This window comes from Mycobacterium rhizamassiliense (assembly GCF_900157375.1).
GTDB lineage: Bacteria > Actinomycetota > Actinomycetes > Mycobacteriales > Mycobacteriaceae > Mycobacterium > Mycobacterium rhizamassiliense.
This window is the reverse complement of the sequence record NZ_LT721901.1, coordinates 1,895,176-1,949,531: the sequence shown is the minus strand read 5'-3', so window position 1 is coordinate 1,949,531 and position 54,356 is coordinate 1,895,176. Positions and strand designations below refer to the sequence as shown.

At 67.2% G+C, this 54,356-nt stretch carries 59 protein-coding genes and 1 tRNA gene (2 of these 60 only partly in view); 20 read left to right on the top strand and 40 right to left on the bottom strand.

Going from position 1 to position 54,356, the window contains the following annotated elements; all coding sequences use genetic code 11:
• The 4 genes in view from MRAB57_RS09420 to MRAB57_RS09405 are tightly spaced (at most 60 nt apart) and all read left to right on the top strand, a layout consistent with a single transcriptional unit that may run on beyond the window.
• Positions 1-73: the end of an enoyl-CoA hydratase/isomerase family protein gene (locus tag MRAB57_RS09420; protein WP_077087328.1), read on the top strand. It extends 815 nt beyond the left edge of the window; only the last 73 of its 888 coding nucleotides appear in the window; its start codon lies beyond the left edge, outside the window; the stop codon is at positions 71-73.
• On the top strand, positions 70-1,374 hold the full coding sequence (locus tag MRAB57_RS09415) for an aromatic ring-hydroxylating oxygenase subunit alpha (RefSeq protein WP_077087327.1): 1,305 nt from the start codon (positions 70-72) through the stop codon (positions 1,372-1,374). Before MRAB57_RS09420 ends, MRAB57_RS09415 begins: the two co-directional genes overlap by 4 nt.
• A complete protein-coding gene (locus MRAB57_RS09410; RefSeq protein WP_077087326.1) occupies positions 1,371-1,697 on the top strand; it encodes a hypothetical protein in 327 nt (108 codons plus the stop codon). Before MRAB57_RS09415 ends, MRAB57_RS09410 begins: the two co-directional genes overlap by 4 nt.
• 60 nt (positions 1,698-1,757) lie before the next feature.
• The gene (locus MRAB57_RS09405) at positions 1,758-2,321 is read left to right on the top strand and encodes a TetR/AcrR family transcriptional regulator (protein ID WP_077087325.1); all 564 of its coding nucleotides are present in this window, start codon (positions 1,758-1,760) and stop codon (positions 2,319-2,321) included.
• A gap of 34 nt (positions 2,322-2,355) precedes the next feature.
• Here the strand turns inward: MRAB57_RS09405 and MRAB57_RS09400 are convergent, their stop codons facing one another.
• Both MRAB57_RS09400 and MRAB57_RS09395 read right to left on the bottom strand, forming a co-directional pair.
• Complete coding sequence (locus tag MRAB57_RS09400) at positions 2,356-3,558, bottom strand: cytochrome P450 (RefSeq protein WP_077087324.1); 1,203 nt, start codon at positions 3,556-3,558, stop codon at positions 2,356-2,358.
• Positions 3,559-3,569: 11 nt separating this feature from the next.
• Positions 3,570-4,403, bottom strand: a complete 834-nt coding sequence (locus MRAB57_RS09395) for a mycofactocin-coupled SDR family oxidoreductase (RefSeq protein WP_077087323.1) — start codon at positions 4,401-4,403, stop codon at positions 3,570-3,572.
• A gap of 402 nt (positions 4,404-4,805) precedes the next feature.
• Between MRAB57_RS09395 and MRAB57_RS09390 the strand changes: the two genes are divergently transcribed.
• Complete coding sequence (locus tag MRAB57_RS09390; protein ID WP_216823732.1) at positions 4,806-5,636, top strand: rhomboid-like protein; 831 nt, start codon at positions 4,806-4,808, stop codon at positions 5,634-5,636.
• Here the strand turns inward: MRAB57_RS09390 and MRAB57_RS09385 are convergent.
• Together MRAB57_RS09385 and MRAB57_RS28530 are read right to left on the bottom strand one after the other, a co-directional pair.
• Positions 5,633-6,031, bottom strand: a complete 399-nt coding sequence (locus tag MRAB57_RS09385) for an amidohydrolase family protein (RefSeq protein WP_157900586.1) — start codon at positions 6,029-6,031, stop codon at positions 5,633-5,635. The two genes, MRAB57_RS09390 and MRAB57_RS09385, sit on opposite strands and share 4 nt — an antisense overlap.
• Positions 5,937-6,464 (bottom strand): amidohydrolase family protein, encoded by a 528-nt coding sequence (locus tag MRAB57_RS28530; protein WP_157900585.1) that lies wholly within the window; start codon positions 6,462-6,464, stop codon positions 5,937-5,939. Before MRAB57_RS28530 ends, MRAB57_RS09385 begins: the two co-directional genes overlap by 95 nt.
• A gap of 184 nt (positions 6,465-6,648) precedes the next feature.
• Between MRAB57_RS28530 and MRAB57_RS09380 the strand changes: the two genes are divergently transcribed.
• Positions 6,649-7,647, top strand: a complete 999-nt coding sequence (locus tag MRAB57_RS09380; RefSeq protein ID WP_077087321.1) for a diguanylate cyclase — start codon at positions 6,649-6,651, stop codon at positions 7,645-7,647.
• A 5-nt stretch (positions 7,648-7,652) separates the two neighbouring features.
• Here MRAB57_RS09380 and MRAB57_RS09375 read toward each other — a convergent pair whose 3' ends face one another.
• Entirely contained in the window at positions 7,653-10,907 is a 3,255-nt protein-coding gene (locus MRAB57_RS09375; RefSeq protein ID WP_077090496.1) for a helix-turn-helix transcriptional regulator, read from the bottom strand.
• Between the two features lie 156 nt (positions 10,908-11,063).
• Complete coding sequence (gene ligD, locus MRAB57_RS09370) at positions 11,064-12,089, bottom strand: non-homologous end-joining DNA ligase (protein WP_077087320.1); 1,026 nt, start codon at positions 12,087-12,089, stop codon at positions 11,064-11,066.
• A 26-nt stretch (positions 12,090-12,115) separates the two neighbouring features.
• Between ligD and MRAB57_RS09365 the strand changes: the two genes are divergently transcribed.
• Positions 12,116-13,180, top strand: coding sequence for an ATP-dependent DNA ligase (locus MRAB57_RS09365; protein WP_077087319.1), 1,065 nt, complete (start codon positions 12,116-12,118; stop codon positions 13,178-13,180).
• Between the two features lie 22 nt (positions 13,181-13,202).
• The gene (locus MRAB57_RS09360; RefSeq protein ID WP_077087318.1) at positions 13,203-14,030 is read left to right on the top strand and encodes a mycofactocin-coupled SDR family oxidoreductase; all 828 of its coding nucleotides are present in this window, start codon (positions 13,203-13,205) and stop codon (positions 14,028-14,030) included.
• On the opposite strand, the gene MRAB57_RS09355 is transcribed toward MRAB57_RS09360, so the two are convergent.
• From MRAB57_RS09355 to MRAB57_RS09345, 3 genes are read right to left on the bottom strand one after another with little or no spacing between them, the layout of a single operon-like run.
• Positions 14,027-15,292, bottom strand: a complete 1,266-nt coding sequence (locus tag MRAB57_RS09355; RefSeq protein WP_077087317.1) for a cytochrome P450 — start codon at positions 15,290-15,292, stop codon at positions 14,027-14,029. The genes MRAB57_RS09360 and MRAB57_RS09355 overlap by 4 nt on opposite strands.
• A 37-nt stretch (positions 15,293-15,329) precedes the next feature.
• Positions 15,330-15,815 (bottom strand): NUDIX hydrolase, encoded by a 486-nt coding sequence (locus MRAB57_RS09350; protein ID WP_077087316.1) that lies wholly within the window; start codon positions 15,813-15,815, stop codon positions 15,330-15,332.
• Positions 15,816-15,822: 7 nt separating this feature from the next.
• Positions 15,823-17,178 (bottom strand): WS/DGAT/MGAT family O-acyltransferase, encoded by a 1,356-nt coding sequence (locus tag MRAB57_RS09345; RefSeq protein WP_077087315.1) that lies wholly within the window; start codon positions 17,176-17,178, stop codon positions 15,823-15,825.
• A gap of 91 nt (positions 17,179-17,269) precedes the next feature.
• Between MRAB57_RS09345 and MRAB57_RS09340 the strand changes: the two genes are divergently transcribed.
• Positions 17,270-19,183, top strand: coding sequence for an ABC transporter ATP-binding protein/permease (locus tag MRAB57_RS09340; RefSeq protein WP_077087314.1), 1,914 nt, complete (start codon positions 17,270-17,272; stop codon positions 19,181-19,183).
• 224 nt (positions 19,184-19,407) lie between these two features.
• Here MRAB57_RS09340 and MRAB57_RS09335 read toward each other — a convergent pair whose 3' ends face one another.
• The gene (locus tag MRAB57_RS09335; protein ID WP_077087313.1) at positions 19,408-20,265 is read right to left on the bottom strand and encodes an SDR family NAD(P)-dependent oxidoreductase; all 858 of its coding nucleotides are present in this window, start codon (positions 20,263-20,265) and stop codon (positions 19,408-19,410) included.
• Positions 20,266-20,369: 104 nt separating this feature from the next.
• On the opposite strand from MRAB57_RS09335, the gene MRAB57_RS09330 reads away from it, so the two are divergent.
• Genes MRAB57_RS09330 through MRAB57_RS09315 form a run of 4 tightly spaced genes read left to right on the top strand, consistent with a single transcriptional unit; the run spans position 20,370 to position 23,321 of the window.
• Positions 20,370-21,455, top strand: coding sequence for an NAD(P)H-dependent amine dehydrogenase family protein (locus MRAB57_RS09330; RefSeq protein ID WP_077087312.1), 1,086 nt, complete (start codon positions 20,370-20,372; stop codon positions 21,453-21,455).
• On the top strand, positions 21,452-21,958 hold the full coding sequence (locus tag MRAB57_RS09325; RefSeq protein WP_077087311.1) for a VOC family protein: 507 nt from the start codon (positions 21,452-21,454) through the stop codon (positions 21,956-21,958). The genes MRAB57_RS09330 and MRAB57_RS09325 overlap by 4 nt, the downstream gene beginning before the upstream one ends.
• Positions 21,955-22,728 carry an SDR family NAD(P)-dependent oxidoreductase gene (locus MRAB57_RS09320; RefSeq protein ID WP_077087310.1) on the top strand — a complete coding sequence of 258 codons (774 nt, stop codon included), beginning with the start codon at positions 21,955-21,957 and terminating at the stop codon, positions 22,726-22,728. Before MRAB57_RS09325 ends, MRAB57_RS09320 begins: the two co-directional genes overlap by 4 nt.
• A complete protein-coding gene (locus MRAB57_RS09315; RefSeq protein WP_077087309.1) occupies positions 22,725-23,321 on the top strand; it encodes a TetR/AcrR family transcriptional regulator in 597 nt (198 codons plus the stop codon). Before MRAB57_RS09320 ends, MRAB57_RS09315 begins: the two co-directional genes overlap by 4 nt.
• Positions 23,322-23,324: 3 nt before the next feature.
• On the opposite strand, the gene MRAB57_RS09310 is transcribed toward MRAB57_RS09315, so the two are convergent.
• From MRAB57_RS09310 to MRAB57_RS09255, 12 genes are read right to left on the bottom strand one after another with little or no spacing between them, the layout of a single operon-like run.
• The gene (locus MRAB57_RS09310; protein ID WP_077087308.1) at positions 23,325-24,554 is read right to left on the bottom strand and encodes an acyl-CoA dehydrogenase family protein; all 1,230 of its coding nucleotides are present in this window, start codon (positions 24,552-24,554) and stop codon (positions 23,325-23,327) included.
• Positions 24,551-25,690 carry an acyl-CoA dehydrogenase family protein gene (locus MRAB57_RS09305; RefSeq protein WP_077087307.1) on the bottom strand — a complete coding sequence of 380 codons (1,140 nt, stop codon included), beginning with the start codon at positions 25,688-25,690 and terminating at the stop codon, positions 24,551-24,553. The genes MRAB57_RS09310 and MRAB57_RS09305 overlap by 4 nt, the downstream gene beginning before the upstream one ends.
• Complete coding sequence (locus MRAB57_RS09300; RefSeq protein WP_077087306.1) at positions 25,687-26,232, bottom strand: carboxymuconolactone decarboxylase family protein; 546 nt, start codon at positions 26,230-26,232, stop codon at positions 25,687-25,689. Before MRAB57_RS09300 ends, MRAB57_RS09305 begins: the two co-directional genes overlap by 4 nt.
• A gap of 8 nt (positions 26,233-26,240) precedes the next feature.
• Positions 26,241-27,086 carry a TauD/TfdA dioxygenase family protein gene (locus MRAB57_RS09295; RefSeq protein ID WP_077087305.1) on the bottom strand — a complete coding sequence of 282 codons (846 nt, stop codon included), beginning with the start codon at positions 27,084-27,086 and terminating at the stop codon, positions 26,241-26,243.
• A 30-nt stretch (positions 27,087-27,116) separates the two neighbouring features.
• Positions 27,117-27,452: a hypothetical protein gene (locus tag MRAB57_RS09290; RefSeq protein WP_077087304.1), complete on the bottom strand. Its 336-nt coding sequence runs from the start codon at positions 27,450-27,452 to the stop codon at positions 27,117-27,119.
• Positions 27,453-27,454: 2 nt separating this feature from the next.
• Entirely contained in the window at positions 27,455-28,726 is a 1,272-nt protein-coding gene (locus tag MRAB57_RS09285) for an aromatic ring-hydroxylating oxygenase subunit alpha (protein ID WP_077087303.1), read from the bottom strand.
• A 41-nt stretch (positions 28,727-28,767) separates the two neighbouring features.
• Positions 28,768-29,523: an SDR family NAD(P)-dependent oxidoreductase gene (locus MRAB57_RS09280; RefSeq protein ID WP_077087302.1), complete on the bottom strand. Its 756-nt coding sequence runs from the start codon at positions 29,521-29,523 to the stop codon at positions 28,768-28,770.
• The gene (locus MRAB57_RS09275) at positions 29,520-30,581 is read right to left on the bottom strand and encodes a ferredoxin--NADP reductase (RefSeq protein WP_077087301.1); all 1,062 of its coding nucleotides are present in this window, start codon (positions 30,579-30,581) and stop codon (positions 29,520-29,522) included. The genes MRAB57_RS09280 and MRAB57_RS09275 overlap by 4 nt, the downstream gene beginning before the upstream one ends.
• 57 nt (positions 30,582-30,638) lie before the next feature.
• Complete coding sequence (locus MRAB57_RS09270; RefSeq protein WP_077087300.1) at positions 30,639-31,097, bottom strand: MarR family winged helix-turn-helix transcriptional regulator; 459 nt, start codon at positions 31,095-31,097, stop codon at positions 30,639-30,641.
• A 14-nt stretch (positions 31,098-31,111) separates the two neighbouring features.
• The gene (locus MRAB57_RS09265; RefSeq protein WP_077087299.1) at positions 31,112-32,359 is read right to left on the bottom strand and encodes a metal-dependent hydrolase family protein; all 1,248 of its coding nucleotides are present in this window, start codon (positions 32,357-32,359) and stop codon (positions 31,112-31,114) included.
• The gene (locus MRAB57_RS09260) at positions 32,356-32,685 is read right to left on the bottom strand and encodes a hypothetical protein (protein WP_077087298.1); all 330 of its coding nucleotides are present in this window, start codon (positions 32,683-32,685) and stop codon (positions 32,356-32,358) included. The genes MRAB57_RS09265 and MRAB57_RS09260 overlap by 4 nt, the downstream gene beginning before the upstream one ends.
• On the bottom strand, positions 32,685-33,953 hold the full coding sequence (locus tag MRAB57_RS09255; protein WP_077087297.1) for an aromatic ring-hydroxylating oxygenase subunit alpha: 1,269 nt from the start codon (positions 33,951-33,953) through the stop codon (positions 32,685-32,687). Before MRAB57_RS09255 ends, MRAB57_RS09260 begins: the two co-directional genes overlap by 1 nt.
• 93 nt (positions 33,954-34,046) lie before the next feature.
• On the opposite strand from MRAB57_RS09255, the gene MRAB57_RS09250 reads away from it, so the two are divergent.
• Positions 34,047-35,447: an aldehyde dehydrogenase gene (locus MRAB57_RS09250; protein ID WP_077087296.1), complete on the top strand. Its 1,401-nt coding sequence runs from the start codon at positions 34,047-34,049 to the stop codon at positions 35,445-35,447.
• Positions 35,448-35,450: 3 nt separating this feature from the next.
• Here MRAB57_RS09250 and MRAB57_RS09245 read toward each other — a convergent pair whose 3' ends face one another.
• The 4 genes from MRAB57_RS09245 to MRAB57_RS09230 are packed head-to-tail and all read right to left on the bottom strand — an operon-like array spanning position 35,451 to position 39,634.
• A complete protein-coding gene (locus MRAB57_RS09245; RefSeq protein ID WP_173813923.1) occupies positions 35,451-36,143 on the bottom strand; it encodes a type 1 glutamine amidotransferase domain-containing protein in 693 nt (230 codons plus the stop codon).
• Between the two features lie 9 nt (positions 36,144-36,152).
• A complete protein-coding gene (locus MRAB57_RS09240; RefSeq protein WP_077087294.1) occupies positions 36,153-37,064 on the bottom strand; it encodes an HpcH/HpaI aldolase/citrate lyase family protein in 912 nt (303 codons plus the stop codon).
• Positions 37,065-37,083: 19 nt separating this feature from the next.
• Entirely contained in the window at positions 37,084-38,268 is a 1,185-nt protein-coding gene (locus tag MRAB57_RS09235) for a CaiB/BaiF CoA transferase family protein (RefSeq protein ID WP_077087293.1), read from the bottom strand.
• Positions 38,261-39,634, bottom strand: coding sequence for an LLM class flavin-dependent oxidoreductase (locus tag MRAB57_RS09230; protein WP_077087292.1), 1,374 nt, complete (start codon positions 39,632-39,634; stop codon positions 38,261-38,263). Before MRAB57_RS09230 ends, MRAB57_RS09235 begins: the two co-directional genes overlap by 8 nt.
• A gap of 67 nt (positions 39,635-39,701) precedes the next feature.
• On the opposite strand from MRAB57_RS09230, the gene MRAB57_RS09225 reads away from it, so the two are divergent.
• A complete protein-coding gene (locus MRAB57_RS09225) occupies positions 39,702-40,352 on the top strand; it encodes a GntR family transcriptional regulator (protein ID WP_077087291.1) in 651 nt (216 codons plus the stop codon).
• A gap of 20 nt (positions 40,353-40,372) precedes the next feature.
• Here MRAB57_RS09225 and MRAB57_RS09220 read toward each other — a convergent pair whose 3' ends face one another.
• From MRAB57_RS09220 to MRAB57_RS09200, 5 genes are all read right to left on the bottom strand, one after another.
• Positions 40,373-41,344, bottom strand: coding sequence for an LLM class flavin-dependent oxidoreductase (locus MRAB57_RS09220; RefSeq protein WP_077087290.1), 972 nt, complete (start codon positions 41,342-41,344; stop codon positions 40,373-40,375).
• Position 41,345: 1 nt separating this feature from the next.
• Positions 41,346-41,831, bottom strand: a complete 486-nt coding sequence (locus MRAB57_RS09215) for a VOC family protein (protein WP_077087289.1) — start codon at positions 41,829-41,831, stop codon at positions 41,346-41,348.
• Positions 41,832-41,847: 16 nt separating this feature from the next.
• Positions 41,848-43,095: an alkyl sulfatase dimerization domain-containing protein gene (locus MRAB57_RS09210; RefSeq protein ID WP_077087288.1), complete on the bottom strand. Its 1,248-nt coding sequence runs from the start codon at positions 43,093-43,095 to the stop codon at positions 41,848-41,850.
• Between the two features lie 14 nt (positions 43,096-43,109).
• Entirely contained in the window at positions 43,110-44,381 is a 1,272-nt protein-coding gene (locus tag MRAB57_RS09205) for a sulfotransferase family protein (protein WP_077087287.1), read from the bottom strand.
• A gap of 80 nt (positions 44,382-44,461) precedes the next feature.
• Positions 44,462-44,848: a DUF2237 family protein gene (locus tag MRAB57_RS09200; RefSeq protein ID WP_077087286.1), complete on the bottom strand. Its 387-nt coding sequence runs from the start codon at positions 44,846-44,848 to the stop codon at positions 44,462-44,464.
• Positions 44,849-44,948: 100 nt separating this feature from the next.
• On the opposite strand from MRAB57_RS09200, the gene MRAB57_RS09195 reads away from it, so the two are divergent.
• Both MRAB57_RS09195 and MRAB57_RS09190 read left to right on the top strand, forming a co-directional pair.
• A complete protein-coding gene (locus tag MRAB57_RS09195; protein WP_077090495.1) occupies positions 44,949-45,458 on the top strand; it encodes a TM2 domain-containing protein in 510 nt (169 codons plus the stop codon).
• 115 nt (positions 45,459-45,573) lie between these two features.
• Complete coding sequence (locus tag MRAB57_RS09190; RefSeq protein ID WP_077090494.1) at positions 45,574-46,704, top strand: cellulase family glycosylhydrolase; 1,131 nt, start codon at positions 45,574-45,576, stop codon at positions 46,702-46,704.
• Positions 46,705-46,706: 2 nt separating this feature from the next.
• Here MRAB57_RS09190 and MRAB57_RS09185 read toward each other — a convergent pair whose 3' ends face one another.
• Together MRAB57_RS09185 and MRAB57_RS09180 are read right to left on the bottom strand one after the other, a co-directional pair.
• Positions 46,707-46,967: a hypothetical protein gene (locus MRAB57_RS09185; protein ID WP_077087285.1), complete on the bottom strand. Its 261-nt coding sequence runs from the start codon at positions 46,965-46,967 to the stop codon at positions 46,707-46,709.
• A gap of 122 nt (positions 46,968-47,089) precedes the next feature.
• Positions 47,090-48,163 carry a GGDEF domain-containing protein gene (locus MRAB57_RS09180; protein WP_077087284.1) on the bottom strand — a complete coding sequence of 358 codons (1,074 nt, stop codon included), beginning with the start codon at positions 48,161-48,163 and terminating at the stop codon, positions 47,090-47,092.
• A gap of 182 nt (positions 48,164-48,345) precedes the next feature.
• On the opposite strand from MRAB57_RS09180, the gene MRAB57_RS09175 reads away from it, so the two are divergent.
• Both MRAB57_RS09175 and MRAB57_RS09170 read left to right on the top strand, forming a co-directional pair.
• The gene (locus tag MRAB57_RS09175) at positions 48,346-48,978 is read left to right on the top strand and encodes a TetR/AcrR family transcriptional regulator (RefSeq protein WP_077087283.1); all 633 of its coding nucleotides are present in this window, start codon (positions 48,346-48,348) and stop codon (positions 48,976-48,978) included.
• Positions 48,979-49,136: 158 nt separating this feature from the next.
• Positions 49,137-49,895, top strand: a complete 759-nt coding sequence (locus tag MRAB57_RS09170) for an alpha/beta fold hydrolase (RefSeq protein WP_077087282.1) — start codon at positions 49,137-49,139, stop codon at positions 49,893-49,895.
• Between the two features lie 96 nt (positions 49,896-49,991).
• Here MRAB57_RS09170 and MRAB57_RS09165 read toward each other — a convergent pair.
• The 3 genes from MRAB57_RS09165 to MRAB57_RS09155 form a co-directional block, all read right to left on the bottom strand.
• A tRNA-Ser gene (locus tag MRAB57_RS09165) sits at positions 49,992-50,081 on the bottom strand.
• Positions 50,082-50,110: 29 nt separating this feature from the next.
• Entirely contained in the window at positions 50,111-50,569 is a 459-nt protein-coding gene (locus MRAB57_RS09160) for a nucleoside deaminase (protein ID WP_077090493.1), read from the bottom strand.
• The gene (locus tag MRAB57_RS09155) at positions 50,569-51,090 is read right to left on the bottom strand and encodes a tRNA adenosine deaminase-associated protein (protein WP_077087281.1); all 522 of its coding nucleotides are present in this window, start codon (positions 51,088-51,090) and stop codon (positions 50,569-50,571) included. Before MRAB57_RS09155 ends, MRAB57_RS09160 begins: the two co-directional genes overlap by 1 nt.
• A gap of 130 nt (positions 51,091-51,220) precedes the next feature.
• On the opposite strand from MRAB57_RS09155, the gene MRAB57_RS09150 reads away from it, so the two are divergent.
• Positions 51,221-52,165, top strand: a complete 945-nt coding sequence (locus MRAB57_RS09150; protein ID WP_245835884.1) for a prephenate dehydrogenase — start codon at positions 51,221-51,223, stop codon at positions 52,163-52,165.
• Here MRAB57_RS09150 and MRAB57_RS09145 read toward each other — a convergent pair.
• The 4 genes in view from MRAB57_RS09145 to MRAB57_RS09130 are tightly spaced (at most 4 nt apart) and all read right to left on the bottom strand, a layout consistent with a single transcriptional unit that may run on beyond the window.
• On the bottom strand, positions 52,128-52,724 hold the full coding sequence (locus tag MRAB57_RS09145) for a putative glycolipid-binding domain-containing protein (protein WP_077087279.1): 597 nt from the start codon (positions 52,722-52,724) through the stop codon (positions 52,128-52,130). The genes MRAB57_RS09150 and MRAB57_RS09145 overlap by 38 nt on opposite strands.
• 4 nt (positions 52,725-52,728) lie before the next feature.
• Positions 52,729-53,472, bottom strand: coding sequence for an ABC transporter permease (locus tag MRAB57_RS09140; RefSeq protein ID WP_077087278.1), 744 nt, complete (start codon positions 53,470-53,472; stop codon positions 52,729-52,731).
• The gene (locus tag MRAB57_RS09135) at positions 53,469-54,158 is read right to left on the bottom strand and encodes an ABC transporter permease (protein WP_077087277.1); all 690 of its coding nucleotides are present in this window, start codon (positions 54,156-54,158) and stop codon (positions 53,469-53,471) included. Before MRAB57_RS09135 ends, MRAB57_RS09140 begins: the two co-directional genes overlap by 4 nt.
• 2 nt (positions 54,159-54,160) lie before the next feature.
• On the bottom strand, positions 54,161-54,356 hold the 3' portion of the coding sequence (locus tag MRAB57_RS09130) for an ABC transporter ATP-binding protein (RefSeq protein WP_077087276.1). Its footprint extends 908 nt past the window's final position; 196 of the gene's 1,104 nt are visible here — the last part of the coding sequence; the start codon falls outside the window, past its right edge — the gene reads right to left on this strand; the stop codon is at positions 54,161-54,163.

Genomic DNA, 54,356 nt, shown 5'->3' with positions numbered 1-54,356 from the left:
CCCGCTGGACCGTGCCTGGGACCAGGAGCCCTGGTCCAACAGCGCACCCGCCCCGGAAGGAGTCACACCGTGACCAGCATCCAGCAGCGGCTCTCGACCGGCCGCGGCAAGTTCACCACCGACTACCCCGAACTGGGCACCGCCCCGGTCAACTACGAGGATTCGATCTCCGAGGAATTCTTCGCCGCCGAACGCAAGGCGGTGTTCGAGCGAAACTGGTTGTGCGTCGGGCGTATTGAGCGCCTGCCGCGCAAGGGCTCGTACTTCACCCGCGACCTGCCCGGCCGCCTCGCCTCGATCGTGATCGCCCGCGACGCCAACGACACCGTGCACGCCTTCCACAACGTGTGCGCGCACCGCGGCAACAAGGTCGTCTGGCAAGAACATCCGGGCCGGGAAAGCTCGGGTACTTGCCGGGCGTTCTCCTGCAAGTACCACGGCTGGCGCTACGGCCTGGACGGCAAGGTCAACCACATCACCAACGAGGAGGAGTTCTTCGACCTCGACAAGAGCATGCTGCGGATGCCGCGGGTGCACTGCGAAGTATGGGCGGGCTTCATCTTCGTCAACCTCGCCGAAGACCCCGTCCCGCTGCGCAGCTTCCTGGGCGACGGCCTGCTGCCGCTCGAGGGGTGGCCGTTCGACAAGATGACGCAGCACTACGGCTTCTCCACTCGGATCAACGGGAACTGGAAGCTGGCCGTCGACTCGGTGTGCGAGTGGTACCACCCGCCGTATGTGCACGGCCGCTTCATCGACCCGGACGTGTCCAAGGCGGAGAAGATGGTGCCGCCCGTCGACTCCTATCACTACGAGCTGTTCCGCCCGCACATGCTGACCTCGGTTCCCGGGCCGCCACCGCTACCGGCGCGCGAGCCCGGCACCGCCGGGCCGGCCCGCCAGGATCAGCGCTGGGTCTACAAGCTGTTCCGCGCCGGGCTTTTCGGGCCCGACGACATTCCCGACGTCGGCCTCGAGGATGAGAGCGCGCCTTTCCTCAACCGCGGCAACATCGCCTCCTGGGGCAACGACCAGTTCTGGCTGTTCCCGAACATCTCGATCCAGCTCTGGGCCCGCGGCTACTACATCACCTACACCTATTGGCCCGAGACGGTCGATTCGCACATCTACGAGATCGACATGTACTTCGTGCCGCCGGCGAACGCCGCGGACCGGCTGGCCCAGGAATTGGTGGTGGACAGCACGATCGAGTTCGCAATGCAGGACGTGAACACCATCGAGGCCACCCACTCGGCGCTGAAGACGCGGGCGCAGAACACCTTCCACCTCAGCGACCAGGAATTGCTCATCCGCCAGTTCCACTCGGTCATCCGTGACACGGTCGACGCCTACCAGTCCGGGGAGCCGTCATGACCCTGCCTGAAGCTTTCGCCGATCTCGAACCGTTCGTCGCCGATTGGGCGTTGCCGACCCGGGCGCAGCGGTACGAGGCGCGGCTGTCGAAGCCCTATGACGAGCTGGTCGCCTTCTACGACGCCATCGCGCCGCGGGCCGAGGAGGCGATCGCCTATCTCAACGGGCTCGATATCAACGAATTGCCGCAGGACGCCGAACGGCTGCTGCACCTGCTGTATTCGATGATTCTGGTCTCGTACGCCGTCAACGTGTTCAAGCAGAATCGCATCCCGGATTCCGGTGCCGCCTTCTTCGAGATGGTCGCCGAACCCGCCGTGTGATAGGACCACACTGTGACGGCATCGCATCGACCTAAGGCGCGCGACTCGACAACGCGCGACATGCTGGTGGCCGCGACGAGCCAGATCATGCTCGAGGAGGGCTACGCGGCAGCCACCTCGCGCCGGGTGGCAGCCAAGGCCGGCGTGAAACCGGCCTTGGTGCATTACTACTTCCCCACAATGGACGACCTGTATCTGGCCGTCTTCCGCGGCGGGGCGGCCGTGTACCTGGAGCGCCAGCAGAAGGCGTTGTCGTCGGACCGGCCGTTGCACGCCTTCTGGGACACCCTCATCGAGCCCAAGGACACCCGGCTGCTGCTGGAGTTCTGCGGACTTGCCAACCACCGCAAGGAGATTCAGGCCGAGATCGCCGCATGGTCGGACCGGTGGCGCGAGCAACAGATCACCGCGCTGAACTTCATCATCCGCGAACACGACATCGATACCGACGAATTTCCGCCGGCGGCCATCGCGGTGGTCATCGCCTCGATCGGCCGCACGCTGATCCTGGAGCAGGGGCTGGGTTCTTCCGGCGGCCACCAGGAGGCCATCGCGCTGGTGAACCGACTCCTGGACCGGTACGAGATGCCGGACCCCAAGGCCCGACGCGGCCGCAAGGGCTAAAGATTTAGGGACGGCTCTACCAATAGCGCCACACTTAACGCAGCACGACCCGGAGCTTCTCCCAGCCGCGAACCGTCGACGTCGACGCCAACTGCGCCGTGTCGTAATCGATGTCCCATTCGGGCCAGCGGTTGAGGATCTCGTCCAGCGCGACGCGGCCCTCCAGCCGGGCCAGGTTGGCGCCGAGGCAGTAGTGCACGCCCTTGCCGAAGGTGATGTGCGAGATGTTGTCGCGGTGGATGTTGAACGTGTCCGGGTCCGTGTAACGGCGTTCGTCGCGGTTGGCGGCGCCGAATAGCAGCAGCATGGCGCTGCCGGCCGGGATCGTCGTGCCGTACAGCTCGAAATCCCTTGCCATCCAACGCGCGACGTGCGGCCCGGTGGGTTCGAACCGCAGCGTCTCGTCGACGGTGCGGTTCAGCAGCGACCGGTCCCGGTAGATCTCCCAGCGCTGATCGGGGTTCTCGGCGAGCACCTTGGCCAGCCAGCCGATCAGCCGGCCGGTCGTCTCGTTGCCCGCGCCGGCGACCACCTGCGTGTAGTGCAGGACCTCCTTGCGGGTCAGCTTGCGGTGCACACCCTCCTCGTCGTCGAACTCCACGTTGAGCAGTGTGGTCATCAGGTCATCCGACGGATTCTTGGAACGCCATTCGACATAGTCGGCGTAGATCCGGCCGTCGGCGATGGAGTCGGCGTTGGCGACCTTGAGCGGCGCGCCCGGTTTGGTGCGCAGGTTGGCGTCATTGGCGTCGCGCACCGAAACCTGTTCGGACTCCGGGATTCCCAACAGCATGCCGATCACCCGCATCGGCATCATCGACGCGAGCTCGGCGATGATGTCGAATCCCGACGACCCGACGTGCGGATCCAGGCAGCGGATGCAGTACCGCCGGATCTGGTCCTCGATTTCGGCCATCCGGCGCGGCGTGAACACCCGCGACATCAGCCCGCGCAGCATCGTGTGCTCCGGCGGATCCTGGAACATCATGACGCCGCGGGGCATGTCGAATTTCGACTGGACCAGCTCGAGGATGTCGCTGCGCCGGTTCGAGAATGTCTGCCAGTTGGCCAGCCCACCCTCGACGTCGGAATGCCTTGACACCGCCCAGAAGTCGTACTGCTCGTTGTAATACAGCGGCGCCTCTTCGCGCAGCCGCGCGTAGGTCGGATATGGGTTGGTATTGATGCCGACGTCGTAGGGGTCGTAATAGACGTCGGTGTCGTTGGTGATCGTCATCGATGCTTTCCTTACTTCAGGCAGCTACCGGCGTCGACCGGCAGCGCGACGCCGGTGATGTAGCGCGCTTCGTCGGAGGCCAAGAACAGCACCGCGTTGCTGATGTCCTGGGCGGTGACCCACGGTATCGGCAGCATGTGGAAGGTTTGGCAGATCGGCGCGAGGTCGTCCGGCCCCGGATTCTCCAGATCGGGCCGGAAGGCATGAAACGTGCCCTCGTTGATCAGCAGCGGCGTGTTCACGTGGGTCGGCAGCACGGCGTTGACCCGGATCATCTTCTGCCCCAATTCAACTGCGAACGTCCGCATCAGCCCGATCACCCCGTGCTTTGCCGCCGTGTAGTGACCGGTGTGCAAGTAAGCCTTCTTGCCCGCGACCGACGAGGTCAAGATGATCGAACCGCCGCGGTCCCCGTCCAGCATGTGCGGCACACCGGCTTTGACCGTCTTCCAGACCCCACTGAGGTTGACGTCGATCATCTGCTGCCACGCCGCCTCGTCAGTCTTATGCAGCTTGCCGGTCATCGTGCCGATGCCGGCGTTGGCAACGATGACATCCAGCCGCCCAAGCTGTTCGACGCCGCTGTCGACCGCTGCCTTCAACGCGTCGTACTCACGGACGTCGACGATGTCGGTGACGACGCGAGTTCCGGCGTCCTTGACCATGCCCGCGGTGATGTCGAGGTCTTCCGGCGTGGCAGCCGGGGCCGGCGATCCTTCAAATCCACGGCAGATGTCGACGGCGATGATGTCGGCACCCTCTTGCGCCAGCCGGACGGCGTGGCTTCTGCCCTGCCCACGCGCCGCGCCGGTCACGAACGCGACTTTGCCGTCCATTCGGCCCATCGGAACCTCCCACCCAGCGTTTTGGGCGATCGCCCAAATTTGTGGCGCAGGCCATGTTTAGCAGCATCGCAACGAACTCGTCAAGGTCCCGATCCAAGCGCTGAGCGCGGTATCGGTCAGCGCAGCCCGCGTCTGCGCTCGAGGCCATACCCCGCCCGGGGCCATTGTTAAATCTGTGAAGATTTGTCACCCGCGTGTGAAGGCTTCGTTAAGAGCGTGGCCGAATCCCGATTTGCCCCTCATCGTGGAGGCATGACGCCGTTCGGACTGCTGCCATCGCTTTGGCGCGGGTCGTATTCGGCTCTCGTCCCCAAGGGTGGTTACCGGCAAGCCAGATGGGGAATAAGCATCCCGAATATGGCCGTTGCCCCAGCTATAAGCGGACGTGAAGGTGAGTTAGCCGTGGTCAGCGTTGAAAACCGTTGGGCGGGAGTGGGTGCCCGCGTGCTGTCGCACGCAGCCTCACTTCGCATGACGGCGTTTTACGCTGTGGCGTTGGTCACCGTCGCCGTCACGCTGGCTCAACTTGGTGCGGGCACGCGCGATGTAGTCGTGAGCCAGATGAGCACCAACCTGCACAACCTGGCGCACGGTCACCTGAGCACGCTGATCGGCAGCGCCTTCGTGAGCGACGGCGACAATATCGTCGCCTGGCTCCCCTGCCTGGTCTGCCTGCTCGCGCTCGGCGAGCTTATTTGGCGCGGCCGTGGTCTGCTTCTCACTTTCGCGGTGGGTCACGTGGGTGCCACGCTGCTCGTCGCGATTTGGCTGACCTTTGCGGTGGAGGCCGGCTGGCTTCCCGTCTCCGTTACGCGCGCCACCGACGTGGGCGTCAGCTACGGCGCGGTGTGTGTGCTGGGCGCTCTGACCGCATCGATACCGTCGCGCTGGCGGACGATCTGGGTGGGTTGGTGGCTGGGCGTCGCGGTGGCGGTGGCGCTGAGCGCGGACTTCACCGCTATCGGTCACGTGCTGGCACTGCTGCTCGGCATGGGCTTGTCTTTCCGACTGCCTTCACTCGCGCGCTGGACTCCACTGCACGTCGGGCTGTTCATCGTCGCCGTCGCGTTCGTGTACTTCGTGCTGTCCGGCCCCTCGGTGATGGGGTTGATCGGGGGGCTGACCGGGACGCTGTTCGGGCTCTTCGCCAGCCCGGAGCTCCGAACGTACAACAAGAGTCGAATGCCGTTGCAGCAAAACGCATTTGTGCCTGCCGCGGCGCGCTCGTACTAGGCGTCCGGCTTCGGAAAGTTCAGGATTTGGCGCGCCGTGCGTCCCAGGATCGACGCCTTCTCGTCGTCGGACAGCGACGGGGAATCACGAATGCTGAACAGGCTCTCGCCCCAATTGGCGCGATGGCGCGTCATCGTGTAATCGCTGGCCCACATCACGCGGTTGGCCCCGAAGGCGTCGATCGCGCGGCGTAACTTCGGCTCGAGATCGGGGAACGGATAAGAGTCGGTGGAAAGAAACGTCGCAGCGTGCGCCCACTTGTAGGCGACGTTGGGATAACGAGCCAGCGCTAACGCGTCGTCAATCGTTGCCTGTCCGGGGGGCGCGTCGAACGCGACACCGCAATGGTCGATGACGAATTGGACGCCGGGAAAGCGCTCGACGTACGGGGTCAAATGCGGAACCCGGCCCGGGGCATGTGACGAAAAATGGCAGGTTGTGCGACTGGACCGCCCGCAGCAGCCGGTCATGCCCGCCGCCCTCGAACACCTCCCCCTCGGCCGGCGTGAAAACCGTCGTGCGTAACGCCTTGAACCCGGACGCGGCGGTCAGTGTCTCGATCCACGACTCGATGCCCGGGTCGGTCGGGTCCACGCGCATCAGGAATGCGAACCGGTCGGGATGGCGCAACGCGGCCGCCTCCGCGTTCGGCCCCACATTGCGAAAGGAGCCATTGGGCAGGCGATAACCGGGATGCAGCTCGCCGCCTTCGCCCGGGGCCTCGAATTCGTCGAACACCGCCGACTGAATGCCCAGGGCGTCCATTATCGCCAGCGTGACATCGGTGCCCAGCATGTTCGCGTGCACCTGCGCATCGACAATGTCCATCGTTTCTCCTCGGCCTGACTACGCGGAATGCCGGGCGCAAGAATACGGCTCGACAATCCCGGGCGCGCGCCTTCGATATCGCAATGCCAGAATTGGCCGAGCGGGGGCAGTGGTACCGGGAAGTTGACGGATGGCTCTTAACCTCGCAGGCCCGTTCGGTCGTCGCGCCATTCGCCGATCCCGATTGCGGCTGGACGCTGACGCCGGAAGCGGCTTTTACGGCGGTCAACAGACCCGGTTGCTGCGGATCTATTTGAGCGCCACCACATTCCTTTTCGTCTACGGCGTGGTGTTCAGCGTGGTGTTGCGAGTTCCCCCCGGGCTGCCGCGGAGCAATCACATCGGCGGCATCACCGCGATCGGCCTGGGGCTGGCGGCCCTGGCCTGGCTCGCCGCCCGCCCCGACAGACCCGCACCAGCGACCGCCGCGGCGATGGCCGCCACCCCCATCGTGATGGCCTGCCACATCGCCATCACCGCCGAGTTCGCCTGCCTGATTGCGCCGATGTTCCTGGCGATGTACCTGCGCGCGTTCTACCCACCGCGTCGCGGCGTGATCCTGGTCGTCGTGCTCGCCGTCGCGTCTGTTCTCGCCCTCGCGGTCGCGCCGTTCCACAAGTTGTACATCGACTACTTCATCTTCGCGATCGCGATCGTCGGGGCCGCCGAGTCGTTCGGAGTGGTGATGCGGGCATTGGTCGGTGCGGCATGCACCGACCCGCTGACCGGGGTGCTCAACCGGGCCGGCTGGGAGCTCGCCACGGCCAACCTGCTGGCGCGCGCCCGCTCTGGCGCGATCACGATCACCGTTATCGCGCTCGATATCGACCATTTCAAGAGGATCAACGACACCGAAGGACACCCCGCCGGCGATCAGCATCTGGTCAGCCGCGCCCAGGACTGGCGGACCATGGCGCCCGTCAACGCCGTGGTGGCGAGGCTCGGCGGTGACGAGTTCGCCGTGTGCATCGCCGACCGCGCGGGACCGGCCCCGAGGGCAGCCGAGCGGTTCGTCACCGACGTCCGCTTGCGTACGCCCGGCACGAGCATCGGTATCGCGTCGCAGAGCGGCGACGGCGCCGAGATCGCCGCACTGCTGGCGGCCGCGGACGCCGATCTCTACGCCGCCAAGCAATACCGAGCGATAGCCGCCCGAGATTCGGATCTGGGCCACACACGCTAGGACGCTCACTCGTGACGGGCGGCCTCCTGCGCGAGTTGGACGCGAGACGTCAGGCCGAGCTTGGTGTAGACGTGGGTGAGGTGCGACTGCACGGTGCGCGGCGAGACGAAAAGCCTGGTGGCGATGTCGTTGTTGCCCAACCCCTCGCTGACGAGGCGCACGACGTCGCGCTCGGTGGGCGTCAGCGAGGCCCAGCCACTGCTGGGCCGCTTGCGTTTGCCACGGCCGCGCTGCGCATAGGCGATCGCCTCGTCCGTGGACAGCGCCGCCCCTTCCGCCCATCCGGCGTCAAAGTCCTTGGTGCCCAATGCCTCTCGCAGCTGAGCCGCCGGGGCTTCGCAGCGGGCGTCGTCGACCTTGAAGCGGACGGCACCCATGCGTCCCCGCATGGCGTGTGCCGCGCCGAAGAGGCGGGCGGCATCGCGATGGTTACCGGCGCCGCTGGCCACAACGGCAAGGCAATCGAGGGCGTCGGGCACACAACCATGGGCCTTGATTTCGTCGCTGATGGCGAGCGCGTCGTGGGCATCGCGCTCGGCCTGATCGGGCTCGCCCGCCGCGATCGCCACCCGCGCACGCACGGTCAGTGCCAGCACCAGCCGGTAGCCACTCGCCGTCGCCACGGCCTCCTCGACAAGGCGCCGGGCCGCGGTCAAATCCCCGTCCGCCAAGGCGACATGCGCGCTCATCGAGCGCTGGGTCACCCCCATCGCCACCAGGCCACTCATGTGCGGCGCGGCCGCGTCGCACGCCTGCCGGGCCGCCGCAACGTCGCCGTCGGCCAAGCCCGCGGCGGCCAACGCGCAGTAGGCGAGTCCGCTGGGGCTGCCCCCCAGCTCGGCGGCGACCTCGACGGCCGCGGCGGCGGTGGTCCGGGCCGCACCCGGGTCACCCTGATACGCCAGCACCAGGCCCAGCATCGAGCTGGTATTCGCCTCGATGACCCCATCGTGAGCGGCTCGGGCCTCGGCCGCCAGCTCGGCGAATCGTGCGCCTGCGCCGGCCAGATCGCCCCGAAACGTCTGGCCCGTCGCGAGGCACCAGCGACACACGCGCGCGACGAAGCCGTCGCCGATCGCCTCGGCGAGATCGCGCCCCTCTTCGGCGGGTGCGCGGGCGGCTATCGGGTCGACGATCAGGCTCGCGGCCTGCCAGGACAGAATCTGGCTCAGCCGCCACCGATCGCCCAACGCGCGCACCAGCTCGGTGGCCTCGGCGAAGCACGCCTTGGCCAACTCGTCATCGGAGCTGTAGGCGGCGGTCGAGCCGCACGCGGTCAGGGCCCGCGCCAGCAGGGCCGGGTCATCGAGCTCGCGGGCGATCGCCAGGGCCCGCTGGGCGTGATCGAGGCTGTCGGGGGCGCCCAACCGGGCGCCGAGTGCGGCCTCATCGGCCAGCGCCCGTGCCCGTACCGCGGCCGCGATCTCGGCGTGCGGGGCATTGTCGTCGGCCAGCGCGGTGTCGAACCAGGCCACGCCTTCCCGGATGCGGCCCCGCGCGAGCCAGAGTGGCTGTAGCGAACACGCAAGCGCCAACGCCGGCTCGATATCGCCGTTTTCGCGGCTCCACCCGAACGCAGCACGCAGGTTGTCGATTTCGAGTTCGGCCTGCCCGAGGCGGCGCTCGTAGTCGGTGCCCGCCGGCGCGTCCAGCAGCGCGGCCATCGACGAGTAGTGGTCGCGGTGGCTCGCCCGGACCGCGGCGGCTTCGCCGGACTCACCGAGTTTTTCCTGCGCGTATTGGCGGACCGTCTCCAGCAGCCGGTACCGCGTTCGGCCCCCACTGTCGTCGGCGGCCACCAGCGACTTGTCCACCAGCAAGGTGAGCTGATCGAGCACCTGGTAGCGCTCCACATCGCCGCCGCCACAGACGCTTTGCGCTCCGTCGAGATCGAAGCCACCCATGAACACGGCCAGCCGGCGAAACAACACCCGCTCCGGCTCCGTCAGTAGCGCATGCGACCAGTCGACCGACGCGCGCAGCGTCTGCTGGCGCCGCACCGCGGTGCGCGCACCGCCGGTGAGCAGCCGGAACCGGTCGTGCAGGCTGTCGAGGATCTCGGCCGGCGACAACGCCCGCGCCCGCGCCGCGGCCAGTTCGATGGCCAGCGGTATCCCGTCGAGGCGCTGGCAGATTTCGGCGATGACCGTCGCATTCGCGTCGGTCACGCTAAAGCCGGTGTGCGCCAACCGGGCCCGGTCGGCGAACAGCTCGACCGCCTCGTCGTCCGTCGAGAGCGACGGCACCCGCCAGGCCGCCTCACCGCTCACGCCTATCTGTTCACGGCTCGTCGTAAGCAAGGTCAGCCCCGGCGCGGCACCAAGCAACGCGACGGCCAACCCGGCGCACGCGTCCAGCAGGTGCTCGCAGTTGTCCAACACCACCAGCAGCTGCCGGTCCCGGACGAACCTCAGCAGCATGTCCATCGTCGAACGGCCGAGTTGGTCCGGCAGTCCCAGCGCCTGCGCCACCGCGACCGGTACCACCTCGGGATCGGTGATCGGCGCGAGCTCCACGTACCAGACACCACCGGCGAATTCGGCCGCCAACTGGTCCGCGACGGCTATCGACAGGCGCGTCTTGCCCACTCCGCCCGCCCCGGTCAGGGTGACCAGCCTGTTGGCCGCCAACAGCTCCCGCACCTCGGCGATCAGGCGCTTACGGCCGATAAAGCTGGTCAACTGCGCCGGAAGATTGTGCGCAGCACTGCTTTTCGCTGTACGCAGGGGCGGGAAATCGTTGCGCAGATCCGAATGGCAAAGCTGCACAACGTGTTCCGGGCGCGCAACACCACGCAACTCGTAGGTGCCCAGATCGGTCAGCCACGCGTCGGTGGGCAGCGAGTCCTCCACCAATCCCTCGGTGACGCCCGACAGCACCGTCTGCCCGCCGTGGGCCAGATCACGCAGGCGGGCCGTGCGGTTGATCGCCGCGCCGATGTAATTGCCTTCGTCGCGCAGCTGCACCTCGCCCGTGTGCACGCCGATCCGCAGGCTGATCGGGGCCAACGCGGCGCGCTGCAGCCCTAGCGCACACGCCACCGCGTCGGTGGCCCGCGCGAACGCCACGACGAAGCTGTCACCCTCGCCCTGCTCCACCGGACGCACCCCGCCATGAGCGACGATCAGATCGGACAGTTCGCGATCCAGCCGGGCGAACGCCGCAGTCATCTGCTCGGGCTGTGTCTCCCACAGTCCGGTGGAGTTTTCTACGTCAGCCAACAGCAGGGTCACCGTGCCGGTCGGCAAAAGCCCGCTCACGCCAAGATCGCTCCAATCCACCAGCGGCCCGTTCGCGCGTGGATCAATCTCGCTCATGCTAGCCAGCATGCGGCCGCCCCGCGCCCCAATACATCAGCGCAACCGCGTAGAACCGCAACTGCTCACACGGATTTTCCGCAGGTCAGGCGCAGCGAGTCACTTCTTCAGATCGGTATCGCGGCTCGGCTGCACCCGTTTAGGTTCGCCCGGCATCTTCGGGTAGTTCGGCGGGTACGGCATGTCGCCCAGCCCACGTTCTTCGTCGGCCTCGACCATTTCCAGCAGCGGCGCGAGGGACTGCGCCACCTCATCCATCTCCGCCCACGGGTCGTCGCGGCCCCGCACCAGGTCCGGCACGGTCGCCATCGTGTAGTCGTCGGGCTCGGCGCCGGCGAGCTCGGCCCACGTCAGCGGAGTCGACACGGTCGCGATCGGGGTGCGCCGCACCGAATACGGCGACGCCATGGTGCGATCGCGCGCGTTCTGGTTGAAGTCGATGAAGATGCGCTCGCCGCGCTCCTCCTTCCACCAAGACGTGGTGACCGCGTCGGGTGCCCGCCGCTCCACCTCGCGGGCCAGCGCGATGCCGGCCCGCCGCACCTGGATGAAGTCCCAGTCGGTGGCGATACGCAGGAAGACGTGGATGCCGCGGCCGCCGGACGTCTTCGGATAGCCGACCAGCCCGAGCTCGTCGAGCAGGGGGCGCAGCACGTCGACCGCGACCGTGCGCGCCTGCTCGAAACCCGTACCGGGTTGCGGATCCAGGTCGAGGCGCAGCTCGTCGGGGTGCTCGGTGTCCGGGCAGCGGACCTGCCACGGATGCAGCGTCACGGTGCCCATCTGCGCCGCCCACACGATCGCCGACGGGTGCGTCACCCGCAACGCGTCCGCGGTGCGGCCCGACGGAAAGGTCACGCGGCAGGTTTCCAGATAGTCGGGGTGATGCTGCGGCACCCGCTTCTGGTAGATCTCCTCGCCGTCGATGCCGTCCGGGAAGCGCTGTAGATGCGTCGGGCGGTCCCTTAAAGCCGCCAGCATCGGCCCGGCGGCGACCGCCCGGTAGTACTCGATCAGTCGCCCCTTGGTGCCCTGCGACCCCAGCTCAGGGAAGTAGACCTTGTCCGGATTGGTGACGCGCACCGCGATGCCGTCGACGTCGATCTCTTCCGCTGCTGTAGCCATACCTGAAATTCCAGCACAATCGGGCTATGGACCTACCCGTCATGCCGCCGGTTTCGCCGATGTTGGCCAAGTCGGTCAAGACGATCCCGCCGGATGCGTCGTACGAACCGAAGTGGGACGGATTCCGGTCGATCTGTTTCCGGGACGGCGACGAGGTCGAGCTGGGCAGCCGCAACGAAAAGCCGATGACCCGCTACTTTCCCGAGCTGGTCGCCGCGGTGCGGGCCGAGCTGCCGCCGCGCTGCGTGATCGACGGCGAGATCGTGGTCGCCACCGAGCACGGCCTGGATTTCGAAGCGCTGCAACAGCGCATCCACCCGGCCGACTCGCGGGTGCGGATGCTCGCGGAGCACACCCCGGCATCGTTCATCGCGTTCGACCTGCTGGCCCTCGGCGACGACGACTACACCCGGCGGCCGTTCACCGAGCGCCGCGCCGCCCTGGTCGACGCCTTGGCGGATTCCGGTCCGTCCATCCATGTCACGCCGGCCACCACTGACCTCCAGACGGCGCAGCAGTGGTTCGAGGAATTCGAGGGCGCGGGGCTCGACGGCGTCATCGCCAAGCCGCTCACGATCACCTATCAGCCGGACAAGCGGATCATGTTCAAGATCAAACACGAGCGTACGGCCGACTGCGTGGTCGCCGGGTATCGCGTGCACAAGTCCGGCGGCGACGCGATCGGGTCGCTGCTGCTCGGGCTGTATCAGGACGACGGCCAGCTCGCCTCGGTCGGCGTGATCGGCGCCTTCCCGATGGCCGAACGTCGGCGGCTGTTCACCGAATTACAGCCGCTGGTAACCGAATTCGACGACCATCCGTGGAATTGGGCCGCGCACGAGGCCGGCGAGCGCACCCCGCGCAAGAACGAGTACTCGCGGTGGAACGCCGGCAAGGACCTGTCGTTCGTCCCGCTGCGGCCCGAGCGGGTGGTCGAGGTCCGCTACGACCACATGGAGGGCCGGCGTTTCCGCCACACCGCGCAGTTCAACCGGTGGCGCCCCGACCGCGACCCCGGCTCGTGCACCTACGACCAACTCGAACAGCCGCTGACTTTCAGCTTGGGCGACATTGTGCCCGGCCTCGGCTGAACAAAGTGGTTCACTTAGCGGCATGACTGATCCCGTCGCCCCCCTCGCCGGCAAGGTCGCCTACGTCACCGGAGCCGCCCGCGGACAAGGCCGCTCGCACTGCATCCGGTTGGCCCGGGCCGGCGCCGACATCGTCGCGATCGACGCCTGCGGGCCGGTCGCCGAAAGCAACGGCTACGAGCCGGCAAAGCCCGAAGACCTCGCCGAGACCATCAATCTCGTCGAGGGCGAGGGCCGCAAGATCCTGGCCGAGGAGATCGACGTGCGCGACCTGGCCGGCCAGCAGCGGATCGTGGCGAACGCGATCGAGCAGTTCGGCCGCCTGGACATCGTCGTGGCCAACGCCGGTGTACTCAATTGGGGCCGGGTGTGGGAGATTTCGGCCGAGCAGTGGCAGGAGACCCTCGACACGAACCTGACCGGGCTGTGGAACACGATGAAGGCCGCGGTGCCGTCGATGATCGCCGCCGGCAACGGCGGGTCCATCATCAACATCAGCTCGGCGGCCGGGATCAAGGCCGTCCCGGGGTGTGGTCACTACTGCGCCACCAAGTTCGGGGTGGTCGGCCTCACCAACTCGCTGGCGGTGGAGCTCGGCGAATACGGCATCCGCGTCAACTCCGTACACCCCTACGGCACCGACACCCCGATGGGCAACGACCTGTCGATGTACCAAGTCTTCCAAGAACATCCGAACTACATCTTCAGCTACTCGCCGGGCGCTCTGCCCACCGAGTCGCTGGCCGCACCGGACCTGATCTCCGACATCGTGGTGTGGCTGGCAAGCGATGCGTCGTCGTTGATCACCGCCGCCCAAATCCCGGCCGACAAGGGCTATCTGAAGATCTAGACCTCGACGGTCAGGGCCGACAGGCCGCGCAGGGTGACGTTCGGCTTGTACAGCGGCTCGCTGCCCAGGCGCGCGTTCGGGAAGCGTGCCGTCAGCGCCGACAGCGCCACCCCGGCCTCCAGCCGCGCCAGCGGCGCCCCCAGGCAGTAGTGCGCCCCACGCCCAAGGCCCAAGTGCCGGAACACTTCCCGATCAGGATCGAACACGTCGGGCCGATCAAACTCGGCCGCGTCCCGGTGCGCCGCCGCCAGCAGCAGCATGATCACATCGCCCTCGGGCACGATGGCGTCCCCAATTAACATGTCGCTCAGGGCGATTCGGACCAGCATCTGCACCGGCGGGTCGTAGCGCAGGCTCTCCTCGATGACGGCGGAGGCCCGGTTGGCGTCGGCGCCCAGCGCCGACCATTGCGACGACTGGCGCAGCATCGCCAGGATCGCGTTGCCGATCAGGTTGACCGTGGTCTCGTGACCAGCGACCAGGAGCAGCACGCAAGTCGAGACGATCTCCTCCTCGGTCAGCTGATCGCCGGACTCCTCGACGGCGATCAGCCCCGACATCAGGTCGTCGCCGGGCCGTGAGCGCCGCCGCTCGATCAGGCCGTGCAGGTACCCGCGCAGCCACGCCCCGGCATCGAGGCGTTCCTGCAGACCGTCCGAGGCGGAACCGGTGAACATGACGAACGGGTCAAGCGCCTGGGCCAGTAGTCCCGACGCGTGACTGAATTGCGGCTCGTCGTCGAGGGGCACACCGAGCAGCCGGCAGATGACCGCCACCGGCAGCGGATACGCGAAATCCTCGACGACGTCGAAGCTGCCCTTCTCGGCGATCCGGTCCAGTAACCCGTCGACCAGCGCGGTGATGTCGGGGCGCAAAGCGTTGACCACCTTCGGGGCGAACGCCTTGCCGGCCAGCTTGCGCAGCCGCGTGTGATCGGGGGGATCGAGGAACAAAAACCCCGGCGGGACCTGTTCGGGCGGCGGCGCGCCGTCCTTGGTGAGCTCCTCGATCTGCGCCTTCACCTGCTCCTGCGCGGCCGTCGACTTCATCCGGTCGCTGCTCGACGACGGGTGACGCAGGATCTCGTCGCAGTCCCGGTAGCTCGAGAAGACGGCGAGATGCATCTCGGGCAGCAGCATCGCCCCGCGGTCGCGGAACTGCGCGGCCAGCGGATACGGGTCCGCGCGGTTGGCCGGGTCCAGCAGCTGCAGCAGCAGGCCTTGCGATTCGGCTTCGGCTTGCTCCGGGGGCGCGGTCGTCATGCCCACATTGTGCCTGTGCCCAGAGAACGGCCCCGGCTCATGCCCCCTCGGTAAATCCCGCCAGCTCCGGCAGCGCCATCAGTCCGTCGAGGAACGCCCGCTGCCCCTTGAGCAGCTTGGCGCGTGCCTGCGCGACCGGGAACCAGGCGACGCGATCGACCTCGGGGAACTCCCGGACCTTGCCCGAGCCCTTCGGCCATTCCAGCTCGAAGGTGTTGCTGCGCGCGTCGGTGACGTCGAGGTCGCCGCCGACGGCGAAGGCCGTGACCACCTTGCCGCTTGGTTGTTTCTGCGGGCCGAAGTCCACGCGCGGCCCGTCCGGCACCGGCATCCCGAGCTCCTCACGGAACTCGCGCTGGGCGGCCGCCCACGGGTCGTCGCCGTCGTCGTACTCACCCTTGGGGATCGACCAGGCGCCGTCGTCCTTGCGCGCCCAGAACGGGCCGCCCGGGTGCGCGATGAGGACTTCGACGACGCCGTCGCGGGCCCGGTACACCAACACACCGGCGCTGAGCTTGGGCATCGATTCGTCAGACGCCGACGGCGCGCTCGAGGTCCTTGAGCGAGGACTCCAGGTGGGCCAGCAGCCGCTGCAGGTGCGGCACGCTGCGCCGGCAGCCGACCAGCCCGAAGTCCAGCATTCCGTTGTTGCTGACCAGGGTGATGTTCAGCGCCTGACCGTCCAGGATCGCCGACAGCGGGTAGCTGCCGTCGAGGCGGGCGCCGCCGTAGTACATCTGCTCTTGCGGCCCTGGCACATTCGAGATGATCAGGTTGAAGGGCGGCGCGGTGGAATTCACCCAGCCCGGCACCGCGGCCAACGCCAGCGAGCTCATGTTCACCATCGACAGCGCCAGCGCCTGGATGCGGGGCAGTTGGGAAAAAACGGTCTTGTTCTTGTACATCGACTCGCTGACGATCTCCAACCGCTTGCCGGGGTCCTCGGTGTCAGTGGCGAGGTTGCACAGGATGGCCCCGACGAGGTTGCCGCCGGCGTCGGCTTCCTCCTCCGTGCGCAGGCTCACCGGGACCATCGCGTGCAACGGGGTCTCCGGCAGCGCGTCCTGCTCGAGCAGGTAGTAGCGCAGGGCGCCCGAACACATCGCCAGCACAACGTCATTGAGGGTCACCCCCGCGGCCCGCTTGACGTTCCTGATGCGTTCCACCGACCAGGACTGCGCCGCACATCGCCGGGCGCCCCCGATCTTGACGTTCAGCATGGTCCGCGGCGCGCCGAAGGGCAGCGTCAGCTGCTGCTCGAACAGCGCCGCGCGCGCCAGCGACACCGTCGACGGGGCCAGTGCCGCAACGGATTCCACGCCGCGCATCAACGACCCCCACCGGGACGACTGCGGCGGCTTGTGGGTCCGCTTCGGCAGGTTCCAGGGCGCGCGGACCTCCAGGTCGTCGGGATCGGTCGACATCGCGCGCTGCATCAGCCGCAGCGCCGAGACCCCGTCGATCAGCGCGTGATGCAACTTGGTGTACACGGCGAAGCGGCCATCGTTGAGCCCCTCGATGACGTGCACCTCCCATAGCGGACGATGCCGATCGAGCAAGCTGCTGTGCAGCAGCGAGGTCAGCCCCAGCAGATCGCGGACCCGGCCCGGCGAGGGCAGCGCCGACCGCCGGACGTGATAGTCGATATCGACGTCCTTGTCGTAGACCCAGCTCAGGCTCGCGAGCGTACCGAGAAACGCGGCGGGGCGCTTGCGGAAAGTCGGCTGGAGCTCCTGCTGCGCGACAAGCTGATCGTAGAACTCCCGGACGAATTCACGGCCGGTGCCCGCGGGAGGCTCGTACAGTTGCAAGCCGCCGACATGCATGGGGTGTTCGCGCGATTCGCCCAGCAGAAAGACAGAGTCGGTGGGCATCATCAGTTCCATCTGACAATTAGACCCATTTCAGCGCGGTTCGGAAAGATTCGGCGGTACCTTCGCGCACAACGGCTGCCGCAGGCACGAGAGGGTTCCTGGCATGGAGAGATTCACGCCGTCGATCGACTGGGGCAACGAGCTGCTTCCGTCGTTGCGATGGATCGTCGAGAGCTGGGCGATCAGCGCGGTCTGCTTGCTCATTTTCGGAGTCGCGGTCGTCCGGTTCACCGTGTGGGGGGCCCAGTTCTGGCGCATCACCGGCGCCTACTTCCGCGGCCGGGACAGCGTCGGCGTGTGGGCGTTGTTCGGGGTCCTGCTGCTTTCGGTGATGATCGCGGTGCGGATCAACGTGTTGCTCAGCTACTACAGCAATGACCTCTACTCGGCGCTGCAGACCGCGTTCCAGGGCGCCGGCGCGGGCAACAGCGCGGTGCGCGACTCCGGCATTCATGGCTTCTGGGTGGCCATCTGGACCTTCTGCATCCTCGCGACGCTGCATGTGGCCCGGGTCATGGCGGATCTGTATCTGGCGCAACGGTTCGTCGTCGCCTGGCGGATCTGGCTCACCGATCGGCTGACGGCCGACTGGCTGGACGGCCGCGCGTACTACCGGAGCCGGTTCATCGACGGAGCCATCGACAACCCCGACCAACGCATCCAGCAGGACATCGACATCTTCACCGCGAGCGTGGGTGGTTCCGGCAACCATCCGTCCAATGGATCGACCAGCAAGCTGCTCTTCGGCGCGGTGGACTCCGTCGTCACGGTCGTGTCGTTCGGCGCGATCCTGTGGCAGCTGTCCGGCTCGGTGAGCCTCCTCGGGTTCGCGATACCCAAGGCGTTGTTCTGGGCGGCACTGATCCACGTCGTGATCGCCACGATCGTCGCCTTCTGGATCGGTCGCCCGCTGACCCGGTTCAGCTTCCGCAACGAGATGTGCAATGCCGCATTCCGCTACGCGCTGGTGCGCCTGCGCGACGCCGCCGAGGCGGTCGGCTTCTACCGCGGCGAGCGAGCCGAGCGCGGCGAGCTGATCACCCGGTTCGACGCGACGATCGACAACTACCGAGGCTACGTGCGGCGCACGATCGGCTTCCTCGGCTGGAATGTGACTGTGTCACAGGCGATCAACCCGTTGCCGTTCATCGTCCAGGCGCCCCGGCTGTTCGCGGGAGCCATCAAATTCGGCGGCGTGATGCAATCGGCCAAGGCCTTCGCAAGCATCGAGGCGTCGCTGTCGTTCTTCCGCAACGCCTACGACCGGTTCGCCAGCTATCGCGCCGCGATCATCCGCCTCAACGGCCTGGTCGAGGCCAACGTGCAGGCACGCGAATTGCCGGAGCTGACAACGGAATCCACCGATGACGGGGCGATCGAGCTGTCCGGCGTCGAGGTCCGCAGCCCGGCGGGGGCGCAACTCATCGAGCCGCTCGACCTGCGGCTGGCGCCCGGTGAGGCCCTGATCGTCACGGGGAAGTCGGGCAGCGGCAAGACCACGCTGCTGCGGACATTGGCGCAGCTGTGGCCCTACGCGACGGGCACCCTGCGCCGCCCCGATGGCGACAACGAGGTGATGTTCCTGTCGCAGCTGCCCTACGTGCCGCTGGGCAACCTGCGGGCGGTGGTGTCCTATCCGGCGCTGGCGGGCGACATCGACGACGACACGCTGCGGGACGCGCTGACCCGGGTCGCGCTACCCAACCTCGTCGCCCGCCTCGACGAGGTCCGGGACTGGGCCAAGGTGCTCTCCCCCGGCGAGCAGCAACGCATCGCGTTCGCGCGCGTGCTCGCGCTCAAGCCCAAGGCGGCGTTCCTCGACGAGGCCACCTCGGCCGTCGACGAGGCGCTGGAGTTCTTGCTGTACAACCTGTTACGCACCGAGCTGCCGGAGTGCATCGTGGTCAGCGTCAGCCACCGCACCACCATCGAGCGGCATCACCATCAGGAGCTGGCGCTGCTCGGCGACGGGCCGTGGCACCTCAGGGAGATCCCGGATCGCGTCGTGTCGTCTTAGTCGGTTTGCCGTCGGGTGTGCACTCGCGGATTTGAGTGTGCACTCACGGATTTGAGTGTGCGCCTATGGCTCGTTCATTCGGCGTGTCGTCACCCTGGACGCACGCTCAAATCCGCGAACGCACACTCGACGCCGGGAACGCACACTGACCACCCTGGACGCACGCTGACTGCGCTGGACGCACGCTGACTGCGCGCGAACGCACACTCAAAGGCGTGAACGCCCTACAGCAGGTCGGTGATCGTCTTCAGGCCGGCGTCGTAGAGCACGCCGGGCAGCATGCCGCCGTCGCATTCGATGGTCGTGCCGTTGACGAAGTCCGCCTCACCGCCGGCGAGGAACACGCAGACGCGGCCCACCTCGGCCGGCTCGCCGGCGCGGCGCAATGGCACTGCGGCGAAATACTTTTCGCCCGTCGGGTCGTCCTTGGGTAGGACGAACGACCGGAAGTTCTCCGTCATCGTCGGGCCCAGCGCCACGCAGTTGACCCGGACCTCTGGCCCCCACTCCTCGGCCAGCGACCGGGTGAGGTGGTTCAGCCCGCTCTTGGCCGCGCCGTAGGAGACCAGCGTCGGCGATCCCGCTGGGTGCCCGGCCCCGCTGGAGATGTTGATGACGCAGCCCGTGCCGTCCTGGGTGCTCATCTGCCGGTGCGCGCGGATGGCGAACCACATCGGGCTGATCAGATTCATCTGCACCGCGAACGCGTGGAACAGCGCGGTGCGCTCGAATTCGTCGCCGCTGGGCGGCGCGCCCTGAATGCGTTGCACGAGTTCGGGAATGCTCTCCACGTGCGGGGCCGGGACGGTGCCGCCGGCGTTGTTCACCAGGATGTCGAGCCGGCCGTGGGTGGCCACGACGTCGGCGACGAAGGAGTCGATCGACTTGATGTCCCCCTGATCGCAGACCCACTGCGACGCACGCGATGCCCACTCCGGCTCGATGCCGGGGATGGCGTCCAGCGGCGCCCGCGAGCACCCGATGACCGTCGCGCCCGCGCGCAGCAGCTCGTGGGCGATGCCGACACCCACGCCGCGGCTGGTTCCGGTGACGATCGCGACCTTGCCGTCGAGCACGCCCATCTATCGACCTTCCTGCCGGTGCCGGTGGTTGACAGTCACTGCCATAAGGTCATACCGTGCCATCCAGTCAGCGGCGTGTAAAGAGCGATTTCCGGAGGTCATCGATGAGTAGCGGGTCCAAGCTTCGTGTCATCCAGTGGGCCACCGGGGGCGTCGGCAAGGCGGCCATCGAATGCGTGCTCAATCATCCGCAGCTCGAGCTGGTCGGCTGCTGGGTGCACAGCGCGAACAAGAACGGCCTCGACGTCGGCAAGATCATCGGCAAGGGCGACCTCGGCGTCGCCGCCACGTCGAGCATCGACGAGATCCTCGCGCTGGATGCCGACTGCGTGATGTACAGCCCGCTGATTCCCAACGACGACGAGGTCATCGCGATCCTGCGGTCCGGCAAGAACGTCGTCACCCCGGTGGGTTGGGTGTACCCCGATCCGGGCAACGCCAGGCATCAGGCCGTCGCCGACGCCGCGACCGAGAGCAGCGTCACGCTGCACGGTTCGGGCATCCACCCCGGCGGCATCACGGAGCGCTTCCCGCTGATGCTGTCGTCGCTCTCGTCGGCGGTCACCCACATTCGCGCCGAGGAGTTCTCCGACATCCGCACCTACAACGCCCCGGACGTGGTGCGCCACATCATGGGGTTCGGCGGTACGCCCGAGGAAGCAATGCAGGGCCCGATGGCCAGCCTGCTCGAGGCTGGCTTCAAGCAATCGGTACGAATGATCGCCGACCACATGGGCTTTCGCATCGATCCCAACATCAGGACCATCCAGGACGTCGCGGTCGCGACGGCCGATATCGACTACGAGCCGTTCCCGATCACGACAGGCACAGTGGCCGCGCGCCGGTTTCGCTGGCAGGCCCTGGTCGATGGCGAGCCGGTGATCACCGCTGCGGTCAACTGGCTGATGGGCGAGGAAAACCTGGACCCGCCATGGAATTTCGAGGGTATCGGCGAACGCTTCGAGGTCGAGATCACCGGCGACCCCGACGTGCGTCTGACGTTCAAGGGCCTGCAGCCGGAGACGATCGCCGAGGGCCTGATCAAGAATCCCGGCGTCGTGGTCACCGCCAACCACTGCATCAACGCCATCCCCGACGTCTGCGCCGCCGGCCCGGGCATCAAGACCTACCTGGACCTGCCGCTGCTCGCCGGTCGCCCGGCGCCGAACCTGACGACGCAGACACCATGACCAAACCGAGTGTCCTCGACGACGTCTCGTTCTGCCATCTCGTCGTCGGGGTCACCGACATGGACCGCGCGCTGGAGTTCTACCGCGACGTGCTGGGCATGGAGATCGTGTTCGAAAGCCTCATCTCCGGTGAGCCTTTCGACGCGGTGCTGCACGCGACCCGTAAGCAGGAGGGCCGCGTGGTCGGCGGATTGCTGGGCGGTCTGATGGTCGAGCTGCTGTCCCTGGGCGCCAGGCCCTCTACCGGCAGTGCGACGCGTCCCGCCCTCACCGGGATCCACAACGTGTCGTTGTCGGTGACCGACCTCGACGACAGCCACCGCCGCATCGTCGCCGCGGGCTACACACCCGAACAGGAGCCCTTCGAAATCGGCGGTGTCCGCATGTTTTTCGTGAAGGACCCCGATGGCACCGCCGTCGAGTTCATCGAACTGCCCGACGGTGCGCGCAGCACCTACGAGATGCACCGCGGCGTGCGGCTGCAGATGGGACCCGTTAAGTGACGTATTCGCACCCCAATTCGATGAGCGGCCACGTCGCGATCGTCACTGGCGCCGCCCAGGGCGTGGGAAAGGGCGTCGCCGCCGCGCTACTCGAGCGGGGCGCCTCGGTGTTGCTGACCGACATCCAGGACGAGAAGCTGGCCGACACGACCGGCGAGCTGAAGGCGCTGGGGCCGGCCGAAAGCCTGGTCGCCGACCTGCGCGACCCGGAGAGCGGGCAGCGGATCGCGGCCGCGGCCGTCGACGCCTTCGGCGCGGTACACGGCCTGGTGAACAACGCCATCGCCACCAACGAGCCCAAGTCATTCGTGAACATCACCCTCGAGGACTTCGCGCTCGGCCACGACGTGGGCCCCCGCGCGACCTTCCTGCTCATGCAGGCCGTGCACCCGCTGATGGTCAAGGCCGGCGGCGGGTCGATCGTCAACCTCGGCTCCGGGACGGGCACCGGCGGCGAACCCAAGTGGGGCGGCTATGCCACCGCCAAGGAGGGTATCCGCGGGCTGTCCAAGGTCGCCGCCCTGGAATGGGGGCGCGACAACATCCGGGTGAATGTCATCTGCCCCTTCGCCGAATCCGACGGCGTCAAGTTCTGGAAGTCGTTCGCGCCCAAGGAATACGAGAAGGCGGTCGGACGGGTGCCGATGAAGCGCATCGGCGACGTCCACACCGACGTGGGCGCGTTGGTGGCGTTCCTGCTCGGCAGCGACGCGACGTTCATCACCGGCCAGACCATTCACGTCGACGGCGGGATCGGCAGCTTCCGGTGACCGCCGACGGCGAATCGCTCCGCGATCGACAGCGCGCACAGATCCGCGCCGACATCCGGCGTGCCGCCTTCCGGCTGTTCGTCGAACGCGGGTACGACGCCGTCACCACCGAGGAAATCGCGACCGCCGCGGGCGTTTCCCCGCGCACCTTCTTCCGGCACGTGCCGACCAAGGAGGAGCTGCTGCTGGCGCCCGTGCGTCATGGCGGTGCGGCGATCGTCAACCTGCTGGAAAAGCGTCCCGCGTCCGAGCCGCCCGACGTCGCGCTGATCAACGCCATCATCACCAGGACCCGGTCCTTCGACCGCGCCGACTGCGAGGAGTGGCGCGCGGCCCTGCTGATCGCGCCCGGCCTGCTGGACAAGGCAACGATCCACACGCCCGTCGACAAGGAGCGCGCGGTGAAGCTCATCGCCGAACGCATGGGCGCCGATCCCGACTCCGACATGCGGCCGGGGCTGCTGATCCAACTCGCCTTTGGCGCGGCCGATTTCGCGTTCCAGCAGTGGGTGCGGCAGGCGACCCACCGCCAGCCGCTCGATCGCTATGTCACCGAGGCCCTCGAGGCGGTCAAGAGTCCCTACTGGAAGTAGCGTCTACCGGGTCTTGTTGTGCCGCACCTGGTTGAACGGCACCCCGCGATCCGCGGCGTATTCGCGGGGCAGCCCGAGCACCCGCTCGCCGATGACGTTGCGGGCCATCTCGTCGCTGCCGCCGCCCAGCGCGACGGTCTGGCGGGACAGGTAGCGCTCCCCGACCTTCAGCAGCTCGTGGTCGTCGTCCACCACGCCGAGCGCGCCGACGATGTCTACCGCGGTGTCGACCTGCAGGAAGGTCACGTCGGAATGGAACAGGCGGATGATCGAGCCGGCGGCCGGGGGCAGCGTCCCGTCGCGCATCGCGCCCGAGACGTGTTCGACGAGCCCGTCGCGGACCATCCGGCGGGCCAGCACCCGGCCAATCTTGTCCTGCGCCAAGGGGTCCTCGGCCGCACCCACCGCCTCGGCCAGCGCGAATAAGTCGGAATACGTGTCCTCGGCGCGCTCCCGGCCGCGGCCGCTGGCGAACTCCGAGCCCTGCCCGACCGCGCGGCGTTCGTGAAACAGCAGGCGGCCCGCGGCCTCCCAGCCCTTGTTGACCTCCCCGACCACCGCGGAGTCGTCGAGGCGCAGGCCGTCGAAGAACTCCTCGCAGAATTCGTTGGAGCCGTCGACCTGTTCGATGCGCCGCAGCGTCACCCCGGGTGCGTGGATCGGCATCAGGAACATCGTCAGGCCGTCGTGCTTGGGCACGGTAGGATCGGTGCGGGCCAGCAGCAGCCCGTAGTCGGCGGCGAACGCACTGGTGCTCCAGGTCTTGGCGCCGTTGATGACCCACCCGTCGCCGTCGTGTTCGGCGCGGGTGATCAGGCCGGCCAAATCCGATCCGCCGCCCGGCTCGGAGAGCAGCTGGACCAATACCTCTTCGCCGCGCAATGCCGCCGAAATGTGCTGGCGCTTCTGCTCTTCGGTGCCGATGTCGAGCAGCGTCGCACAGCAGATGGTGAAGGTCGGCACGTTGAGGATCAGCGGCATCTCGTAGCCGTCGGTCTCGGCGTCGAAGGCCTTTTGGTAGTCGACGTCGAGGCCGAGCCCGCCGTATTCGCGCGGGAAACAGATCCCGGCGAACCCGCCGGCATGCAGAAGTTGCTGCAGTTCGCGGGCGCGCTGCCACGCGCCGTCGTCGTCGCGCCCGGCCCGGGGTGGAATGCCGGGATCGAGCCGGGGCATGTTGTCGGCCAGCCAGGCCCGGGCCCGGGTGGCGAAGGCCTCTACGGTCTCGGTCATGCGGCCGGTCCCCCGCTCCTGACATGCCGGTAAATAGCCTGGTGGTGTTCGCTGGGCGTGCCGAACAGGTTGCGGTACAGGGTGATTCGCCGCAGGAAGAGATGCAGGTCGTGCTCCCACGTGACACCGATGCCGCCGTGCAGCTGCACACAGTCCTGCACCATCGGCCCGGCGTGCTCGCCGAGGTAGGACTTGGCCGCGCTGACCCACAGGCCCGCGTCGTCAGCGCGGGCCGCCACCTGGTCGACCGCGCGGGCGGTGGCACCGCGGCAGGCGTGCAGCCACATCGTCATATCGGCGAGACGGTGCTTGATCGCCTGGTAGGAACCCAACGGGCGGCCGAAGCTGTAGCGGTCGCGGGCCCAGTCGATCGTCATGCTCAGCACGGCGTCGAGCATCCCGACGGTCTCGGCGCACTGCAGCAGCATCGCAACGTGGCTCTGGCGCTCGACCAGCGCGGGGGTTTGCACTGCCGAGCCGACGGCCGCGGACGCGTCGACGGCGACACTCGCGAATTCGATTCTGCCGTAACGCTTCACCAGGTCCAGGGAGCGCTGCGGGTGCACCGTCACGCCGCCGGCGTCGGTGGGCACCAGGAATTGGCGCAGGCCATCGCTCGCGCGGGCGGTGACCAGGGCCAGGTCCGCCTGCGCGCCCGCCTCCACCCGGTCCTTGACACCGTCGAGGACGTAGCCGCCTGAGGTGGCGGTCGCGGTGAGCGTGGTCCGCTGCGGATCGAACGGCCGGCCCGGTTCGTCGACCGCCCACGTCGCCACCTTCTCGCCGGCGACGAGCGCGTCGATGGTGTCCGCGTGCTCGAGGCGATTGCCCGCGTCGACGAGCCCCGCCAGCACGGTGCTCACCGGCTGCAACGGCCCGGGCGCAATCGTGTGCCCGATCTGCTCGGCGACAGCCGCCACGTCGTGCAGGCCACTGCCGGAAACGCTTCCGCCACCGAGGTCCTCGGGCACCAGCAGGCCGGTCCAGCCCAGCTCGGCGGCCTGCCGCCAAAAGGCCGCGTCGACGGTGCGGTCCTCGGCGTGCAGCGTCCGCTGCTGGGCCAGTGTCGCGTGCCGGTCCAGGAACGCGCGGGTGGTCGATAAGAACAGCTCGGTGTCGGTGGCGGTCTGGGTCACGACTTCTCTTCTTCGATGCCGAACGTGTTGACCGCCATGGCGAGCAGCGCGTAGCCGCCGATGGTGAACACCAGGTCCATGCGCTGGCTGTCGTCGAAATGGCGGCCCAACTCGTCCCATACCGGCGTCGAGATGGTGCCGCGGTCGACGAGGTCGTCGGTGGCCAGCAGCACCGCCTGATCGGTCTCGTCGGCGAGCTTCCCGTCCCGGATGGCGTCGATGTCCTGGTCGGTCAACCCCTCCCGGTGCGCGATCGGCAGGTGGTGCGACCACAGGTATTCGCAGTCCCGCCGCAGGACGACGCGCAGCAGCGCCACCTCACGGATGCGGGGTGACAGGCTTGAGCCGCGCAGCAGGTAGGCGTTGAACGGCAGATAGACCCGGGTGAGCTCCGGGTGGCGCACCAGGGTGGCCAGAATATTGCCGGCGCCAACGGGATTGGCCCGCTCGGCGGGGATGAGCGAGGCCAGCGCCGCGCGGGTGCGGTCGTCCCATTCGTCGGCGGGCAGCGGCGTCAGCCGGAGGGGGTGTTGGTTGGTCACGTGTGGGTCTATTGGATCGGCTCGTCACCAAGGACGGTGGTGCGCAGCATTTCCCGCTGCGAGTCGGGATCATAGGGCGCGGCGCGGTGCAGCACGCCGCGGTTGTCCCAGATGACGGTGTCGCCGACCGACCAGTTGTGGCTGTACACCTTGTCACGCACGGTGGCGCGGTCCAGCAACTCGGCCAACAGGGCGCGGCCTTCGTCGAGGTCCATGCCCACCACGTAGTCGGCCGACGTGCCAAGCACCAGCGACTTGCGGCCGCTGCGATGCGTCCACACCAACGGGTGCTCGTGGGTGCGCCGGGACCGCCACCGCGCCAACAGCTCTGGGCTGGGGTCGGGGGTGATGCGCCGCTGCGAGGCCTCCAGCGAGTGGACGACGCGCAGCGCACCGAACCGCTCTTTCTCCTCGTCGGTCAACACGTCGTAGGCGCCGTACGAAGAGGCGAATTCCGTTTCGCCGCCCCGCTCGGCGACCTGCTTGGCGGACAGAATGGTGGCCTTTTGCGGATAGTCGTCGCCGGTGGGCGTGCAGCCGTCGATGTGCCAGTCGAAGGTCCCCTTCAGGTAGGCCGCCGAGGAGTTCTTCGACTTGTCCAGCGTCACCGGGTAGATGCCGGCGACCGGGTGGTGACCGTCCGAGGAGTAGTCGATGTCGCCGAGCCGGTGGCAGAACGCCACCTGGGTCTCGGGGTCCAGGTGCAGTCCACGAAAGACCAGAACGCCGTTGTCCTCCAACGCATCCAGGATGGTCTGGCCCACCGGGTCGTCGGCGGCCAGGTGCGCGGGATCCAGGCCGGTGACCTCGGCGCCGACGGAGTCGCTGAGTTTGGTGATGGTGAGCAGACTCATGGTCTGTCCTTCCTTTGTGGTGTCGCGGAGTTAGGGAACCGGCCAGCCGGTCCGGGTCATCACCGCGTCGGCGGCGTCGGTCGGGGCGGGCTGGTGCATGATCTCGACCGCCATGGCGACCATGATCAGCGAATAGATCAGATGCAACAGGTTGAGCGCATCGTCGGGCAGGTCGTCAAGGTCGAACTTGTCGCAGTAGTCGATGGCCTCTTCGAGTCGCGGGAAGAACGCGTCGTAGAACGCGCGCATGTCAGCCATGCTGCTGGAGATCCGCGCGTTCCAGCGTTCGGTCTCGGTGGCCAGGCACCAGACTTTCGCGTGGTTCTCCAGCTCGGCAAAAGCCGTGGGCAGCAACGCATCCGACATGCTCACACCCCCGCGGGGGTTGGCGTCTTTTCCCGCCGATACGCCTCGACCCAGTCGACGGACACCTTGTGCAGGTGCCGCACCAGGATCTCCTGGTCGCTGAGCGGGAACTCGTCGACGATGCCGTACTCCAGCGCGGCCTGGGTGCCGCCGAGCATCCCGGCGTCCTGCAGCGCGAACTCCTTGAGGACGACGGCGGCGACTTCGTGTTCGATGCGCTCGCGAACGTTGCGCGCCGGGCTGAAGTACGTGTACGCCTCGAACCGGTGGGTGTTGTGCGAGGTCGGCCAGTACCGGTACAGCAGATACCAACCGCCGTAGATCAATATCTCGATGTTGGGGAAGATCTGGAAGTTGCTGATTCCCCACGGCTCGATGCCGCCCGGGTTGAGCCCCGCCATCGGTAGCTCGCCGATGTCCGGGGTGCGCCAGGGACCGACCAGCCCGCTCTTGGTGGCCCGCTCGATCGGATACATGTACTCGTCCGGTAGCAGCCAGCGGCGCCGGCCCGCCGTCGAGACCATGCGGTGCGGCCCGTCGAGTTGGAAGTGGCCACAAGTGAATCCGGCCTTGGGGTCGCGCACCTCCGGCGGTACCTGCTGGGTGTGCAGCGACGGCACGTGGTAGTACTCCTGGAACGCGTCGGCGAAGATCTTCCAGTTGCTGTTGTTGTGGGCCACCCAGTCGTAGCGTTCGGTCAGCTTGTCGAAGGGGTAGCCGTCCAGGCCGGTGATCATCGGGCCCAGGAACTCGCGCAGGCTCTGCCGCGGCTCGGGGTCGAAGTTGATGAAAATGAAGCCATTCCAGATGTCGCACTGCACCGGGCTGAGCCCGTAGTCGGCCGTATCGAGGCCGAAGAACTCCGATTCCTGCTGCACGAAGTTCAGCGTGCCGTCGAGGCCGTAGCGCCAGCCGTGGTACTTGCAGGTGAACTGCCGGCATGTCCCGCTGGTCTCTTCGTTGGGAAAGTCGTTCCACACCAACTTGTTTCCGCGGTGACGGCAGACGTTGTAGAAGGCGCGGATCCGCTCGTCGCGCCCCTTGACCAGAATGACGGAGCACCGCGCGGCCTCGATCTCCTTGGTGACGTAGCTGCCGACCCGCGGCAGCTCCTCGATCCTGGCCACGTTGAGCCACGCCCGCTTGAAGACCGCCTCGCGTTCGTCCTCGTAGAACTCCTTGGAGGTGGAGTCGGCGAACGAGATCGCCTCGGTGCCCAGGTCCGGATAGTGCTCGGTCCACGAGCCTTCCGGGGGCCTACCCTCTCGCACCATCTGAACCTCCTTGCAACTGAAAGCTTTTCAAAACCACGACGTCACATCACGGCCCCGCCGTTGACGCCCAACACCTGACCGGTGATGAAGCGAGCCTCCTCGGAGCACAAAAACCCGACGGCCGCCGCGATGTCGGCCCCGGTGCCCAAATAGCCCAGCGGGATGTTGCTTGCGATCTCCTCGTTGGACTTCAGGAATCCGTCCGCCTGCGCCTGGTGCTGCATCGGGGTTTCGATGCCCGACGGCGGAATGTTGTTGACGGTGATGCCGTACGAGGCGTACTCGCGCGCCAACGACTTGGTCAGCGTGATGACCCCACCCTTGGACGCCGCATAGTGCGCGGCGAAGGGTGACCCGCGCTGGGCGCTGGACGACGAAATCATCACGATCCGGCCCCAATTCGCGGCCACCATGTCCGGCAGCGCGACCTGGCAGCAGTGGAAGGTTCCGGTCAGGTTGACGTCGATGATTTTCGACCAGCTCTCGGCAGTGATCTCCCCGAACGGCGAAAACCCGAACATCCCGGCGCTGGTCACCAGGACCGACACCGGCCCCAGCTCGCTGCGCACCTTGGCGAATGCTTGCTCGACGCCGGCCCGGTCGGTGACGTCGGCGCCGACGCCGATGGCGGTGGCCCCGCCCGCGCGCATTTCCTCGGTAACGCGTTGTGCCGCTTGCTCATTGAGGTCGAGGACGGCGACGCTCAGGCCGCGCCTGGCGAGCTCGTGACACGTGGCCTCACCCATGCCCGACGCGCCGCCGGTGACGACCGCGACTCTGGAAGCGACTTTGCTCATTCGTAGACCACCCGTACCGTGCGACTCGTCGGCAGGGCCTGACAGGTCAGTACCCAGCCGTCCTGGACTTCGTCATCCTCAAGGGCATCGTTGTTCAGCATCCGGGCACTACCCTCGGTCAAGCGGGCCATACACGTTCCGCACGAACCTACCTCGCAGGACGAGGGTGCCGATAGGCCCGCCATCCGGGCGGTCTGCAGCAGGGTCTCCCCCGACGAGTAGGCCACCGTGGTAGTAGTCCGATCCAGCTGGATGGTCACCTCTTCGGTGACGACGTCGCCGGGGTCGGCTGCCGGCACCAACGGCGTCGGCGATGCCTCGAACCGCTCCAGGTGCAACCGGTCGGAAGTCACGCCCGCGGCGCGCAACGTGGACTCCACGGTGTCCATGAACGGGCCCGGCCCGCAGATGTAGAAGTCGGCGTCGGCGATCCCGTCGACGAACGCGTCGACATCGGCGGCCGTGACGATCCCGTTGTCCTCGTCGACGTGATGGCGCAGCGTGAACCGGGCCGGGTCGCCGTCGTGCAGCTTCGCCAGCTCGGCGTCGAAGATCACCGAGTCGCGGCTCCGGTTGGCGTAGAACAGCCGGATGTCGCGCCCGGTCGACGACAACGCAGAACGCAGCAACGAGAACACGGGCGTGATGCCGCTGCCGCCGGCGAACGCCACGACTGTCCGATCGGTGTCCTGCAAGACGAACCGCCCCCGCGGGGGCGCGGCGTGCAGCTCGGCGCCCGGCGTCGCGGTGTCGTTGAGCCAGTTCGACACCACGCCGTCGCGATCACGCTTGACCGTGATGCGCAGGTCCTCGCCCGCCGCGGGCGACGACGACATCGAGTAACACCGCTGAAGCTGTTGTCCGCCCACGTCAACCAACAGCGTGAGGTGCTGCCCGGCCTGGTAGCGGAACAGCCCCGCCAGCGATTCGGGGACGTCCAACACGAGCGAGATGGTGTCGGCGGTTTCCGGAATCACCCGCTTGACCTGCAGCGGCACGAAACCCTTGACCGCGTCGGTCGCAGGGCCGGCGTACGAGAGCGCGCGGGAATCCTGCATAACAGCCAGAGTATCAACTACTTGCGATTGGTCTCAAGTACTAGACATTCGCCCACGTCAGTTGCCCACGTGATCTTTGAACAGCTGGTGGCCGGTGCCCTTCTCGACCACGCGGCCGAGCAGATCCCGCAGGGTCTCCTGCTCTTCGGGGGTGAGCACGCCGAACACCTTGTCGTGCGCGGCCACGGCATCGCTGACCACCTCGGTCGCGACGTCGCGCCCGTGATCGGTCAGGTACGCCTGCAGGATGCGCTTGTGCTGTGGGTCGGGCTTGCGCTCGACCAGCCCGCGGCGCTCCAGCGCGGTGAGGGCCAGCTGAACCCCCTGCGGGGTGATCAGCAGCCGCCGGGCGAGGTCGGCCCCGGACAGCCCGGGCTCGTTGGACAGCTGGCGCAGCACACCGATCTGGGCGGTGCTGACGCCGTGGCCGCTGACCGCGTCGTTCACGGTGGTCAGCGAGAAGTAGAAGGCCTGCTTGAGCAGCCACAGGATGTTTTCGGTGAGCTCGAGCTCCATGCCTGCGCTCCGATCTAACTAGCCGGCGATTTGTAGATCTCGCCGTCCTTCATCACGAAGGAAACCTCCAGTGTGGCCGCGATGTCGCGGGACGGGTCCCCCGGCACGGCGATGATGTCGGCGAGGTAGCCGGGTTTGAGCCGGCCCAGCTCGTGGTCGGCCTCGATGAGTTCGGCCGACACCACCGTGGCGGCCCGGATCGCTTGCATCGGCGTCATGCCGCGCGCCACCAGGGCCCCGAGTTCCTTCGCGTTGTCCCCGTGCGGAATCGCCGGTGCGTCGGAGCCACACGCGATCCGCACGCCGGCGGCAATCGCCTTGGGCAGCATGGCTTTTGCGCGGGGGAACACCTCTTCTGCCTTCTTCCGCAGTTCCGGCGCGATCCGGTCGATCGCCATCACGTCGGTCAGGCAGGTGGTGGAGACCAGGAACGTGCCGTGGTCGACCATCATCTGAATCGTCTCGTCGGTGGCCAGGAAGCCGTGTTCGATGCAGTCGATGCCGGCGCGGATGCAGGCCTGGATCGCCGAGTCGCCGACGGCGTGCGCGGCGACCCGCACCCCGGCGCGGTGGGCCTCGTCGGCGATCGCGGCGAACTCCGCATCCGAATACTGTTGGGCGCCAGGAGCGGTGCTGTGTGACATGACCCCGCCCGACGCCGACACCTTGATCAGCTTGGCGCCGTGGCGAATCTGGTAACGCACACACGCGATTACGTCGGGCACACCGTTGGCGATGCCCTCGGCGACCGTCAGCGGCATGATCCCCGGCGCCAGGCGCTGGAACACCGTCGGGTCGAGGTGCCCGCCGTAGGGCGTGACGGCATGCCCGGCCGGATACACCCGCGGACCGACGTGCCAGCCCTGGTCGATGGCGCGCTGCAGCGCGACGTCGAGCAGATAGCCGCCGGTCTTGACCATCAGCCCGAGGTTGCGCACGGTGGTGAAGCCGGCCTCCAGCGTGGTGCGCGCATTGACGGCGCCGCGCAGGGTGCGGTACGCGGGGTCGTCCTGGACGCCGTGCATCGGAGACGGCAGACCCTCGGGACCGCCGGGCCCACCGATGAGCAGGTTGAGCTCCATGTCCATCAGCCCGGGCAGCAGCGTGACGTCACCGAGGTCGACGACGTCGGCCGAATCCGGGACCGGCCCTTCGGGATTGACGTCCGTGATGCGGTTGCCCTCGATCACCACGACCGCCGGCGAAAGGACCTCACCGGTGTCGACGTCGGCCCAGCGGGCCGCCCGCAGGACGGTCGTCATGGAACCGGCTCGGACACGCAGTCCAGGGTGGAGGCCCCCGAGTCCGGCACGCGCGGCTGCTTCCAGCACTCCACCGGGAACGACACCATGATCATCGAGTACAGCAGGTGCATCAGGTTGAGGACGTCGTCCGGCAGGTCGTCGAGCGGAAATTTGTCGCAATAGGACAGCGCTTCCTCGGCGCGCGGCGTGATCGCGTCGTAGAACGCCTTCATCTCCGTCATCGAACTGGCCAGCCGCTTGGCGTATCGCTCCGGCTCGGTCGGCAGGCACCACTGGGCAAACGCCTCGAGGTCGGCGAATTCGGTTGGCAGCAAAGGAGACATCAGACTCCCGCCTTGCTGGTGCGGCGATAGTCCTCGATCCACGCCGCGGTCTCCTTGTGCAGGTGCCGGATCAGGATCTCCTGGTCGCAGAGCAGGAACCGGTCGAGCACCTGGGATTCGATCATCGACTGAGTGGCCTCGAGCGTGTTGGCGTCCTGCAGCCCGTATTCCTTGAACGTCACCGCCGCCAGTTCCTGCGCGACGCGCTCACGCGGGGTGCGCGGCTGCGGGAAGTACAGCGTGCCCTCGAAGACGTGGCTGTTGTACGACGTCGGCCAGTAGTGGTAGGTCAGATACCAGCCCTGGCCCCAGAACAGGATCACGAAGTTGGGGAAGACCTGGAACGAATCCAGGCCCCACGGCTCGCATTTCGCGGGATTCAGCCCCGGCGGCATCTCCCCCAGGTCCTGTTTGTCCCAGGGCCCGAACAGGCCGCTCTGGCAGATGTCTTCGATAGGCTTGCGCATCTCGTCGGCCATCTCCCACGCCCGGATGCCCGACGTGCTGACCAGCCGGTGCGGACCGTCCAGGCGATAGTGTGGCGCCTCAAAACCCGCCTCGGCCGCCGCCTTTGAATACGCGGTCGGCGACTGGGTCGCGTGCAGTACCGGCGCGTGATAGAACTCCTGGAACGCGTCCATGTACAGCTTCCAGTTCGCGTTCACCTGCGAGCGGTAATAGAAGCGTGACGTCAGCTTGTCGAAGGGGTAGCCCTCCAGTCCGCGCACCATCGGCCCTAGGAACTCCCGCAGCGGTTGCTCGGGTGTCTTGGCGAAGTTGACGAAGATGAAGCCTTCCCACACGTCGCAGTGCACGGACACCAGCCCAAAGCGACTCTTGTCGAGGTCGAAGAACTCCTCCTCCTGCTGGACGAAGGTCAGGTTGCCGTCCAGGTCGTAGCGCCAGGCGTGATACTTGCAGGTGAACTGCCGACACACGCCGCTGGTCTCCTCGAGCGGCATGTCGTTCCACACCAACTTGTTGCCGCGATGGCGGCAGATGTTGTGATAAGCCTTGACCTCGCCAGATGCCGTGCGTACCACGATAATTGAGGTATTGACGACCTTCAGCTCTTTGGTGAAGTAGCTGCCCTTACGCGGAATCTGTTCCACCCGGCCGACATTCAGCCACGCGCGCCTGAAGATGGCGTCGCGCTCGAGGTCGTGGATCTCCGGGCTGATGGAGTCCTGATACGAAACGGGCTCGGTGCCCAGCTCGGGGTAATGCTGCGTCCAGCTGCCTTCCGGCGGCTTGGGGAATCTGGGCATGACTGCTCCTGTCCGTACGACTCCGTCTGGCCGACGGTATATCCTCGATCCGTTAATCACAAGTAGTTGATATTGCCGCGCCGGGAAGGTCTGATGGAGCACAACTTCGAGGTCATCTCACCGCACACCGAGCAGCCCATCGCGCAGGTCGCGGCGGCAACACCGGCCGCTGTCGACGCCGCGGTGAGCGCCGCGCGCACCGCGCTGGACTCCGGGCCGTGGGGCCGCAGCGAGCCCGCGGACCGCATCGCCGCGATCCGCCGCCTGGCCGACGTGTACGACCAGCGGCGCGCCGACATGGCCCAGACCATCAGCGCCGAGATCGGCGCCCCCATCACCTTTGCGCAGCGCGCTCAGGTCGGACTGCCCGCGATGATGATGCGCGCGTTCTGCGACCTGGCCGAGCGGCACCCCTGGCAGGAAGCCCGCACCGGCTTCTTCGGCGCCGAGGTGCAGGTCCGCAAGGAACCCGTCGGCGTCGTCGGTGCGATCGTGCCCTGGAACATGCCGCAGTTCCTCATCGTCACCAAGCTGGTGCCCGCGCTGCTGGCCGGCTGCACCGTCGTCCTCAAGCCCGCGCCCGAATCCCCCTTGGATGCACTGCTTTTGGCCGAGATGCTCAGCCAGATCGACCTGCCCCCGGGCGTCGTCAGCGTGGTGCCGGGCGGCGTCGACGTCGGCGAGCGGCTGGTCGGCCACCCCGGCATCGACAAGATCTCGTTCACCGGATCGACCGCGGCGGGCCGGGCCGTGGCGGCGGCCTGCGGGGCCAACCTCACCAGGGTCAGCCTGGAACTCGGCGGCAAGTCCGCGGCGATCGTCCTCGACGACGCCGCGCCGGAGAAGGTCGCCGCGGGGGTGCGGTCGGCCAGCCTGTCCAACAGCGGTCAGATCTGCAACGCGCTGACCCGCGTGCTGGTGCCCGAAGCGCGTCATGACGAGTACGTCGACGCGCTGGCCGCGGAGATGAGCGGCATTCGGGTCGGTGACCCCAGCGACCCGGCCACCCAGATGGGCCCGCTGGTGTCGCAACGCCAGCAGCACCGCGTGCGCGACTACATCGAGATCGGCCAGCGCGAAGGGGCGAAGTTGGTGCTCGGCGGCACCGGCATGCCCGACGGACTCGACCGCGGCTGGTACGTCCGGCCTACGCTGTTCGCGGCCGCCGACAACGGCATGCGGATCGCGCGCGAGGAGATCTTCGGACCCGTGATCACCGTCATTCCCTATCGCGACGACGACGATGCGGTGACGCTGGCCAACGACTCCGACTACGGCCTGGCCGGATCGGTGTGGACCGCCGATACCGACCGGGCGCTGGGGATCGCCGCGCGCATCCGCACCGGCACACTCGGGATCAACCAGGGCTACACGATGGATCCGTTCGCGCCGTTCGGTGGCGTCAAGGGCAGCGGCTACGGTCGCGAGCTGGGTCCCGAAGGCCTCGACGGTTACCTGGACACCAAGTCGATCGCGGTCGCGCCTGGAGCGTGACGGCTACTTGAGCACCTTGAGGAATTCCTCCGCGAGCGGCCCGGCGGAGGCGGGGTTCTGGCCGGTGTAGAGATTGCGGTCCACGACAGTGAAGGGCTTCCACGTTTCGCCCTTCACGTAGTCGACGCCCAACTTGACCAGTTCGTCCTCGGCCGTCCACGGTGCCTTCACCCGGAGTCCGACGCCGTCCTCTTCGTCGTTGGTGAACGCGCTGACCCGGTAGCCCTCGAACGGCGATCTTCCGTCGCGCCGGGTCGCCAGGATGGCGACGGGTGCGTGGCAGACGATCGCCAACGGCTTGCCCGACGCGAGCGCGGCGATCAGCAGCCGGCCGGAATCGGCGTCGCGCCAGAGGTCTTCCATCGGGCCGTGTCCGCCGGGGTAATACACAGCGTCGTAATCGTCGAGGCGCGCGTCGGCGAGTTCTATTGGCCTGCGCAGCTCTTCGGCGGTTCGCAGGATTTCTTCTAGCTCCAGGGCGATCTCGGCGCTGCCGGCCATCGCCGGCCGCAGGCTCATCGAGTCCACGTAGGGCACCGTGCCGCGGGGCGTTGCCACCACGACTTCATGGCCCGCACCGGTGACCGCGCGATAGGGGGCAGCGAATTCCTCGGCCCAATAGCCGGTCGGGTGCCGCGTGCCGTCCTTCAGTGTCCAGTAACTCGCTGCGCTTACGACGAACAGGATCTTGGCCACCAGCCGAGCCTAGCGGCTCCCGTCGATCAGCGCCGCCCTCGCCAAAGTCTGTTGGGCCTGCTTGACGTGGGCGGCGTCGACCAGGACGCCGTTGACGCCCACCGCGCCACGGCCCCTCGCCTCGGCCTCGCGGTAGGCGGCAACGTTGGCCTCGGCGCGGGCGATCTCGTCGGCGGTCGGCGCGTAGACGCCGTTGGCGACGGGCACCTGGTCGGGATGGATCGCCCACTTGCCGGTGTAGCCGAGCAGGGACGCGCGCCGCGCGTCGCGCTCGTAACCCTCCAGGTCCCGGTAATCGGGATAGGGCGCGTCGATCGCGTCGATGCCCGCGATGCGCGCCGCGACGATCACCTTGTTGCGGGCGTAAGCCCAGAATTCGCCGGGGTATTCGCCGAGCGGGACGAAGTTGGTGTCCACCCTTGCGCCCTGGGACAGCGAGAAGTCGCCAACCCCGAAGATCAACGCGTCCAGCCGCGGGCTGGCCGCCGCGATCTCCTCCGCATTCGCCAGGCCTTCGACCTCTTCGATGAGGACCTCGAGCCGAATCTGCTTACTCAGTCCCAACTTTGACTCCAGCTGGGTGAGCAGCACGTCGACCCACCAGACGTCGCGCGCCCGAAGGGCCTTCGGGATGATGATGGTGTCGAGGTTCTCGCCGGCCTGCGTGACTACCTCGATGATGTCGTCGTGGCACCACTGCGTGTCCAGGCCGTTGATCCGGATGGCGCGCGCGGTGGCTCCCCAGTCGATGTCGTTGAGCGCGGCGATGACCTTGGCGCGCGATTCCACCTTCACGCCGGCGGGCGTCGCATCCTCGAGGTCGAGGAACACCAGATCCGCGCCGCAGCCGGCGCCCTTCTCGAACATGTTGTCGTTGCAGGCGGGCACCGCGAGCTCGGAACGACGGAGTAGACCAGTCACGTTGAGGGAGTTCCTTCTGTCACAACACGCCGCGGGCGCGCAGATCGTCAATGTCGTTGGGAGACAAGCCGAGTAGCTCGCCATAGATTTCGTCGTTGTGCTCACCGAGCCGGGGGCCGAGATGCCCGACCGTCCCGGACGCCGACGAGAAGCGTGGAACCGGTGCTTGCACCGTCATCTGGCCCAGCTGCTGATCCTCGACCGAGACGAACACCTCGCGATGCACCAACTGTTCGTCGGCGACGAGGTCACGGATGTCGTACACCGGGGCCGCCGCGACCTCGTGGGCCTCGAAGACCTCCATCGCCTCCGAAAGCGTCTTGGTGGCAACCCATTCCGCGACGACATCATCGACTTCGCGGGCGCGCGCCAGCCGCCGCTGCGGGTCGGAGAAGTCGGGGTCGGACAGCAGGTCGTCGCGGCCGATCGCGCGAAACACCCGCAGCGCCAAGGCCGGTGAGCTGCCGGACATGGCCAGCCACTTGCCGTCGACGGTCTGGTACGTGTTGCGCGGCGCCGAGATGTCCCAGCGGTTACCGGCCCGCTCGGGCACCAGGCCCAGCTGGTCGTAGCCCAGCAGCGTCTGCTCCAGCAGCCGCGCCAGCGGGTCGATGAGGTTGACGTCGATCAGTTGCCCCGGCGCCCCGTGCACGTCGCGGTGGTAGAGCGCCATCATCACCGCGTAGGTGGCGTTCAGCGACGCGACGCCGTCGGCCAGCATGAACGGCGGCAGCGTCGGTGGGCCACCGGCCTGACCGGTGATGTGGGCGAACCCGCTCATCGCCTCGCCGAGCGTGCCGAAGCCGGGGCGTTCACTCTTCGGCCCGGTCAGCCCGTAGCCGGTGATGTGCAGCATCACGATCCGGTCGTTGACCGCGCGCAGGTTCTCGTAGTCCAGGCCCCACTTGCGCAAGGTCTGCGGACGGGTGTTGAAGATGACGACGTCGGCGTGCTCGACCAGCCGGCGCACCAACGCCTGGCCCTCGGCGCAGCGCAGGTCCAACGTGATCGCCCGCTTGTTGCGCGACAACGACTTCCACATCAGCCCGACGTCCTCGCGCTGGTTGCCCCAACCTCGGATCGGGTCGCCGTTGCGCGGGTCTTCGACCTTGATCACGTCGGCGCCGAACTCGCCCAGATAGGTCGCCACCAGCGGGGCGGCCGCCAGGGTCGCCAGGTCGAGCACTCGGACACCGTCAAGCATTTGCACCGGCAGGCACCCGTGTGTTCGAAGGGCGTTGCAGCCCAAGGTGTCCCCGCAGTGTCGAGGACTCGTATTCGGTGCGGAACAGCCCGCGCCGTTGCAATTCGGGCACCACCAGGCGGACCACCTCTTCGAATGCGCCGGGTAGATGCGTTGCGGCCAAGACGAACCCGTCGCAGGCCCCGCTTTCGAACCAGTCCGCCATCTGGTCGGCGACCTGCTTGCCGGTACCGACAAAGCGCGGGCCCTGCAGCAGGGTGGCGCGGTGGCCGGCGAGGTCGCGCACGGTAACGGTGTCCCCGCCGATGTGCGTGCGCAGGTTCTGCACCAAGCCGCGGATGCCGGAGACCGACGCGATGAGGTCGTCGGTCACCGGGTCGTCGAGATCGTGTTGCGCGAAGTCGTAATTCATCAGCTCCGACAACAGTGTCAGCGATGCCATGGGGTCAACCAGATCATTCAGGAATAGTGCTTCGCGGTCCTTGGCGTGTGCCTCGGATTCGCCCACCACAGCGTAGGCCATCGGGCAGATGCGAACAGCGGCAGGATCGCGCCCGGCCTCGGCGATGCGCTGCTTCTGGTCGGCGTAGTGATCGCGCGCGACCTCGAGTCCGGGATCGCCGGTGAAGATCAATTCGGCCCAGCGCGAGGCGAATTCACGGCCCCGCCCGGACGAGCCGGCCTGGATGATGACCGGCCGGCCCTGCGGAGTGCGCGGCACGGTCAGCGGCCCGCGCGCCGAGAAGAACTGTCCGACATGGTTGAGCTCGTGGACCTTGGTCGGGTCTGCGTAGTGTCCCGCCGCCCGGTCGTGCAGGATCGCGCCATCCTCCCAGGTGTCCCAGAGGCCGGCGACCACGTCCATGAACTCGTCGGCGCGGTCGTAGCGCTCGTCGTGCCCCAGGTGCGCATCGACACCGAAGTTCTGCGCCTCGCTGTCGTTGACCGAGGTGACCACGTTCCAGGCCGCCCGCCCACCGGACAGGTGGTCGAGCGTCGCGAAGGTCCGTGCGACGTGGAACGGCTGGTAGTAGGTGGTCGAGTAGGTCGCGCCAAGCCCGATCCGCGAGGTGGCCTGCGCCAGCACGCCCAGCACGACGCTGAGGTCCAGCTTCACCGGGCGTGCGCCGTAATGCACGGCCTCGGCCACCGAACCGCCGTACACACCCGGCATCGCCAGGCGGTCGTCGAAGAACATCAGGTCGAAGCAGCCCTCTTCGAGCTGGCGCCCGATCTTGGCGTAGTAGGACGCGTCCAGATAGCCGTGCTCGGTCGCCGGGTGGCGCCAGGAGCCCGCGTACACCGAGGTGCTGCCGGCCTGCATGAACGCGACCAGGGACATCTTGTCTTTACGTCGATCAGCCATATTCGGAACCTAGCATCTGATATTTCAGATATCAAATGCTAGATGTGTCGTTTGGTAACATGCCCGGATGGCAGCGATGGACATCTCCGGCACGGTGCGCGAGCGCGCTGCCCGGGAACTCAGGGACCGCATCCTCACCGGCACGCTGCCCGCCGGCTCGCGGGTCGACCTCGACGCCATCACCGAAGAGTTCGCGACCAGCCGGACCCCGGTGCGCGAGGCGCTACTAGAACTCTCCTTCGAGGGCCTGGTCCAAATCGCGCCGCGCAGCGGCATCACGGTGCTCGGCATCAGCCCCACCGATGTGCTGGACAGCTTCACCATCCTCGGGGTGCTCACGGGCCAGGCCGCCGCGTGGGCCGCCGACCGCATCGATCCCGACGAACTGGCGATGCTGCGCGAGCTGGCGGCGGACGTGGTCGCCCGATCCGGCGACGACAGCATCGGCGAGGCGAATTGGCAATTCCACCAAAAGATTCACCGCGCCGCACACTCCCCCCGGCTGATGACACAGATCAAGCAGGCGGCGCGGGTGGTGCCGACCAATTTCCTCACCTTGTTCCCGGACCATGAAAAGCATTCACTCGACGAACACCGGGAGCTGCTCGACGCGCTCGCCGACAAGGACGCCGAGCGGGCCCGCGCAATCGCCGAGCGACACGTCCTGGACGCGGGCCGGTCGTTGGTCGATTGGCTGGAACAGCGCCGAACCGCCTGAGGCGCAAGGGCTTCAGGCGGTTAGGCCAGCGCGGGCATGACGACATCAGTGAGTAATTGCACCGACTTCCACGCCTCGTCGATCGGCATGCCCCCGACCAACGGATGCAGCACCAGCGGGCCGTAATTCTCCGAATCGCGGACCTCGGCGATGAGCTGATCGGGAGTCAGGAATCGGTATCGGCCCGACGCCTTGACCTCGTCCAGCGTGCTCACCCCGGGAAGGTGCATGAGCGAACGCTGGTCGCTGGACCACTCGCCGTAAGTCACGGCCTCCCAAAGGATGTGCTCGCCGAGTTCCGCCCAGGCCCGGTCCGGGTCCTCGTGCAGGTAGATCATCCCGCGGTTGATCGGCCCCGGCATCAGGATCAGCGGCTTGATGCCCGCCTCGGAACACAGCTCGCGGTAGTAGGCGGCGATGTCGGGCAGATGGTCGGCGAGGCTAAGCGGCAAGCGAAATCGCGCCGCCCGCCGGGCGGTGGCCCGCGCTCCGCCACCGACATACAGCGGCGGATGCGGCCGCGTCCACGTACCGGCGCAGATTCCCGCGTCGGCTTCGCTGCCCGACCAGACCGACAGCATTCGCTCGACCAGGTCGTCCATCAACTTGCCGCGCTGACCGAAATCCATTCCCAGCGCATCGTATTCGACAGTGCGGTAGCCGAGCCCCACGGTGGTGTGCAACCGCCCGCGGCTCATGTTATCGACCAGCGCGATGTCCTCGGCGAGCCGAACCGGGTTCCACAACGGCCCCAGGGCGCAGTCCACGCTGGCGATCATCGTCGAGGTGCGCGCGAGGAACATCGCCGCGGCCATGATCGGGTTGCAGCTCCAGCCGTGTCCGGTGGCGTGATGCTCGTCGACGCTGATGGACGTGATGCCGTGCGACTCACCCCATTGCGCCAGCTCCAGGGCGGCGGACAGCAACGCGCTCTGCGTGCGCGGATTGCCTTGTGGCGAAGCGAAGTTGAACCGCAGCACCGTCAGCAGCATGTCAGGCCCCGTCGGGCGGCGGGGCGGCGATGGACTCGACGAACGCGGCGAAGTCGGGGAATAACGCGCGGTCGACGATCTCGATGCGGGTGCCGAACGCGTCGATGTAGTACGCGAACATGCCGAACTCCGAATCCGGTATCGCTCCGGTCATTTCGAAGCGGAAGCCGTTGCTCTCCAGCGTGCGCGCGGTCTCGGCGAGGTTGTCGGTGAAGTAGCCGACGTGGTGCACGGAGTTGCCCGGCGCGGGCGTCCACGGCGTTCCCGGGACCTCCTGGACGAGTTCGAGGTGCGGGCTCTGCACGGAATAGACGATCGTCGAGGTCAAGTCGCGAACCCCGTCGGTGGTCCGGAAGGGCAGCGTGTAGCTGAGCGGGGTGATCCACCGGTAGCCCGCCAGCGCGCTGAGGCGGGCCATCGCGTCGTCGAGGTCGGGCACGACGATGCCGGTGTGATAGAAGTCCTTGGGGTTTAACGCAAATGCCATGGTCGGGTTCCTAACGTCATGAGTTCTTTGCTATTTGCCTTGATAGCCAAGCTCTTTCCCAGAAATTGGTCGCTCCGTCCAGCAGGCTTTCGTGAGCCTGCCTGAGCACCTCACGTGCCCCCGCGTGGTCGGGCTGCGCGGTGGCGACGACCTCGGCGAGATGGATGGCCTGCAACGGGCGGCCCGCGGCAAGGTGGTCACGGGCCCGGTCCACGAGCGCGTCGGCGCCGGCCAGCTCGACCACGTCGGCCGTGACGGCGTCGAAGCCGACCGGGTAGAGCTCGGTCGTCGACCGCTGGTGGAACCACCCCGAGTAGTTTTCCCAGACGGCGCGGACGTCCCAGGAGACCTTCCCATAGCCCTGGCCCACTTCGCATTCCGCGGGCAGGGTGATCTCGCGCATCAGGGTCGCGACGTCCTTGCCGGCATTCATTCCAGCGATGGTCTGGTCGTGGATGTAGCGCAGCGCGTCGCGCAGCCTGGTCAGCTCGGCGTGGATGAGGTCGGCGCCCGCGATCGGGTCGAAGTGCCCGGTTACCAACAGTTCGGGCTTCAGGTCGCGCACCCGTTCGACCGACGCGGCCGCGGTCAAGGCGTCGCGGTAGCGGTCGCCGCGCATCGTGACGAGGTTGGGGATGTGGCCGAATATCGGACCGAAGGTGTTCCCGCACAGACAGATCCGCTCGTCGGGCAGCCAGATGACGAGCGAGTCGGTCGTCTCACCCCCGGGCACGGAGATCAGCTCCATCCGCCGGCCGCCGACCTCGAGGGTGAGGGTGTCCTCGAAGTCCAAGTCGACGGTCGGCACGCTTTGGGCCGGAAGCTTTTTGATGCCGAGCCGGCGCTGGATGGCCTGGATTCCAGTGGTCAGCGTGTCGCTGAAGGCAAAGGCGCTGCGGCTGGCCCGAAACGGCAGCAGTCGCTCGTTGTCGTCGCGCCATGCGGTCCAGTTCGCTTGCGCGACAACCGTTGTGTCGGGATCGCGGACGCTGTCCAGGCCTCCGACGTGATCGACATGACCCTGGGTGAAGATGATGTAGCGCACCGGCGAGGAGTCGACGGCGTCGAAGTTGGCGCGGTGCACCGGGCCCTCGAAGCCCATGCCGGTGTTGACGATCACCCGCCCGTCGTCTGTGGTGAGCAGGTAGGCGTTCGACAGTCCCGGCGAGCACCACAGCCCGGGGGCGATCTGCTCGGCCTGTTCGGCGGCCGCAGGCCGCAGGGCATCGGCGCCGGGCCGGCTCCGATAGACCGGTTCGACCATCGCTGTTGTCTCCTTCACTCGGGACTGACGTCGAATCTGTCGAAATAGAAACCGAATCGGCCACGCAGCTCGTCGGCGGAGATGCCGAAATGCCGCTGCAGGTCGTAGCGGATCCGGCCGTGCTTGCCGCGCGGATTGTCGTCCAGGTAGTGCTGGAAGCACCGGCGCACCTTCGGCATCAATTCGACGCCGCCGCGCTGGTAAAGCTCGTCCAGCAACGGCATTTCGTTGCCGTTGAGGTGATGGAAGCTGATGTCGATGCTGCGTTCGGCCGGTACCAGGTCGCGGTCGCGGACACACGCGCCGAGCAGCCGGTGCACCCGGTCGCTCCAGTAGTCCAGCAGCCAGGCCGGGTCGATGCTGGTCCGGCGCAGCCGGTCGGAATAGGCCATCATCGTGATTGCCGACTGGATCACCGCGACGGGATCGCGATGCGTGAACGCGACGGTCGCGTCCGGAAACGTCGCCATCAGTGGGCCGAGTTGCTCACAATGCTGCGGGCTCTTGAGGATCCACGTTCGCGGCCCGCGCAGGAAGGTCAACGCCTGCAGCACCTTCTTGAGGTAGGCGTAGTGGCGACGTTGGTCCAGGCCCAGGTAATAGTCGCGCCAAACCGGCACGCGCGCATGCCATTCCAGGACGTAGGACGCCAGGTCGAGGTCGAGGAGTTCTACCTCCTCCTCGATCGCCTCGGGGAAGCGGTCGTGCATCGCGGCGATCAACGGGGCGCTGGCCATGAGCCCCTCGTGTTCGGCCTTGGCCCGCGCGTAGCGGGGGTCGACGCCAAAGCTGTCGGGGCCCTGGCCGCGGGCGGGCATCGGATCCTGGCTCTCCCAGTACGGCAGCGCGCGCCGGCGTGGGTCGGCTGCGATGAGGTTCACCAGGTGGGTGGTGCCCGACCGCGGCATGCCGACGACGATGAAGGGCTTTTCGATCGGGATCGACTCGATCTCGGGATAGCGCTTGATGAGTTCGGTCAGCGATAGCCGGTTGCGCAGCAGGCGAACTATCCGCTGCCGCAGGGTCGAGCGGGTGAGCTCGCGCAGGCCCTCGTCGGATTCGATCGCGGCGACGTGGGCGGTCAGCCGGTCGCCGAAGCCGTCCGTGTCATTCAGATCGTCGCCCACCCCGGCCTGGTCGATGGCTTCGGCGAGCATCGCATCGATGCCCAGGTCGACCCGGTTGGCCTCGGTGAATTCCAGGACCTGACGCTGGACGTCGGTCAGCTTGGGCGACGTCAGATCGTCGAAGTCGATGTCCGCGATGTCGGGGCCGGCAGAGCCCATGCGACCGCCTCCTCGACCAGGTGTCGACTGTTCGACGTATCACAGTAACGCCACCGTTTTCGGGGGCTGACGTGGCCGATCTACAAGTTGGCCAGATCGTCTGGGACGTCGACTTTGTGTTCGAGCAGCACGTCCAGCGGCACGACTTCGATGGTGCGTTCGTGCGTGGAGGCCAGCACCACTGGCGCGGCGCAGCCGTCCTCGTGCGCGCGAAGCCAGTTCAACGCGGTGACGCACCACCGGTCACCCGGGAGTAGGCCCGGGAAGCGGTACTCCGGGACCGGCGTCGACAGGTCGTTGCCGATGGAGCGCTGGTGCTCCAGGAATTCAGCGGTCATCACCGCACAAATGGTGTGCCGGCCGCGGTCCTCGGGCCCGGTCGAGCAGCACCCGTCGCGGTAGAAACCGGTGACCGGGTCGGTGCCGCACGGTTCCAGCGGACCGCCGAGCACGTTGCGTTCAGACACCCGCTTAGTATCGCGCCGTCCGGGCCGCGGTGAGAAGGGGATCAGCAACCGGATGTTGAAGACGCCGTATGCACTTCGGGGGACATATACAGTGGGCCGGGTGTCGACGCCGAACCCGCCCGAATACCCGCCCGGCCCGCCGCCGGAGGGTTGGCAGCAGCCGTACGGTTACGGGCCGCCGCCGGGCCCCCAGGTCCCGCCGCCGTCGAGTTACCCGCCGCCAATGGGCTATCCACCCCAGCCCGGATATCCGGCCCCGCAGCCCTATCCCGGCTATCAGCCGTACGGCGGCTACCCGGGATACGGCGTCGATCCCTACGCGCCGTTCGGGCGGGATCCCGCCACCGGCCTACCGTTATCGGACAAATCGGGCACCACCGCGGGCCTCTTACAACTGTTCTTCGGATCGTTCGGCATCGGACGCTTCTACATCGACTCCACGCAAATCGCCGCCGCACAACTGTGTTTGGGACTGTTCAGCATCGTCTTCAGCGTGTTCTGCCTGCTCGGCGTTCCGGTGCTGCTCGGCAGTGTCATCTGGGCCGTCGTCGACGCGATCATGATGTTCGCCGGCAATGTCAAAGACAACGAGGGCCGCAAGCTCCGTTAGTCCGCCGCGCGCAAGAACTGTTGTGTCACGGTGAGATAACGATTTTCAAACATCGATCCCGCGCGTGTCGATGAGCCGTCCCGGGCGAATCACCCGGGAAAATTAACGGCATTTGATACAACGTAGAACGGCACTAAAGCTACCGCTGCTGCTGGCAGCGGGCATGGCAATGGCCCGAACGCCCAGCGCGTCGGCCGTCGCGGAGAGGTGGTCGCCCGAGCGCGCCAACGCCTGGTATCGGGCGCAGGGTTGGCTCGTCGGCGCGAACTACGTTCCCTCTACCGCTATCAACCAACTGGAGATGTTCCAGGCGGGAACCTATGACGCCCAACGCATCTACAGCGAGTTGAACTTGGCCCGGTCACACGGGTTCAACACGATGCGGGTCTTCCTGCACGATCAGCTGTGGGCGCAGGATCGTCAGGGCTTTCAGGCTCGTCTCGGACAGTTCGTGAACATCGCGGCGCACCACAAGATCAAGCCGCTGTTCGTCTTGTTCGATTCCTGCTGGGATCCGTTGCCGAAGGCCGGAGCCCAGCACCCGCCGGTACGGGGCGTGCACAACTCCGGCTGGGTGCAAAGCCCCGGCGCCGAACGCCTCGGCGACCCGCGCTATGCCGCCGTCATGCAGGACTATGTCACCGGGGTGTTGACTCAGTTCCGCAATGACGACCGGGTTTTGGGCTGGGATCTGTGGAACGAGCCCGACAATCCCGCCAAGGAATACCGCAACGTCGAGCGCTCCGACAAGGTGCAGCATGTGGCCGAGCTGCTTCCGCAGGTGTTCCGCTGGGCACGCGCGGTCGATCCCGCTCAGCCGCTGACCAGTGGTGTCTGGCAAGGGGCTTGGGGAGACCGCGGCAGCCGCAGCGCGATCAGTTCCATCCAGCTCGACAACGCCGACGTGATCACGTTCCACAACTACGGCAAGCCGGCCGAGTTCGAGTCCAAGGTCAACGAACTGACACCGATGGGGCGCCCGATCATCTGCACCGAATACATGGCCCGTCCCCAGGGCAGCACCATCGAGACGGTCCTGCCAATTGCCAAGCGGCACAATGTCGGTGCCATCAACTGGGGATTCGTCGCCGGGAAGACCCAGACGTATCTTCCGTGGGACTCATGGGATCACCCCTACACGACGCCGCCGAAGCTGTGGTTCCACGACCTGTTACTGCCCGACGGGAAGCCTTACCGGGACAGCGAACTTCAGACGGTTCGGGGACTCACCGGCGCGCTCGGCTAAGGCTATGCGGCTCGCGGGCCACGCAGGTGATGCGCGTGGGTCAGCTCCGGGTGTAACTGAGTCACGGAAGCAGGGATCGCGCCGGATGCCGCTACGCGGTGCTCGGCCTTGCGGCGGATCCACCAGGTGGCGGTGAGGGCGGCGGCCGCGATGGCCAAGGCCAAGACGACGACCGCGTCGCCGAATGTCATCAGGACGATGAACCCCGCGACGACCCAGACTGCCTCGCCGATTGGGTAGTGCCCGTTGATGGTCCGCAACATCTTGGCCTCGCTAGCGAATCAGTGCCACCGCTAGTTCCGGTGACTGCTGTTGAGAACGTGTGCGTGGCGGAAAAGCTGCCCGATGCGGGCATCCCGGTGACCCATCTCACTGGCGCAAAGTGTCAGACCGCGACCTCGTGGTTGCGAGTTTGATTGCCCCCGCACCGTTTAGCTTCATACATCGCGGTGTCGGCGTGGGCCATCAACTGGTGGAACGCTCGGTCGGGATGTTCCGACGCGGCGCTGCGCAGCGGCAAGGAAGCGATTCCGACGCTGGCGGTGACGGGGTGGGTGATCGCTGCCACGGCGTCACAGAACTCTTCACCCCATCCGCACAGCTGTTCTGTCGTCACGATGTCCGCGATCAAGAACTCCTCGCCGCCGACGCGGCCGACCACGGCGCTGTCGCCGCAAGCCGCGGTCAACGCGGCGGCGACCTCGATGAGCGCCTCGTCGCCGGCGGCGTGTCCGTGGGTGTCGTTGAGCGTTTTGAAGCGGTCCAGGTCGACCATGGCGACCGCCAAGGACATGTGGTTGGCGCTGGCGAGCATGCGGCCGACGACCGCCCGGTCGCAGGCGCGCCGATTGAGCAGCCCGGTCAACGGGTCGCGGTTGGCGCGCAGGAGATCCACCCACACTGCGCGCACCACGATCTGGATCGCGCAGGGGACGATCACGTTGAGTTCCATCACCAGAAAGAAGCTGGTAAAGGCCAGCATCTCCTGCCCGCTTTGGGCCAACCGCACCGCTTGCCAGGCTCCGATTCCGGCCGCCAGCCAGAAGTTCAGCGCCATGTATTTGGCGGTGTGGAAGAACGCGATGTAGCCGCCGGTCACCGACAGGGCTGCGCACGACATCAGCCCGACCAGCGGCTCCGCTTGCCAGAAGCAGCCGCCGCCGATAGCCACGCAGCCGGTCAGGACGAAGAACAGGGACTGCCACCGAGTCGGCCAACCGCGCAGCCACAGCACCGCCATGACCGCGCCCATCGCGGCGGCCACCAGGGAAACCGCCAGCGCCACATGCGGATACAGCGGGGGCGTACCCAGCGTCACGTTGAACGGCACCAGCACCAAGGATGCCGCCACCACGGCCAACGCCCTGCGGGTGCTCTTGCTCAGACCGTGGGCCTGCAAATAGCCTGTCAGCCAATCGAAATGGTCGGCTTGCCGCCACCATTCCGCCACCCACCCCATCGGTCTGCCCCTCCCGAACTCACTCGCCCCGAACCACACCTCCGGAGCCACCGAGTGAGTTGGGTCACAGTAAACAACATCGCAATGCTACTCACGTCAAATTGGCAAGAAAGTCGGGTCTGTTAGCAAATATGCAGCCGGCCGCGGTCCTGTTTGACCTGAGCTAGACTGCCCGCGTTGCTATGAAGCGGAAAGCTGATGTCGCAGGGCGTCGCCGCATTTTGTGTGATGCCGCGATCCAAATCCTGGCCGACGAAGGCGCCAGAGGGCTCACGCATCGCAAGGTGGAGCAACAGGCAGGGTTGCCCGACGGCACGACGTCATCGTATTTTCCCACCCGTTCGGCGTTGCTCCGCGCAACGGCCGAGCGCGTGGCCGACCTCGATGCCGGCGATTTCGAAGCCGTCATGCAACGGTGCGCTCCGTCGGAGACCACAACGACCGAAACAACGTTGTCCTTACTCGCCGAAATGGTGATGCGTTCGGCGACTGGTCCTGGGCTCGATCGGTCGCGGGCGCGCTACGAGCTGGCGTTTCATGCGCACCGAGATGAGGTGCTGCAGGCTGCCATCGAGAATGCGATTTCAGGTTTCGTGGCGCTGAGCGAACAGGCGGTCACGCAACTACAGACCGGCCCCATAGATCGGCCTCTCGTGGAGAAGCAGGCTCGCGCGGTCACCACCTTCATCAACGGCGTCATCGTCCGGCAGGTGTTTGGGCATCCGGGTGTCAACGACGCCGAGGAACTGACCCAGTTGCTGCAGGCGCTCGTCGCCGGGGTCGCCGCGTCCCATCACGTCAACGTCCGCTTCTAGGCGGGCCGCTTGGCCTCAGCCACCCCGCCTCTTACTTTCTACAAATATAGGACCAGTGTCCCTACATTTGTAGAAATCGTGTTACCGTCTGGCCTCATGGCGCCGGCGGGACGTCGCGTTCCTTAGTTCCAGCACGCCTAGGCCGGAAAGGAAGCTCAATGCGTTTCGTCCTCGTGCACGGCGGATTTCACGCCGCATGGTGCTGGGATCTGACCATCCCCGAACTGAACCGCCTAGGGCACGATGCGGTCGCCGTCGACATTCCCGGCCACGGCACGCGCCTCCGCGAGGAGTCCACGCTTGCCAACCGACGCGACGCGATCGCTGACGTTCTACGGCCCGGAGATGTCCTGGTTGGCCACTCCGGTGGGGGGTTCGACATCACCTTGGCCGCCGACGCGGTCAGCGATCTGGTCGCCCACGTCGTCTACCTGGCGGCTGCGTTGCCCCGTGAAGGTCGTACTTATCCAGAGGCGATGACCATGCGCAACTCAGAAGACGGCTCCTTCGACGGCGACGTCGGAGAAATGTTCGGCCACTTGCATTTTGCCGAAGACGGCGCCATGAGCTTCGCGACCTTCGAGGGGGCGTGGAGCTACTTCTACCACGACTGCGACGAGCAAACTGCCCGATGGGCGTTCCAGCGTCTCTGCCCGGAGCGATTCGGTGACACGACGACCACACCCGTGTCGGTGCCGCGCTTCTGGGAAGCCGATTTGCCCCGCAGCTACATCCGCTGCCTCCAAGACCGTTCGAAACCACGATGGCTCTCCGATGTCGTGGCCACCCGACTTGGAGTGGAGCCGCTCACGATCGACACCTCACATTCGCCATTTCTGAGCCGGCCCGCAGAGCTCGCCGAACTGCTCGTGCATGCGACCACCACGGCACCGATCGCTCCGCTCACCGCCCAGTAGCCACGCAGTAACCGCACTGGCGAGGAATCCGTTGTGCTGCTGAGAGTCGACGCGTCGACCTAGAAGCCTTCACCTGCGCCGACAGGCGAAGAACTTTGGCGGTGGCGGAGGGATTTGAACCCTCGGACGGTTTTAGCCGTCACACGCTTTCGAGGCGTGCTCCTTAGGCCGCTCGGACACGCCACCGCGGAGCAGCTTACCCAACACCTCGGCCCTCACCCCAATCGCTGGCGGGCGAAGAACTCCTCCAGTGGCGCTGCACACTCTTGCGCGAGGACGCCGCCGCGCACCTGCGGGCGATGGTTGAGCCGACGGTCGCGGACGACGTCCCAGAGCGAACCGACCGCTCCGGTCTTGGGCTCCCAAGCGCCGAACACCAGCCGCTCGATGCGCGCCATCACCAACGCGCCCGCGCACATGGTGCACGGCTCGACGGTGACAGCCAGCGTCGCTCCCTCCAAACGCCACCCGTCACCGAGCACGCCGGCCGCCGCGCGGATCGCCAGGATCTCCGCGTGCGCGGTCGGATCATGAAGCGCCTCACGGGCATTCACCGCCCTGGCGAGTTCGGTTCCGTCCGGGCCGACGACCACCGCGCCGATCGGGACGTCGCGTGGACCCGCCGCCGCGGCAGCCTCTAGCGCCGCACGAATCAGATCTTCGTCGGTGGCGATCACCGACCGAGACGGTCGATCACCGCCGACAGCTGGTCGGCAAAGCCCATCTCCCTGGCGATGCGGCCCAGCTGCTCGTCGGCATAGAGGTCGGTCTCGTCGAGGATCACACCCAGCACCGCCTCGGGCAGCCCGATATCGGAAAGCAGCCCCAGGTCGCCCTCCTCGAACGGCTCGGAATCCTCGAGGTCGTCGGGATCGATGTCGGCGTCCAGGTTGTCGAGGACCTCGGCGGCGATGTCGTAGTCCAGCGCGGCGGTGGCGTCGGAGAGCAGCAGCCGGGTTCCCGAGGGCGCCGGGCGCACGATCACGAAGAATTCGTCGTCGACGTCGAGGAGTCCGAAGACCGCGCCCGCGCTACGCAGTTCACGCAGTTCCGTCTCGGCGGCGCTCAGACTGGTCAGCGACTTGGCTGCCATCACCGAGCAGCGCCATTGGCCCTCTTCTCGAACCACCGCGACGCCAAAACCGTCCGGCGCGTCCGAGGCCGGGCCCTGCGCTGAGGCCCGTTGTGCTCCCATGGGCGCCTACGCTAGTCGCTGACCAGGCCGCTTGACCAGATAAGGCCCGACCGGCGCGCCACCTGACGGCGCCGTATCGGTCGACCTGTGCCAACCTTGCACTGTGGCTCGGACAGCGACAAGAACGCCAGTGTGTGTCCTCGGTCTGGGGCTCATCGGCGGCTCGATCATGCGGGCGGCCGCGGCCGCCGGCCGGGAAGTGTTCGGCTACAACCGATCGGTCGAGGGCGCGCAGGGCGCCGTCGCCGACGGGTTCGACGCCACCACCGACCTCACCGCGACGCTGACCCGGGCCGCCGATACCGGCGCCTTGATCGTGCTGGCGGTGCCGATGCCCGCGCTGCCCAACATGCTCGCCCACGTCAGCGAATTGGCTCCCAACTGCCCGTTGACCGACGTCACCAGCGTCAAAACCGCGGTGCTCGACGAGGTTACGGCGGCCGGTCTGCAGGAACGCTTCGTCGGCGGCCACCCGATGACCGGCACCGAAAACTCGGGCTGGTCTGCCGGGCACGCCGGATTGTTCACGATGGCCCCGTGGGTGGTCAGCGTCGACGACCACGTCGACCCGGTGGTGTGGTCGATGGTGACGACGCTGGCGCTGGACTGCGGCTCGGTGGTGGTGCCGGCCCGCTCCGACGAGCACGACGCGGCCGCGGCCGCCATCTCCCACCTGCCGCACCTGCTCGCCGAGGCGCTGGCGGTCACCGCCGCCGAAGTCCCACTGGCCTTCGCGCTGGCCGCGGGCTCCTTCCGCGACGGCACCCGGGTCGCCGGCAGCGCCCCCGACCTGGTCCGGGCCATGTGCGAGGGCAATTCCGCGCAGCTGCTGCCCGCCGTCGACCGCATGATCGACCTACTGAGCCGCGCCCGCGACTCGCTGGACTGGGACAACTCCGTCGCCGAGCTGGTCGAGGCGGGCCACGCGGCCCGAACGCGCTACGACCGCTTCCCGCGCTCCGACATCTTTCCCATCGAGATCGGCGCCGAGAAGTGGCGCGAGGAGCTGGCCGCCGCCGGCCGGGCCGGCCGAGTCATCAGATCCGCTCTGCCAATCCGGGATAATCCACAATGAAGCCGTCGGCGTCGACCGTCACGGTGGTGTCGGCGACCGGCGAGCGCAGCTTGATGCTGTCGAGACCGCCCGGGCTGGTGTAGTTCACGATCGCCGCGTCGACCGTCATCTCGGGCACGTTCACGTACACCATCGGCAACGCGATCGAGTCGGCCCGCTCGTGCAGATCGAGGCGACGGATGGGCAGCGCATTGAAGAACGGGCTGAAGACCACGTCCACGTCGAGGGCGCCGTTGAATCCCTCGCGTCGTTCCCCCTGGTGGTCGGTGATCAACCACATGTTTTCCTCGTCCCGGGCGATGGCGAGCTGGCGTTCCCGCTCGGCGAGGGTGACCGTGAGCCCGAATCTCTTCGTGGCGCCACTCTCGTCGGTCTGCACTTCATAGAAGGCGCCGAAGGCCGGGTTAGTGGCGGTAGCCGCGGCCACAATGCGGCCATTGGCTCGAATTCGCTTGCCAGACAACTGAACTCGCACCGATTCCATTCTGGAGACGTCCGGTGCGCGCCATGTCAACATCGCCGGCCAAACGGGCTGGGTCGGATCAGTAGGGGCGTTCACCCTTCTACCGTAGGGCGTGTCCACCGGCGGCGGCAGCTTTGTCGGCAAGTGCGGCGGGCGTCACGTCGCCCCGCCGCCCTGGCCTGCGCAGTCGCCCGGTGCCCGGCACCGACATCCAGACCGCCAGCGCCAGCAGGGCGTCGAGCACCAGCGCCAGGGCCGCCACCATCAGCGCGCCGACCAGGGCAAGCTGGAATTCGCGCATCTTGATCCCGTCGATCAGGTAGCGGCCCAGCCCGCCCAGACTGGCGTAGGCGGCCACCGTCGCGGTCGCCACCACCTGCAACGTCGCGTTGCGCAGCCCGCCCAGGATCAGCGGCAGCGCGTTGGGCACCTCGACGCGAAGGAGCACCTGGGCCTCCGTCATGCCCATGGCCCGGGCGGCGTCGACCACGGTGGGCTCGACGCTCGCGATGCCCGCGTAGGTGCCGGCCAGCAGCGACGGAACGCCCAGCAGCATCAGGGCCACCAGCGGCGGGCCCATGCCCAGCCCGAAAATCAGCACCATCAGCAGCAACACGCCCAGCGTCGGGAGCGCGCGCAAGCCGTTGACCAGGCCCACCACCAGCAGCGTGCCGCGCCCGGTGTGTCCGATGAGCAGCCCGATCGGGACGGCGACCAGCGCCGACGCCCCGATGGCGAGCGCGGTGTATTCCAGGTGCTGCATGATCCGCGCGGCCAGCCCGACCGGGCCCATCCAGTTGTCGGCGGTCAGCAGATAGGTCACCGCCTGCTGCACGAAGTTCATCGCGCGCCGCCTGCGACGGGGGCCGACGCCGAGCGACGCCGGTCGGTTTTGCGGGCGGCGCGTTCCCACGGCGTGGCCAGCCGCCCGACCACGACGATCGACGCGTCGAGGACGGCGGCAAGCGCCAGCAAGACGATGATGCCCGCGACGATCTGGCCGCTCTTATTGGCCTGATACCCCATGGTGAACCAGGAGCCCAGCCCGCCGATGCCGATCACCGAGCCCACCGCCACCATCGCGATGTTGGTCACCACCACCACGCGCAGTCCCGCGATCAACACCGGAATCGACAGCGGCAGTTCGACTTTGAGCTTCCGCTTGAGCGTCGGGTAGCCGATGGCGGTAGCGGCGTCGCGCACGTGGGCGGGAACGGCATCCAGCGCCTCGAGCACGGCGCGCACTAACAGCGCGGCGGTGTAGGCCGTCAGCGCGACGATGACGTTGGCCTCGTCGAGGATTCGCGTTCCGATGATCGTCGGCAGCGCCACGAACAACGCCAGCGACGGGATGGTGAACACGACGCCGGCGGTCGCCGTCGTAAACCGCCGGGCAATCGGCGCGCGCTGCACCAGCATGCCCAGCGGCACCGAGATCGCCAGCCCGATCAGCACGGGCAGCAGCGCAAGCCGCAAGTGCACCATGGTCAGCCGCCAGGCGACGTCGAGATGCGTCAGCAGGTAGTGCATGGTCAGTCCCGCCGCTCGGCCTGCACGGCGGCCAGGACGTCGTCGGCCAGCACGCCGCCGATCACCCTGCCGTCGCGGTCGACCGCGATGCCGACGAACGACGGGGAGGACAGCGCCGCGTCGAGTGCCTGGCTGAGGTTGCCGCCCGGACGCAGCTGCGAGCCGACGGCGCTGATGCTTTCGGCCAGCGGCGTGCCA

What these genes read in the sequence shown, in the direction of transcription:
- MRAB57_RS09335 (WP_077087313.1), bottom strand. Translation starts at nt 20,265, where the DNA reads ATGGGCGTGCTCGACGGCAAGGTCGCGATCGTCACCGGAACCAGCCGC.
- MRAB57_RS09265 (WP_077087299.1), bottom strand. Translation starts at nt 32,359, where the DNA reads ATGACGACCGTCCTGCGGGCGGCCCGCTGGGCCGACGTCGACACCGGT.
- MRAB57_RS09155 (WP_077087281.1), bottom strand. Translation starts at nt 51,090, where the DNA reads ATGGGAGCACAACGGGCCTCAGCGCAGGGCCCGGCCTCGGACGCGCCG.
- ligD (WP_077087320.1), bottom strand. Translation starts at nt 12,089, where the DNA reads ATGGCTACAGCAGCGGAAGAGATCGACGTCGACGGCATCGCGGTGCGC.
- MRAB57_RS09185 (WP_077087285.1), bottom strand. Translation starts at nt 46,967, where the DNA reads ATGTTGCGGACCATCAACGGGCACTACCCAATCGGCGAGGCAGTCTGG.
- MRAB57_RS09235 (WP_077087293.1), bottom strand. Translation starts at nt 38,268, where the DNA reads ATGCTTGACGGTGTCCGAGTGCTCGACCTGGCGACCCTGGCGGCCGCC.
- MRAB57_RS09360 (WP_077087318.1), top strand. Translation starts at nt 13,203, where the DNA reads ATGACTGATCCCGTCGCCCCCCTCGCCGGCAAGGTCGCCTACGTCACC.
- MRAB57_RS09280 (WP_077087302.1), bottom strand. Translation starts at nt 29,523, where the DNA reads ATGAGCAAAGTCGCTTCCAGAGTCGCGGTCGTCACCGGCGGCGCGTCG.
- MRAB57_RS09395 (WP_077087323.1), bottom strand. Translation starts at nt 4,403, where the DNA reads ATGGGCCGAATGGACGGCAAAGTCGCGTTCGTGACCGGCGCGGCGCGT.
- MRAB57_RS09295 (WP_077087305.1), bottom strand. Translation starts at nt 27,086, where the DNA reads ATGAGTCTGCTCACCATCACCAAACTCAGCGACTCCGTCGGCGCCGAG.
- MRAB57_RS09310 (WP_077087308.1), bottom strand. Translation starts at nt 24,554, where the DNA reads ATGACCGAGACCGTAGAGGCCTTCGCCACCCGGGCCCGGGCCTGGCTG.
- MRAB57_RS09260 (WP_077087298.1), bottom strand. Translation starts at nt 32,685, where the DNA reads ATGTCTCCTTTGCTGCCAACCGAATTCGCCGACCTCGAGGCGTTTGCC.
- MRAB57_RS09350 (WP_077087316.1), bottom strand. Translation starts at nt 15,815, where the DNA reads ATGCCCAAGCTCAGCGCCGGTGTGTTGGTGTACCGGGCCCGCGACGGC.
- MRAB57_RS09345 (WP_077087315.1), bottom strand. Translation starts at nt 17,178, where the DNA reads ATGGAACTGATGATGCCCACCGACTCTGTCTTTCTGCTGGGCGAATCG.
- MRAB57_RS09365 (WP_077087319.1), top strand. Translation starts at nt 12,116, where the DNA reads ATGGACCTACCCGTCATGCCGCCGGTTTCGCCGATGTTGGCCAAGTCG.
- MRAB57_RS09410 (WP_077087326.1), top strand. Translation starts at nt 1,371, where the DNA reads ATGACCCTGCCTGAAGCTTTCGCCGATCTCGAACCGTTCGTCGCCGAT.
- MRAB57_RS09215 (WP_077087289.1), bottom strand. Translation starts at nt 41,831, where the DNA reads ATGGCATTTGCGTTAAACCCCAAGGACTTCTATCACACCGGCATCGTC.
- MRAB57_RS09340 (WP_077087314.1), top strand. Translation starts at nt 17,270, where the DNA reads ATGGAGAGATTCACGCCGTCGATCGACTGGGGCAACGAGCTGCTTCCG.
- MRAB57_RS09175 (WP_077087283.1), top strand. Translation starts at nt 48,346, where the DNA reads ATGAAGCGGAAAGCTGATGTCGCAGGGCGTCGCCGCATTTTGTGTGAT.
- MRAB57_RS09275 (WP_077087301.1), bottom strand. Translation starts at nt 30,581, where the DNA reads ATGCAGGATTCCCGCGCGCTCTCGTACGCCGGCCCTGCGACCGACGCG.
- MRAB57_RS09220 (WP_077087290.1), bottom strand. Translation starts at nt 41,344, where the DNA reads ATGCTGCTGACGGTGCTGCGGTTCAACTTCGCTTCGCCACAAGGCAAT.
- MRAB57_RS09140 (WP_077087278.1), bottom strand. Translation starts at nt 53,472, where the DNA reads ATGAACTTCGTGCAGCAGGCGGTGACCTATCTGCTGACCGCCGACAAC.
- MRAB57_RS09330 (WP_077087312.1), top strand. Translation starts at nt 20,370, where the DNA reads ATGAGTAGCGGGTCCAAGCTTCGTGTCATCCAGTGGGCCACCGGGGGC.
- MRAB57_RS09270 (WP_077087300.1), bottom strand. Translation starts at nt 31,097, where the DNA reads ATGGAGCTCGAGCTCACCGAAAACATCCTGTGGCTGCTCAAGCAGGCC.
- MRAB57_RS09210 (WP_077087288.1), bottom strand. Translation starts at nt 43,095, where the DNA reads ATGGTCGAACCGGTCTATCGGAGCCGGCCCGGCGCCGATGCCCTGCGG.
- MRAB57_RS09230 (WP_077087292.1), bottom strand. Translation starts at nt 39,634, where the DNA reads ATGGCTGATCGACGTAAAGACAAGATGTCCCTGGTCGCGTTCATGCAG.
- MRAB57_RS09405 (WP_077087325.1), top strand. Translation starts at nt 1,758, where the DNA reads ATGCTGGTGGCCGCGACGAGCCAGATCATGCTCGAGGAGGGCTACGCG.
- MRAB57_RS09180 (WP_077087284.1), bottom strand. Translation starts at nt 48,163, where the DNA reads ATGGGGTGGGTGGCGGAATGGTGGCGGCAAGCCGACCATTTCGATTGG.
- MRAB57_RS09170 (WP_077087282.1), top strand. Translation starts at nt 49,137, where the DNA reads ATGCGTTTCGTCCTCGTGCACGGCGGATTTCACGCCGCATGGTGCTGG.
- MRAB57_RS09255 (WP_077087297.1), bottom strand. Translation starts at nt 33,953, where the DNA reads ATGCCCAGATTCCCCAAGCCGCCGGAAGGCAGCTGGACGCAGCATTAC.
- MRAB57_RS09285 (WP_077087303.1), bottom strand. Translation starts at nt 28,726, where the DNA reads ATGGTGCGAGAGGGTAGGCCCCCGGAAGGCTCGTGGACCGAGCACTAT.
- MRAB57_RS09290 (WP_077087304.1), bottom strand. Translation starts at nt 27,452, where the DNA reads ATGTCGGATGCGTTGCTGCCCACGGCTTTTGCCGAGCTGGAGAACCAC.
- MRAB57_RS09355 (WP_077087317.1), bottom strand. Translation starts at nt 15,292, where the DNA reads ATGACGACCGCGCCCCCGGAGCAAGCCGAAGCCGAATCGCAAGGCCTG.
- MRAB57_RS09325 (WP_077087311.1), top strand. Translation starts at nt 21,452, where the DNA reads ATGACCAAACCGAGTGTCCTCGACGACGTCTCGTTCTGCCATCTCGTC.
- MRAB57_RS09135 (WP_077087277.1), bottom strand. Translation starts at nt 54,158, where the DNA reads ATGCACTACCTGCTGACGCATCTCGACGTCGCCTGGCGGCTGACCATG.
- MRAB57_RS28530 (WP_157900585.1), bottom strand. Translation starts at nt 6,464, where the DNA reads ATGGACATTGTCGATGCGCAGGTGCACGCGAACATGCTGGGCACCGAT.
- MRAB57_RS09250 (WP_077087296.1), top strand. Translation starts at nt 34,047, where the DNA reads ATGGAGCACAACTTCGAGGTCATCTCACCGCACACCGAGCAGCCCATC.
- MRAB57_RS09400 (WP_077087324.1), bottom strand. Translation starts at nt 3,558, where the DNA reads ATGACGATCACCAACGACACCGACGTCTATTACGACCCCTACGACGTC.
- MRAB57_RS09205 (WP_077087287.1), bottom strand. Translation starts at nt 44,381, where the DNA reads ATGGGCTCTGCCGGCCCCGACATCGCGGACATCGACTTCGACGATCTG.
- MRAB57_RS09225 (WP_077087291.1), top strand. Translation starts at nt 39,702, where the DNA reads ATGGCAGCGATGGACATCTCCGGCACGGTGCGCGAGCGCGCTGCCCGG.